A 57,671-nucleotide genomic window follows, 5' to 3' on the forward strand; every position below is an offset into this window, starting at 1 on the left:
GGGGGGGGGGTGGTGCGATGGGATTGTCGAGTGTGCCACCGCGGCGTCGCCGATTGGCATAGGGGTCGGCGCGCGAAAGCAGGTACCAGCGTTTTTGGGATGCCTCGATAATGAAATCGGCGCGGCGGTTTTCAGGAATCTGCGATACGGCTGAGCGTAGCGTACGGATGGTGGTAGACAGGTAATTGACAACGATATCTTCCAGGAAACGTTCCTTGATATAATTGCCGACTGTGAAGCTGCCAAGCTGCACCAGAATCACAGTGCCAAGAATGAAGAGGATCATCTGCAGCCGCAAGGAGCGCGGCCACAGCGAAGGTTTTATCATGCGTCAGGAGAGAATCGGTAGCCAATGCCCCAGACAGTCTGAATCCAGCGCGGGTCTTTGGGATCGTCTTCGACGGCGCGACGCAGACGCAGAATGGCGATATCAATGGCGCGGTCATTGCGTTCGCCTTCGTCGTCATCGCGTGCCAGTGCAAGCAGACGTTCACGGGACAACGGTTTGCCAGAGTTTTTGACCAGGGCTTCGAGCAGATTGATTTCACCCCCGGTCAGCTTGACCTGAACATTGTCTTTGAACAACTGGCGCCGGGCCGGATCAAAGGTAAAGGGGCCGAAATGCACCGGTGTTTCCTTGACCAACGCCGAGGCGCCTTTTTTACGCCGCAGTACGGTTTCAATACGTGCCAGCAGTTCGCGCGGGTCAAAGGGTTTCCCAAGATAGTCGTCGGCGCCGGATTCGAGACCGATAATGCGATCTGCCGTTTCGTCCTTGGCTGTGAGCAGAATGACCGGAATGTCTTCATTCTGGGCACGCAGCCTGCGGCAGGTTTCCACACCGTCGCCACCGGGCAGCATGCGGTCCAGCACGATCAGGTCAGGTGAGAATTTGGTTATACGCTGGGTAATATCACTGGCGTCGGGTGCAAGCAGGGTATCGTAACCGTGACGGTTCAGATATTCCGCGAGAAGCTGGCGCAGGGCAGGATCGTCATCGACGACGAGAATTTTTATCAGTTGCTTGTCCATAGTGCCTCATCTTGCCAAAGGGTGGAAAGGAGCGCAAGCGGCCGAAATACAATGAAATCAGAAAGATCGGCGGTTTGCTCAGTGCATTAACGGCTGACCTGGAAAGTGCGTGTGGTTAAAACCTTTCCGGTTGCCACATCTGTGATTTTAACCGTAACCCGGCGAGCAGTCATTGTGGGGGGGATTTCCAGTGTTCCGGCTGCCTGCTGGAAATCGGCTACGTCAAGCATGATCGGATCCAGTTCGGCGGTACCGGAACGGCCATTGCGGTAGCGGCCATTGACTGCAAATTCGATGGACGCCTGGAGATCGGGATCCTGTTCATTTTTCTTCATGAGCAGCATGCTGTAGTCAAGCTTGCCCATCGGGCCGCTGAATTCGCCAACGCGAATACCAAGTGCACTCCCGCTTGGGTCTGCCGGAATGACTTTTTTGAGCAGCGTCAGATTGTTGGCCAGATCTTTGACCTGGCTTTGGGCGTTGTTCAGTGCTTCGGTCTGCGATTCCAACTGCGACTGGAGAGCGTTGCGTTGCTGTGTGACCGATTCCAGTTGTGATTGCAACTGCTGGCGATCGGTCGAGAGCGACGAAACTTCGCTCGTCAGTTTATTGGATTCGTCCAGGCTCAGGCGCTTGGGGCCGTAATTGGTCTGCAAAAACCAGTAGCCGCCGGCGCCAATGATAACGCCGGTAAAGAGGATGCCCACCCATGGTGGCATGCGGCGATGACGACGACGGCTGCTTGTTTCAAAAACAGAAGGCTTGAAGGTGGCTCTTTTGGAAGATCCAAACATGGGTGTTTCATCCGAATATCAACAGTACTGTATTGTACATTTTCCACTGACAATTTAGCAGACGGTGCGCAGTTGCCGGTCAAGTTCGGCCAGACGTGCAGGCGTGCCGACATCGGTCCAGTTGCCGGTGTAATGATAGCCTTCCACCGAACGGGTCGCCATCGCCATGCGCAGCAGCGGCGCCAGCGGCGCCGGTTGTCCATTGTCGATATTGCGGAACAGGCTGGGGTGAAATACGCCTATACCGGCGTAGGTCAGGGCGGCGTCGCCGTTCTGACGGGGGCTCAGATAGCCTTGCGTATCCAGGCGGAAGTCGCCTTCGGGATGATGCTCGGGATTATCCACCATCAGAAGCCACGCCTGGGTCGGAGAGTCGTGCAGTCTGTTGACCACGCTGACGGCCTGCATGGGGTTCCAGTCGCACCAGACATCGCCGTTGATCACCAGAAACGGTTGATCGCCCAGCAGCGGCAGGGCATGGGCGATGCCGCCGGCGGTTTCCAGCGCGGTGGTTTCACGGGAGTACTGGATCGCCACGTCAAACTGGCTGCCATCGCCCAGTTCGGCTTCCAGGCGTTCGCCCAGCCAGGCATGGTTGATGACGATATCGGTGATGCCGACGGCCGCCAGGCGTTCCAGATGGTGAACAATCAGCGGCTTGTCGTTGACGGGCAGCAGGGGCTTGGGCAGGGTATCGGTCAGCGGGCGCATGCGTTCGCCGCGTCCTGCCGCAAGAATCATGGTTTGAATCAAAATGTATATCCTACTTTCGTTTCGATGTTGTCCAGGCGGTCCAGCAGCCTTAGCAGCGGACGGAAGGTACTGTAGCGGGCGGCGACCTGACGTACGTAGGCATTGACCCGCGGTATATGCTGCTGGTAATGGGATTTCCCGTCGCGAATCGAGAGTCGGGCAAAAACGCCCAGGATGCGTAAATTGCGCTGCAATCCCATCCATTCGTAGTCAACGTGGAAGTCGGCGAAGTCTGCGGGAACCGGAATGCCGGCCTTTTTGGCCTGTTCCCAGTAACGGATGGCCCAGTCCAGTTGCCGGGGTTCTTCCCAGGTGGTACGTGCATCCATGACCAGCGACACCAGATCGTAGGAAACAGGACCGCACACGGCATCTTGAAAATCAATGATGCCCGGGCCGGCGCCGTTTTCCGGATGGTCGTTGATCATCAAGTTTGGTGAATGGAAATCGCGGTGGACAAAGCAGATCGCCTGCCGGGCATTATGCGCCGACAGGTTATCGAAAATCGTGTCCAGCGCCGCGCGTTCCTGATCGGATAGTTCGATGTTGCAGTGGCGCGCCACATACCAGTCGGGAAACAGGGACAGTTCTTCGCGCAGCTTGACGCTGTCGTAGGAGGGGAGTTGATCAGACGGCACCTGCTGCATCCTGACCAGCGCCTGTAGCGCGCTTAGGTAGTGCGCCTGCAGGGTCGCGTCATCCATCCCGTTCACAATGCGCTGGTAATAGGTATCGTGGCCCAGATCGCTCAACAGCAGCAGGCCCTGGTCGAGCTGCGCCTCCAGAATTTTCGGCACGTTCAGTCCCGCCTGATCCAGGCGCGTGGCAATATCCACAAACGGGCGGCAGTCCTCATGGGCCGGAGGGGCATCCATGATGATCAGGCTGTCCGAGTCCGTATCCACCCGGAAGTACCGGCGAAAGCTGGCGTCGCTGGATGCAGGGCGCAGGCTGTCGGTGCGAATGCCGTATTTTGCTGCAATCGGGGCCAGCCAGGTCTGCACCAGTGCGTAGCGGGTATCGTTCACAGAGGTATCGGTCATGGCTTCTGGGGAACTGCCGGAGGAAGGGGAAGGAGCTGCGGACGTCGTCATGAATGCTTGTCGTGAAAAAGGTATGTGATATCAGTGGGTTGGGCCCGATTCTGATTTTTATTTCGGTAAATCGGGCGGGCATTGCCGTTGCCTGCACTAGATAACTATAATAACGGGCTAATGTAAAAACTGCAGGTTACCGATATTTTATGCGGTATCCTCTGGTTTGTCCTGCATCATTAGGGAGTCTGACAAGACCCGATCGCCTGGCGATGCATGTTGCAGTATGCTTTTCCCGTCTCAGTCCCGGGAAACAGGGTAACAGGACAGGTTTCTTCAATTATTTCCGGTAAAAAGCACAGTGCGAAAGATCTGTCACCTATTTCTTCTGACCGTATCCCCGATTGCTTTTGCCCAGACCGGTGTTTCGGTGCCCGGAGTGGGCCAGACATCTGCGCCACGGCTGTATGTATCGCCGATGCTCACCAGTCCGGCGCTCAACAACGATGAGATCGTCACGTTCACCGATAGCGCACGTGCGGACATCACCAACAACACCAATACCATTACTCTGGATGGCAAGTCGCAGATCCGCCGGCCTGATGCCATTCTGAAGGCCGATACCATCAACTATGACCGAAGCACCGGCACGGTAACGGCACTTGGCAATGCCCGTCTGTTTCGCGACGGCAATCTGATCACCGGCCCGGGACTGCGCTATAACATCGACAAGGTGAACGGCACCATTACGTCGCCGGTATACAGTCTGGCCACCGGTGGCCAGGGCCAGGCCAGCCAGGCCAATATCATTGACGACAATCATGTCAACCTGAAGGATGCGACGTACAGCGGCTGCAACTGCGACGAGCCGTTCTGGCAGATCCGTTCGAGCAACGTCGATCTGTATAACGATGAGAACGAAGGGATCGCCGAAGACGGCACGTTGTATATCAAAGGCGTGCCGGTGATGTGGTCGCCGTATCTGACCTTCCCGATCCGGGCAGAGAAAAAAACCGGTTTTCTGACGCCGACTTACGGCATGACCTCGCGCAGTGGTCTGGATCTTTCTGTCCCGTATTTCATCAACCTGGCGCCACAGTATGATTTGACGCTGACCCCGCGTTACCTCAGCAAACGCGGTGCGCAGCTGGGCGCAGAGTTCCGTTATCTGCAGCCGAATTATTCCGGTACGATGACCGGTGCCTATATGCACAGGGACAACGAGCTGGATCGGTCCCGCTGGATGTTTTCCTGGCGGCACCTGCAATCGCTCGGGTCCGTGCTGGGGCTCAATTTTAATCTATCGGTAGACTGGAACGCCGTCTCTGATGATGATTACTACCGTGACTTTACGGATATGACTACCATCACCCAGGCGGACAAGACCTATCTGAACCGTAATGTCACGCTCGGATTTTCTGGTTACAAATATTGGGATGGTTATCTGCAGATCCAGAAATACCAGACATTGCAGGACGCCACGACGACCGACATTTATGGCCAGTACGAGAAAGTGCCGGAATTGCGGGTCCATGGCGCGCGTTTTGATTGGCATGGCCTGGATATGGAAACTACTAATACGCTGACGCGATTTGAATATCCCACGTATTTTGGCTCCAAACTGAGCGATGAGATCATTGATCAGACAGAAGGGCATTTGCGTCCGGATGGAACGCGCTTTATGTCGTATTCCACCTTAAGCTACCCGATTGTCAGGCCCGGCTGGTACATCACTCCCAAAATCGGCCTGCATGCTTCCCAATACGAAACCGACTGGTATACGCGTTATGGCCAGCATTCGTTCTTCAGCCAAAGCGGCAACCAGCGGCGTTCGGTATCTCGCGTACTGCCCATTGTGTCCCTGGATGCCGGCATGACGTTCGAGCGTGACACCACGCTTTTCGGTTATCCGTCTACACAGACCCTGGAGCCGAGGCTCTATTATCTGTACATTCCTTATCAGGACCAGAGCGATATCCCCGTTTTTGACACTGATGTGAGTCAGTTCGGATTTGCCAGCGCCTTTTCGGAAAACCGCTATAACGGGGGATGGGATCGAATCAATAACGCCAATCAGGTTACACTGGGTTTGACTTCGCGCTGGTTTGACCGGGACACCGGCTTTCAACGCCTTGCATTGCAAGTGGCGCAGCGCGTGTATTTTGATTCGCAACGCGTAACCCTGCCGTTTGAATCTCCGCGTATTGGCACCAAGTCTGACTGGATTTTCGGCGCCGAAGCGGCGCTGACCAATAAATTTACGACCCAGGCTGCCTTGCAGATCGACCCGTATCAGGGCAAGACAACCCAGGTCTATGCTGCAGCAAAATGGACGCCCAAGCGGCTGACAACGCTCTCGCTTTCCTACCGTTACCAGCGGGATCCGTATGCGGATGAAGAGCGCAACGATATCAACCAGGGCAATCCGCTGTCCTACCAGTTGCAGGGCAAGGAAACAGTCAGCTTTGCCGGCCAGTGGCCCTTTACCAGCAAGCTGTACGGTGTGGGCAGGGTTGATTATTCCCTCAAGGAAAGCCGTGTCACCCAGCATATTCTGGGTGTCGAGTATAAAGGCGACTGCTGCTGGACCGGGCGAGTTGTTTTGAAACGTTACGCCGTTTCGAAACAGGATTCGAATTCTGCTATATTCTTTCAGTTGGAATTGGCAGGGTTGGGCTCGGTCGGGAAAGATCCTATGGACTTGTTAAGACAGAATGTGCCCGGATACGAAAGTGTCAACACCCCCGTTCCGGCCAGGACATCATTTGAAAGGTATGAATAATGCGTAAATTGGGTTTCATGCGAACAGCAGTTGCTCTCGCCATCCCCGCTATTTTTATTGTTGTGCCGCCGGTCGCGCAGGCGCAGCAGGCAAAAAAAACCGGGGCTTCACAGCAGCGTACGCCAGGGCAGTTCGCTGATGGTATTGCGGCCGTGGTCAATAATGAAATCATTACCATGCGCGAGTTGCAGCAAAGGATGGCCAGCAATCGCGTGACCACCGGCGGTCAGAACCAGGCCCAGCAGACGGTATTGCAGGCGATGATTGACGAAAAACTCATGCGTCAGGATGCCGAGCAATATGGCATCAAGATTACTGATGCACAATTGTCGCAGGCCATGGCCAATATTGCTCAGCGCAACAACCTATCGCCCGAAAAGTTGCGGCCGGCGATCGAGCAGATGGGCTTGAACTGGAATGACTATATTCGTAATCTTCGTAATGAAATGGTTATGGAAGAGTTGCGCACCCAGATTATCCAGAGTCGTGTCAATGTGAACGAATCCGATATTGATGCGTTTCTGAAACAGAATCCGACAGGTATTTTGCCTGGCCGGGAAGCCGAAAGGCAAAATCAGCCCAAGCCGCCACCGCAAAAGCAAGTGGTGGTCGAGCGCTCGTTTGTTCCCAAGGCGGTTGCCCTGCAGCATATTTATATTCGCGTGCCCGATAACTCGCCAGAGGATGTCGTTGCCGCCGCGCGCAAGAAAGCAGATGCGGCGATGGCAAAGCTGCGCCGCGGGTCTAGCTTTGAAAGCGTCGCCAAGGAATATTCCGACGGTCCCGAAGCGGCATCCGGCGGTAACCTGGGTATCCGCATGTTCGAAGACTGGCCATCGCTGTTTGTGAGCGTCACGAAAAAAGTATCGGATGGACGAACCACCGGCGTTTTCAAGGCGCCCAATGGTTTTCACATTCTCAAGGTAGTAGAGCGTCGTGGTCTGGTCCAGGAAAACAAGCGGGTCGTGACCGTGCAGCCGCCGGCGCCGCCACCGCCACCGGTACCCCCTATTGAAAAGATGGCCAAGCAGCAGGGACCGGTGAACATTACCGAGAGCAAGGTCAAACATATTCTGGTCAAAATTACGCCGGTCTTCTCCGATCAGCAGGCCCGTGCAAAAATCAATGACGTTCGCAATCAGATCGAAGGCGGCATGTCATTTGATGATGCGGCCAAGAAATTCTCGCAGGACACTTCAGCGCCACTGGGCGGGGAAATCGGCTGGATTCCGCCAGGCGTTTCCGATCCTGCGTTCGAGAAGGCCATGGGCGCCCTGCAACCCGGTCAGCTTAGTGCGCCCGTGCGTTCGCAGTTTGGCTGGCATCTGATCATGGTCGAGGATCGTCGCAGCTCGGACAAAAAGCCCGAAATCCGCCGTAACCTGGCGCGTCAATCGCTTTTCCAGAAACGTGCTGAACCTGTCTATGAAGACTGGCTGCAACAGTTGCGTGCCAAAGCGTATATTGACAACCGTCTGACGCAACAGAAAAGTAAGCCCTAGAGCAGAATAAGAATGGCAGTCCATCAGGCCCGCAAGCGTTTCGGTCAGAATTTCCTGACCGATGAAAGTGTGATCGAATCCATTGTGCGGGCGGTCAGCCCTGCGCGAGACGAAACGGTTATCGAAATCGGACCGGGCCTGTCTGCGCTCACCGGGCCGTTGCATGACCGCGTTGCGCATCTGGATGTGATCGAGATTGATCGCGATCTGGCTGCGCGCCTGCGCAAGCGCTTTGCCCCGGAGCGGCTGACGGTGCATGAGGCCGACGCCCTGAAGGTGGATTTTGCCGCTTTCGGCAAGGACCTGCGCATTGTCGGCAATCTTCCCTACAATATTTCCAGCCCATTGCTATTTCATCTGGTCGCGTTTGCCGATCATGTTCGCGATCAGCATTTCATGCTGCAGAAAGAAGTCATCGCGCGCATGGTGGCCCTTCCAGGTGAGGGCGATTACGGCAGGCTTTCGGTCATGCTGCAGGTGCGCTACGATATGCAGCATCTGTTTGATGTGCCGCCCGAAGCATTTGACCCGCCGCCCAAGGTAACCTCGGCTATCGTGCGCATGGTGCCTTTGCCGCAAACGCGCGCGCAGGCAAAAAGTGAACGCGCCTTCTCTCAGGTGGTGGCGCGGGCGTTTTCACAACGGCGAAAAATGTTGCGACGGGTGTTGGCAGACTGGCAGATAGACTGGGTTCAGGTTAATATCAAAGAGACCGCCAGGGCAGAAGAACTGTCGGTGGCCGACTATATCCGCCTGGCTGATTATCTGGTTGAGCAGGGCGTACTGGCCTGACAACCCGTGTCGCAGGACGCAACCTGTTGAGCCATAGATCTGCACCGTTGCCGATCTGCAGCCACAAGGGCTGATCTGACTTTTCAATTGTTTACAGCATTGCTTAGCGACATTGCGCAGCGATATCGTTCTGCTGCGTTGGTCTGCGGTATTGCACAGCGAAAGCGGGCAGGCGCATTCCTTCCAATCGTGTGCCTGCGCACCGTGTTCTTACCGGGCGCGACGCCCCGCCAGAAAAACCGCGACAATGTCCCGGCTACGCTGCATCAGCAGCTGTCGGGTCTGCTGCATGGTATCTTTCAGCGACATGGGCCCGCCGGGCAGGCTGAACGCCGCAGTAATACCGCCATCATAGACTTTGGCGAAGTCTTCATGCAATGAGCCGGCCAGTGCGATCAGTGGCACCTGATGCTTTTGGGTCAGGGCGGCAATACCGGCGATGGTCTTGCCGCGCAGGGTTTGTGCATCCAGCCGTCCTTCGCCGGTAATGACCAGATCGGCCTTTTGTATGTGTTCGTCCAGACCCGCATATTCCGCCACCACCTCCACGCCTGGCTTGAACACCGCTTTCAGATAGGCCAGTGCCGCAAAGCCCAGCCCTCCGGCAGCGCCGGCGCCGGGCTGCTCGCGCACATCATGGCCGGTCGCCTGCGCCGTCATATCAGCAAAGTGGCTCAGTGCCGCATCCAGAAACTGCACGTCATCCGCGCTGGCGCCTTTTTGGGGACCGAAGATGGCTGAAGCGCCGTGCTCGCCGCACAAGGGGTTGTTGACATCTGAGGCGATCAGCCATTCGGTCTTGGCAACCCGGGGATCCAGGCCGGACAGATCAATGGCTGCCAGTTCGTAAAGGGCAGCAGGCCCCTGTTTCAGTGGATTGCCGGCCTTGTCCAGGAACCGGATGCCCAGCGCGCAGAGCAGGCCGGTGCCGGCATCATTGGTGGCAGACCCGCCCAGGCCCAGCACAATCCGCCGGGCGCCGTGATCCAGGGCGGCAGAGACCAGTTGACCCAGCCCATAGGTGCTGGCGCGTCGTACATCGCGTTTGTCTTCGGTAATCTGTTCCAGTCCTGCCGCGCTGGCCATTTCAATTACGGCGGTGTCGTCGTGCAGCATGATCCAGGCAGCTGTAATCGGTTCATCCAGCGCATTGACGGTGTCCAGCGTTTGCAGCGGGGCACCGGTACTGCCAGCGATGGCTTCAACGGTTCCTTCACCGCCGTCGGCCATTGGCATCAGTACCAGGGTGGCATCAGGAGCCACTGTTTTGATGCCATCGGCAATGGCCTGGGCCACCCCGGACGAGGACAGGCTCTCCTTGAACGAGTCCGGGGCTATCACGATATAAAGCGGTTCAGTCATCAAGAAAATCATCCATACAAAGCAGTTTCATGCTGTTGGTTGCCCCGATCACGCCATAGTGGTCCCCTTGCAGGAGCAGCACCCAATCGCCGCGATCGAGTGGTTGATATTTCAGCAGTTGCGCCATCGCGGCCCGTGCGACATCGGTCTCCTTGACTGCGGCCGGATCAAAGTCGACCGGGTACACGCCACGGAAAATGGCAACGCGGTTGCGGGTGCTGTCATGCGGTGTGAGGCAGTAAATGGGAACCCCCGAACGAATACGCGACATGATAAGCGGCGTATGGCCACTTTCGCTTAGCGAGATAATGGCACGCACCTGGTGAAAATGGTTGGCCGCGTACATGGCGGCCAGCGCGATGGTTTCATCGAAGCGTGTAAACGTTTCGCCAAGCCGGTGGCGCGATTGCGTGGTGGTTGGGTGTTTTTCGGCACCCACGCAGATACGCGCCATGGCCTTGACCGTTTCCACTGGGTACAGGCCCGATGCGCTTTCACCCGACAGCATGACGGCATCGGTGTAATCGAGCACGGCATTGGCGACATCGGAAACTTCGGCGCGGGTCGGGAACGGGTGATTGATCATCGATTCCATCATTTGCGTGGCGGTAATCACAAATTTATTGAGGGTGCGCGCGTGGCGAATGATCTTTTTCTGGATGCCGACCAGCTCGGCGTCGCCCACTTCCACGCCCAGGTCTCCGCGCGCAACCATGACGCCGTCACTGGCGGTAATGAGCTCGTCCAGGGCCTGGTCATCGGCAACTGCTTCGGCCCGCTCGATCTTGGCAACGATCCAGGCCGAACTGCCGGCCTCCTGGACCAGGCGCCGGGCTTCTTCCATATCCCGTCCATAGCGCGGAAAAGAAACGGCGACAAAATCGACGCCGATCTCTGCCGCCAGCACAATATCAGCCTTGTCTTTTTCTGTCAGGCTTGGTGCGGACAGTCCGCCACCGCGGCGATTGATGCCCTTGTTGTTGGACAGCTCGCCACCGGAGGTGACAGTCGTGTAGACGTTTTGCCCTTCAATTCGCACCACTTCAAGTACGATCCGGCCATCGTCGAGCAGCAATTCATCACCCGGTCGGCAATCGGTAACCAGTTCGGGATAATCGATACCAACGATTTGTGCTGTGCCCTTGTCATAAGGATAGTCGTTGGACAGGATGAATTCCTGGCCCTGTTCCAGCACGATTTTCTGGTTTTCGAAGCGGGCGATCCGGATTTTCGGGCCCTGCAAGTCGCCCATAATCGCAATATGCACATCAAGCTTGGATTCCAGCTTGCGAATGATCCGGGCGCGTTCGCGGTGGTCTTGTGCGTCGCCGTGCGAAAAATTAAAGCGGGCAACGTTCATGCCTGCCAGAATCATGGCTTCGATCTGGGCTTCGGATGTGGTGGCGGGGCCCAGTGTGGCAACAATCTTGGTACGACGTCTGGTGCTAATCTGCTTAGTCATGTAGGCGATTCCTCGGGCGGACTCAACGGCGGGCAGCCGTTATGCTATCTGCGATAAACGGCTGAATTCAACGCAGGCCGGTGCCGGCTGCAGTCAAATTTTTTCTCTCGATCAATTCGATTTTATATCCGTCAGGGTCCTGCACAAACGCGATAACCGTTGTACCACCCTTGACCGGTCCGGCTTCACGTGTGACGTTGCCACCGGCCTGCTTGACGGCCTCACAGGCAGCATGGGCATCGGGTACGCCGATTGCAATGTGGCCATAGGCATCGCCCATATCGTATTCGGAAACGCCATGGTTATAGGTCAGTTCCAGTTCGGCCTGATGGGGGTTGGCTTCAAAACCCAGGAAGGCCAGGCTGTATTGGTATTCGGGATTTTCCGAGCGTCGCAGCAGTTTCATACCGATAACATTTGTATAGAATTCAATGGATCGTTCCAGGTCGCCGACGCGTAACATGGTGTGTAGAAATTGCATGGTGTCCTCGTAATAATGATGATGTGTTTGCGTCCCGTGGACGCGAGTTTCTATCATACACGATCGTCGTGCGCGCAGCCGGCCCGCCAGTGAGTTTGGATGGCCGTTTGCCCGCCCGTGGCGGCGGTTTTGCAATTGTCATATGCCGGTGTTCGCAGACGGTGCATCGCTGCGACTTCGACGGCAAAAGGCAGGCAGGTCGCAGCATTCCATTGCCCGTTCAAATGATCACGGTGCAATGCGGGACGGGACAGGAAGGGGCGGGTGCAATCGCCCTGTAAATGAAGATCGGGCGGCCCTCGCGTTGCGTGTCAGGCTTGCAGGGTGGGCAGGGTGGACATGTCGGTCGTTTTTAGTTTCTGCATGGCCGCTTCGTAGCCCGGCAGGATGATGCCGACTTGTTGCCAGAATCGCGCGCTGTGGTTCATCTGCTTCAAGTGGGCAAGTTCATGCGCGATGACATAGTCAATGATATCCGGTGTGAAGTGGATCAGCCGCCAGTTAAGGCGAATGCTGCCACTGCTATTGCACGAGCCCCAGCGGGCGCGGGCGCGCGACAGCCGCCATGCTTTAAACTGCAGGCCCGCATTGGTCGCAAGCGCGTGGATGCGCAGGTCAAAATATTGTTGCGCCTGCGTCTGCAGCCAGTGGGCTGCGGCGGCGCGCCGCTGTTCTGCACTGGCATTGGCGGGCAAGGCAAGCCAAAGCGTGTCCTGGATCTGGGGATGAAAGTGCTCGCCATCAAAGCGTGCCTGGTGCGCGCCAGCATCAATGTCAATTGTAATAGTCGCGCCCAGATACGGAAGTTGTGTGCAAGCAAGCCAGGACTGTTGAGCCTGGTCGGCCGTTGCGTTGCGCTGGCGCCAGAAGTCCAGTTTCTTCTGGATCCACTCGGCTTTTTCCAGCACGGCCTCGTCAATCTGCTTCAGCGAGACCCAGTAGGGCGCCGTCACGCGCAAGCCCTCACTGCCGATCACAAAGCCGATACTGCGGCGTCTGCTGCGTGCCAGGGTAAAGGTAATGAGCCCGTGTAAGGTTGCCACGTTGCGCAGGCGTGCGCCCTCGGGCAGGCTTGGAGTAGACGTACGGAATAGTTCAGACTGCGACGTCATGATAGCGTTCGGGATTGAGCACACGCATTTCACCTTCGATCCAGTCACGCACCTCTTTCATGACTTCGTCTGGCGTCCTGCCTGCCGGTTCAATTGGCGGGCCAAAGGAAATGGTAACCACGCCCGGTTTTTTGGTGAACGGTTTTTTGGGCCAGCACTCCCCGGCATTATGCGCGACCGGAATGATCGGCGTGTTGGCATGGACGGCCAGTCGTGTGCCGCCCAGCTTGTAGGCGCCGGCCTGACCCGGCGGGATGCGTGTTCCTTCGGGAAAGAGTACGGGAGAGCGGCCTTCGGCCAGGCGCTGGGTGCCGATTTCCATGACCTGCTGCATGGCATTTTTCCCTTTCTGCCGATTGATGGCTATATTGCGCAGACTGGCCAGGCCCCAGCCAAAAAAAGGAATGTAATTGAGTTCCTTTTTATAGACGAAGCAAGCCGGCCGGCGCAGAAACCAGGCAAAAAACATGGTCTCGTAGGTAGATTGATGCTTGCTCAGATAAATAACCGGTGCATCGGGGACATGGTGCAGGCCTTTTATTTCGTAGCGAATGCCGACAAATATTTTGGCAGCCCAAATCACCATGCGTGGCCAGCCTGCGGTATAGCGATAGCGCCAGATAAAGGGCAGCGGCAATACCAGCATGCAGCCGATGGCGTAGGGTACAACGGTTACTGCCTGAAAAAGCAGAAAAAGAATAGAGCGCAAAAAGAGCATGATCAGGATTCCGTAAGCCAGCTTTCGACCACATCGGCCAGGGTAGGCCTGATTTGTACTGATTCGGGCAGACCGGGGTCGTTGCGGGTCTTCTGTCCGTTGCCAGTTTCCACCAACCAGGTCTGGCATCCAGCTACATGTGCAGCGGTGATATCCCTGAGGGAATCGCCGACACACACGACTTCGTGGGCAGGTGCATCATAGCGTTTGAGTATTTCCAGGAACATGCCGGGCAGTGGCTTGCGGCAGCTGCATCCGGCATCCGGCAGATGCGGGCACATGAAAATAGCGTCAATGTGGCCACCCAACGCAGCCAGTTGCTGTTGCATTTTCTGGTGAATGGCGGTCAGGTCATCGGGCGTGAATAGCCCTCGTCCCAGGCCAGACTGATTGGTGGCCACGACCACCTTCCAGCCGGCGCGGCTAAGACGGGCAATGGCTTCAAGACTGCCGGGCAGGGCCACCCATTCATCGGCAGATTTAATGAAATCCGGCCGATCTTCGTTGATGACGCCGTCGCGATCAAGAATGGCCAGCTTCATTGGGCCAGCCTTGAAATATCGGCCACCAGATTCATGGTGGCGTGCAGTTGCGACAGCAAGGCCAGGCGATTGTTGCGAACGGCCGGGTCATCGGCCATCACCATCACATGGGTAAAGAAGTCATCTACGGCACTGCGGGTTTGCGCCACCGCCGCCAGGCTTTTCTCAAAATGTCCCTGGGCAGCGTCCGCGTGCGCCGCTGCTTCGATTCCATGCAGCGCATCGTACAGTGCTTTTTCGGCAGGTTCGGTGAAAAGGGACGGCTCAATGGCAGGCAGGCTGCCTTCGGTTTTTTTCAGTAGATTGCCGATTCGTTTGTTGGCCGCGGCCAGGCTTTCTGCTTCCGGCAATTGGGCAAACGCCGTTACGGCCTTGATCCTTGCGGCCACTTCCTGCAGCGCAGGCTGCACGGCGATCACTGCATCCACCACGGATTTTGCATAGTTGCCGCTGAGCTGATTGCGATATCGTTCATAGATATAGATCAGCACCTCGTCTGCCGTATCCGAATGCAGCGTGCCGGCGTTGAAGGTGCCCATGGCAAAAGCCAGCAACGCCGGCAGATTAAAGCGTGTTGGGTTCGCTGGTGCGGCGGCCAGATAGCCGCCGGCCGCCAGCTGCTCAACCGCACTGATAATGCCCAGCGCCGCGCGGCGCAGCCCGAACGGGTCGCGTTCACCTGAAGGCTGCAACCCGATGCCCCAGATGCCGACCAGCGTTTCAATGCGTTCGGCAATGAACAGGATGGCCGAGATCAGGTTATCGTCGTTGACGGGGGTATCGAACCGTGTGCGGTACTGGCCGTTGAGCGCCTGGACCACTTGAGCGGGCTCGCCATCGGCCTGGGCGTAGTAGCCGCCCATGATACCTTGCAGCTCGGGAAACTCCCCAACCATATTAGAAGTCAGATCGGCCTTGGCAAGCTGCGCTGCGCGGTCGGCCAGGGCGACTTTGGCGTTCAGGTCCTCGGCAAGGCGCGAACTGATGCGACGCAGACGTTCGATACGGTCATGCTGGGAACCGAGCTTGTTGTGATAGACGATATTGTCCAGTTGCGCAACACGCGAGGCCAGTGGCAGCTTTCTATCGGTCTCGAAAAAGAATTCGGCATCGGCCAGGCGGGGGCGGATTACCCGTTCGTTGCCCTGGATAATATGATGCGGATCGGCCACGTGCATATTACTGACGATCAGGAATTTGTGGATCAGTCTGCCGCTGGCCGGATCGAACAGCGGAAAATACTTCTGATTCAGACGCATAGTCAGAATCAGGCATTCCTGCGGCACAGCCAGAAATTTCTCATCGAATTGCCCGACATAAACGGTCGGGTGTTCAACCAGGGCAGTCACCTCGTCCAGTAGCGGCGTTACCTCTGCTTCGTCCCCCAGCGAGGCGCCCAGCGTTTTTACGGACTCATCAAGCTGCTGGCGGATGGCGGTGCGGCGCGCTTCGAAAGAGGCGATGACACGGCCTTTGTCAGCCAGCGTCGCTTCATAGTCATCTGCATGGGCCAGGGTGATGGGGCCTTCGCTCATGAAGCGGTGGCCGTGTGTGCTGTTGCCGGCTTCGATACCCAGAATGGTGACGGGCAACACTGTACTGCCGTGTAGCACGACCAGGCCATGGACCGGCCGCACAAAACGTACGCTTGTCTGGCCGTCGGCCAATTGATAACGCATGACCTTGGGAATGGGCAGGTCTGCCAATGCCGATTCAATGGCGGCCTGCAGCACATTTTGCAATTGCGCACCGGCAGCGGTGCCATGGGCAACCAGGTATTCCTGCTTGCCATCGGATTCACGGGCAAGTTCTGCCGGCGTCAGGTGCGACAGATTTTTCGCCGCCAGTTTTTTCTGCAGGGCGGGCGTGGCCTGGCCATTTGCATCCAGGCCCACTTTGACAGGCATGAGTTTTTCGGAAAACGGCTGGTCGGCAGCGACCGCAAGTACGCTGCTTAACTGCGCTGCCAGCCGGCGCGGGGTCGCATAGCATTGGGTCACATTGTCGGGACCCAGCAAATGCTGTTTGGCCAGAGCCTGCGCGAGGCTGTCGGCGAACGTCTGTCCGAGTTTTTGCAGGGCCCGCGGTGGTAGTTCTTCGGTAAACAGTTCAACAAGTAAGGGCGAATTCATGATACTGCCTTGTTATTCTTGAGCATAGGGAAGCCGAGTTGCTCGCGTGAATCATAGTAGGCCTGGGCGACCTTGCGCGACAGATTGCGGATGCGGCCGATATAGGCAGCGCGTTCCGTTACGCTGATGGCGCCGCGCGCGTCAAGCATATTGAATGTGTGGGCAGCCTTCAGGACCGATTCATACGCAGGCAGGGCCAGCGGAATCTCGACCAGACGGGCGGCTTCTTTTTCGTAGTCGTTAAAATGCGCAAACAACATATCGGTATTGGCATATTCAAAGTTGTAGGTCGACTGTTCCACTTCGTTCTGGTGGAACACATCGCGATACAGCACTTTTTCACCATTGGGTCGCAAGGTCCACACCAGGTCGTAAACGCTTTCCACATCCTGCAGATACATGGCCAACCGTTCCAGGCCGTACGTGATTTCACCCAGGGTGGCAGGGCAGTCCAGGCCGCCCACCTGTTGGAAATACGTAAACTGGGTCACTTCCATGCCATTGAGCCAGACTTCCCAGCCCAGTCCCCAGGCGCCGAGTGTGGGGTTTTCCCAATCGTCTTCGACGAAGCGGATGTCATGCTCCTGTGGGTTGATGCCCAGTGCCTTAAGAGAGCCGATGTACAGGTCCAGAATATCCGGCGGCGCCGGCTTGAGGACAACCTGGTATTGATAATAATGCTGCAGGCGGTTCGGATTTTCGCCATAGCGACCATCCTTGGGGCGGCGCGACGGTTGCACATAGGCAGCGTGCCACGGCTCGGGCCCGATGGCGCGCAGAAACGTGGCAGTGTGCGATGTACCGGCTCCCACTTCCATATCGTAGGGCTGCAGCAGCGCGCAACCTTGGGTATCCCAGTATTCCTGGAGTTTCAGGATAATCTGCTGAAAAGTTAGCATGGACGGACTCAAGATAATTAGAAAAAGCTGAATCGCCGATTTTAACGGATTTGCTGCGGTATTCGGCTGTTTCTTGCAAGATGGCAACCATATGGGCGGATTTTGCGCGCGGAATGATTTAAAGTTCTGGTATCCCGAAAATGGCAGTCTGGAGATCTCATGTCTGAATTAATCAAGTCTGAAATACGTGGTCGCGTCCTTATTCTGACGATCAATCGTCCCGAGGCGCGCAACGCGCTCACCTACGACACTTCATTTGCGCTGGCCGATGCGCTGGACCGGCTTGACGCCGATGACAATCTGACCGTCGGTATCTTGCGCGGTGAAGGCAATACCTTTTGCTCTGGCATGGATCTGAAGGAATTTGCCCGTACCCAGCGCCGTGCGGTGGTTCCGGGACGCGGGCTGGGCGGGCTGGCCGAAGCGCCACCGGCCAAGCCGCTGATTGCCGCCGTTGAAGGCTATGCGCTGGCCGGCGGGTTTGAGCTGGCCCTGGCCTGCGACCTGATTGTCGCCGCCGATAACGCCAGTTTCGGGCTGCCCGAAGTCAAGCGTGGTCTGGTCCCCGGATCGGGCGGCATGTTGCGCCTGCCACGCCGGCTGCCGTACCACGTCGCCATGGAAGCCCTGCTGACTGGCGATATGATTGCCGCAAAACGCGCTCACGAGCTCGGTTTGGTCAACGATCTGGTGGAACCCGGCACGGCACTGGAAGCTGCGTTAAAATTGGCAGAGAAGATCGCTGCAAACGGGCCGCTGGCGGTTCGCACGGTCAAGCAGATCGTGACCGAGTCCCAGGACTGGCGCTCAGACGATATGTTTGCCCTGCAGAACCCCCGCATGGCCCACATTTTTTCATCGGAAGATGCCAAGGAAGGCGCGACTGCCTTCGCCGAAAAACGTCCGCCCGTCTGGAAGGGCAGGTAACTTTTACTAGCAAATACATTAATCATGACAACTGTAATCAAACAAGATGATCTGGTCCAATCTATTGCAGATGCAATCCAGTTCATCAGCTACTACCATCCGGCCGATTATATTCAGCATCTGGCCCGTGCCTATGAACGCGAGCAAAGTGCGGCGGCCAAGGACGCGATTGCCCAGATCCTGACCAACTCGCGCATGTGCGCTGAGGGCAAGCGTCCTATCTGCCAGGATACGGGCATTGTGAATGTATTCCTGAAAGTGGGCATGGACGTGCGCTTTGATCTGTCCTGTACCCTGCAGGAGGCTTGTGATGAAGGCGTACGTCGCGGTTACCTGGACACGGACAACAAACTGCGTGCTTCGGTATTGTCCGACCCGATTTTCGAGCGCAAAAATACCAAGGACAACACGCCCTGTATTTTGCATGTGGAACTGGTGCCGGGCAATACGGTTGATGTACAGGTCGCTTCCAAGGGAGGCGGTTCCGAGAATAAATCCAAGTTCGCCATGCTCAACCCCAGCGATTCCATCGTGGATTGGGTATTGAAAACCGTGCCGCTCATGGGAGCAGGCTGGTGCCCGCCAGGAATGCTGGGCATCGGGGTTGGCGGCACTGCCGAAAAAGCCATGCTGATGGCCAAGCAGTCGCTGATGGAAGACATCGACATGTACGAGCTGCTGGCCCGTGGTCCGCAAAACAAACTGGAAGCGTTGCGGATCGAACTGTACGAAAAAGTGAATGCATTGGGCATTGGCGCTCAGGGCCTGGGCGGCCTGACAACGGTGCTGGATATCAAGATCAATACCTATCCGACCCATGCGGCCTCTAAACCCATCGCCATGATCCCTAACTGCGCTGCGACTCGCCACGTGCATTTTGTACTGGATGGATCGGGCGTGGCGAACCTGACGCCGCCATCGCTGTCCGACTGGCCTGATGTGCACTGGGCCCCTGATTACAATGCTTCCAAGCAGGTGAACCTGGATACGCTGACCAAAGAAGAAGTGGCCAGCTGGGAGCCCGGCCAGACGCTGCTCTTGAACGGCAAAATGCTCACCGGCCGCGACGCGGCGCACAAGCGCATTCAGGACATGCTGGCAAAAGGCGAACCGCTGCCTGTCGATTTCACCAACCGTGTCATCTATTATGTCGGTCCGGTGGATCCGGTGCGTGATGAAGTGGTGGGGCCTGCAGGTCCAACCACGGCTACCCGCATGGATAAGTTCACTGACATGATGCTGGAAAAAACCGGCCTGATCGCGATGATCGGCAAGGCCGAGCGCGGTCCCGTCGCCATCGAATCAATCAAGAATCATCGCTCTGCCTATCTGATGGCAGTGGGTGGGTCGGCCTATCTGGTATCGAAAGCCATTCGTGGCGCCAAAGTGGTCGGGTTCGAAGACCTGGGCATGGAAGCGATTTACGAATTTGACGTGAAGGATATGCCGGTGACAGTTGCCGTCGACTCCAGCGGCACCTCGGTCCACAAAACGGGCCCGCGCGAGTGGCAGGCAAAAATCGGTATTATTCCGGTCCCTGCCTGATGCATTGAAGCTTCATTCAGGTGAAATAAAACGGCCTGCAGCCTGGCGCTGCAGGCCGTTTTTGTTTGGATCATCCGTCCGATGGCATTATGACGTTGCCAACGCCGCCATGGGGCCGCCGGTTCAGGCCGGATAAATGGGCCTGGCACACGTGAGGTTGAGGCAAAGGATTGTCATTATCGTCAACGCACCAGCCCCTGGGTTTTTAGCCAATCCTGAATCAGTCCTGATATTTGCCGGGAATTGGTATCCATCATCAGCATGTGGCTGTTGCCGTGAATTCCCTGCGCCGGCAGATCCAGCAGGTCACCGTGGCCGCCGGCCCGGTTCAATGTGGCACGGAAACCTTCCTGTCTTTCCTTGATGCGCTTCCAGAATGGGTAGTCCTGAATGTAATCACCCCATACCCATAGCATCGGCACATCACGCAAGGGTGTCAGATCCGTTTTGTCCGGGTCTGGCGAACCGCTAGGTTCGATCAACACCACGGCCTTGACTTTGTCTGGGTATTTCAGGGCCGATGTCAGCGCAAAATTGCCACCCTGGCTATGCACAACGATCACGCATGGGCAGGCCTGTTGCACATACTGGTCATAGGCTTGCTGCGTGCGCTCGTCGTTTGTCGCCCAGCGCGGTATGCTTTGCTTGGCGAACTGGTCGAAATCGGCAATTGGAAACAGGGTGCCAGGGATAGCTTGCCGCACTTGCGGATCGCTCGCATAGGTCTTGCCGATGCGGAACAATTCCCAGGCTTCCTTTTTGGTGCGGAACACGGGCTCGCCCTGGAAAATTTCAGGATAGCGCGCCCATGATGCGCGGCCGCGTTCGACCGCATCGCTCACATACACACTCCAGCCGTCGCGCAGAAAATCCATTTCCCAGCCCGGTTTGCCGTCAGGCTTGGTTTCATACGTCGTTCCCGACAGACCACCGCCGTGCCACAGCAACATGGGCACACTGGCGCGCGGCTTTTCCAGGATGGTGTAACGCGTGTACATTTGCCCGGCGACAAAATCGCCATTGGGATCCAGCGTCACCGGCGGCGAGCCCGGGCTGAACACCATTTTCTTGGTTGGCAAGCCTTTGAGCGTGACCTGTTCGCCACCGATGTGATAGCTGCCGACTTCCTTTACGTTTAGTCCGCCGGTCTGTGCGCATCCGGCCAATAGTACGATGGCTGGAAGCGCCCACGCCAAAACCCGCGTTGAATTACCCATGTGTTGTCTCCTCTGGCGGCATATACCCGGTGAACGCCCGTTGCGCCATGCACTCGGCCGCTTGACGAGTGTGCCAACACCAGGGTCAGTATTTATTTCGAACGATTATAAGCTGCCCTGGCCATGAGCAAGTCAGGAGTAGTGGATATTCGCTGCAACCTAATCTGTGTCTACTTTGTGCAGCCGAAGGTTGGTGCAAGGTATATTGCGATGGTGATTTCTGACGGAAAGCTTATACGCAAGCCGATGTAGCGAAAGAGCGCACAGCTATAAAACTCTCCGACGGTGCATACAAATACCTCCGGTGCAGAACGAACCAACTTATGCAGTTGTAATTGGTTACACAATGATGTCTTATGACTCCCTTGCGAGGGTCTTAAGGTTGGGTATTTCCCAATTGTTTCCCTTATCTGCCCTCTGTAACCTTGCGCTGTTCAAGTCAGCCTCCGCATTATTGCGGCACGAGGCTGGCTTTTTACCTTATTTTCAAAGGAACTGTAATGAAGATAAATGCGACACGCATGGTTCTGATAGCCCTGCTCGGTGGACTTGCGACAACAGCGCAGGCGGCAGGCACACTGGTCTATTGCTCAGAAGGCAGTCCGGCCGGTTTTGATACAGCACAATACAGCGCCGGTACCGATTTCGATGTCTCTGCCGAAACAGTCTACAACGGGCTGGTGGGATTTGAACGCGGCTCTACCGAAGTGATCCCTGCGTTGGCTGAAAAATGGGATGTTTCCGAAGATGGCCTGGTGTACACCTTCCATCTGCGTCCGGGCGTCAAGTTTCAAACGTCGCGCTTTTTCACCCCCACGCGCGGGCTGACTGCAGATGACGTGGTGTATACCTTCGAGCGCATGATGAGCAAGGACCATCCGTTTCGCAAGGCCTATCCGACGGAATTCCCATACTTTACCGATATGGGCATGGACAAAAACCTGAAGTCGGTGGAAAAAGTGGATGACAATACGGTCAAGTTTACGCTCAACGAAGTGGATGCCGCTTTTGTACAGAATATGGCCATGCCGTTTGCCATTATTCATTCCAAGGAATATATGGAAAAGCTGCTTGCCGACGGCAAACCGGAGATGATCAACCAGCAACCGCTGGGTACCGGCCCGTTTATTTTCGAGCGTTATCAGAAAGATGCCCAGATTCGCTACAAGGCCAACAAAGACTATTGGGACAAGGCAGAAGGTCCGTTGGTGGATAATCTGATTTTCGCCATCACCAAAGATCCTTCTGTACGCGCCCAGAAGCTCAAGGCCAATGAGTGCCAGCTGGCTTCGTATCCCTTGCCGGCCGATGTTGAACGCCTCAAGCAGGATCCCAATCTGAAAGTGCAGTCCAATCCCGGCTTTAACGTGGGTTTCATTTATTACAACACTGAAAAAGAGCAATTAAAGAAACCCGAGGTACGCATAGCGCTGGACATGGCCATCAACAAACCGGCCATTATCAAGGCGGTCTATGGCGGGCAGGGCGTGCTGGCCGATGGTCCCATGCCGTCCAGCCAGTGGTCCTATGACGACACCATTAAAAGCCGTCCGACAGACGTTGCCAAGGCCAAGGAGCTGCTGGCGCAAGCGGGTTACCCCAACGGGTTTGACATGGGCCTATGGTCTTTGCCCGTGGTGCGTCCCTATAACCCGAATGGCCGCCTGATGGCCGAAATGATTCAATCGGACTGGGCCAAAATTGGTGTCAAGGTCAAAATCAGTACCTATGAATGGGGCGAATACCTCAAGCGCGCCAAACAGGGCACGCATGACGCCATCATGGTGGGCTGGACCGGCGATAACGGTGATCCGGACAATTGGCTGGGCAACCTGCTGTCGTGCAATTCGGTCGGCGGCGTCAACTATTCGCGCTTCTGCTATAAACCGTTTGACGATCTGGTGGTCAAGGCCAAGCGCGTAACTGACAAGCAGGAACGCACCAAGCTGTATAAGGAAGCCCAGAAAATCTTCCATGAACAGATGCCCATGTCGCCTATCGGCACATCGATTGTGAACGTCCCCATGAACAAGAAAGTCGAAGGCTTCAAGATCAGTCCTTTCGGCCTCTTTCAATTCTATGGCGTCAGTCTGAAATAACGATTTCGCCTATCGTAAGAGTCAAAACGAAGGCTGCCCCGAGCGGGGTGGCTTTCGCTTTGCCATTTGTATTTTCAGGACACGTGCAATAAACCGGTCATATTTCATATGGTCTGAGTGTCCACGGAGGCTGGCCTCATGTTTTCCTTTATTCTCAGGCGTCTGGCGATTCTGATACCGACATTTTTCGGTATCACGATCCTGACGTTTCTTCTTATTCATATGATTCCCGGTGATCCGGTGATGACGATGCTGGGTGAACGCAATGTCGACCCGGAAATGTACAAATCCCTCATGGCCCGGCTTGGGCTGGATCAGCCGCTGCACATCCAATATTTGAACTATCTGGGCGGTTTGCTGCAGGGTGATTTTGGCAAGTCCTTTTCCAGCCAGAGCAGTGTCTGGGGAGAATTTGCGGCCTTGTTTCCTGCCACGCTGGAGCTGGGCATCTGTGCCCTGTTGTTCGGCACTGTCTTCGGCATTTTGCTCGGTGTGCTGGCCGCCATCAAGCGCGGCACATTCCTTGATCATGGGGTCATGGGCCTATCGCTGACCGGGTACTCAATGCCGATTTTCTGGTGGGGCCTGATGCTGATCATGCTGTTTTCGTCCTATCTGGGCTGGACGCCGGTCTCTGGCCGCATCAGCCTGATCTATGACGTACAGCCCTATACCGGCTTCATGTTGATCGATTCGGTGATTGCGCAGATCCAGGATCCGGAATACAACAGCGGCGCTTTCCTGGATGCGGTCATGCACCTGATTCTGCCGTCTGTCGTACTGGGTACCATCCCGCTGGCGGTCATCTCGCGGATGACCCGCTCTTCGATGCTCGAAGTCATGGGCGAAGATTATGTTCGAACCGCCAGGGCCAAAGGGCTGTCGCCCAGACGTGTCATCTTTGTCCATACGCTGCGCAACGCGATGATTTCCGTGGTTACGGTGATTGGCCTGCAAATCAGCAGCTTGATTGGCGGGGCCGTGCTGACGGAAACCATTTTCTCGTGGCCGGGCATCGGCAAGTGGCTGGTCGACGCCATTTTTCGGCGCGACTATCCGGTGGTGCAAAATGGCCTGTTGATTGTGGCAGTCCTGATCATCCTGGTCAATCTGGTGGTAGACATTATTTATGGCGTTGTCAATCCGCGGATCCGTCATGCAAAATAAGGACGACATCATGAATCAACTCTCTGTGGCAGATACCAGTACAGCAACTGCTGGCGCCATCACATACCCGTCGCCCCTGCGCGAGTTTATCGACAGTTTTTCCAACAACCGGGGCGCGGTCGCGGGTTTCTGTTTTCTGGTCATCATGGTTCTGTCCGCCGCGCTGGCGCCGTGGCTGGCTCCGTACGACCCCTTGATGCAGTTTCGCGACCATATGCTGCAGCCGCCGGCCTGGCAGGAAGGCGGTAGCGCCGCCTATCTGTTGGGAACCGACGAAGCCGGGCGGGACATTCTTTCACGACTGATGCATGGTGCACGGCTGTCGCTGGTCATTGGCTTTTCAGCAGTGATTATCACACTGGTGCCCGGCATTCTGCTTGGGCTGCTGGCGGCTTTTTTCCCGCATACGGCAGGGCGTGTGCTTATGCGCATGGCCGATATCATGATGTCTTTGCCATCGGTGCTGCTGGCCATTGCAATCATGGCGGTACTCGGTCCTGGTATCACAAATGCAATGATCGCAATTGCGGTCGTGGGTTTGCCCGGTTACATGCGCATTGTGCGGGCCTCGGCCATGAGCGAGCTGAGCAAAGACTATGTCATGGCATCCAGGGTCACCGGCGCTGGCGTATTGCGCCTGATGTTCATCGCCGTGCTGCCCAACTGCATGGCACCGCTGATCGTGCAGGCGACGTTGGGGTTTTCCTCAGCCATCCTGGATATTGCAGCCCTGGGCTTTCTGGGGCTGGGCGTGCAGCCGCCGGCGCCGGAATGGGGCACAATGCTTGCCACGGCGCGCAATTACATTACCAGCGCCTGGTGGGTTGTCACATTTCCCGGCCTGACCATTCTGCTCACGGTACTGGCCATCAATCTGATGGGCGATGGCTTGCGCGATGCGCTGGATCCCAAACTGAAGCGCGCGGCGTAGGAGTCACGAATGAGTTTATTGAACATCCGTAACCTGTGCGTGCGGTTTGGCACCAAAGACAAACCCTTTCTTGCTGTCGACGGGGTTGACCTGAATGTGGATCAGGGCGAGCTGCTGGGTATTGTGGGCGAATCCGGTTCGGGCAAGTCGGTATCCATGATGGCAATGATGGGTTTGCTGGACGGACAGGGTATCGTGACTGCGGACCAGATGCTGTTTGATGGACAGGAATTGTCTGCGTTGACTGCGAAACAAAAGCGCAAGATCATCGGCAAGGATATCGCCATGATTTTTCAGGATCCGATGACTGCGTTAAATCCCAGTTATACCGTTGGCTTTCAGATTGAGGAAGTGCTCAAGGTGCATATCGGTCTTGATCGCAAGGCCCGCCGCCAGCGCGCCATTGAGCTGATGCGCGAAGTGGAAATTCCCGATCCTGAACGCCGCCTGTCGGCTTATCCTCATCAGTTGTCCGGCGGGATGAGCCAGCGTGTGGCCATTGCCATGGCGATTGCCTGTGAGCCGCGGCTGTTGATTGCCGATGAGCCCACCACCGCGCTGGACGTGACGATCCAGGCGCAAATCATGGAATTGCTGCTGCGTTTGCAAAAAGAACGCGGCATGGCCTTGCTCATGATCACGCATGACCTGGCTGTCGTCTCTGAAGTCGCGCAGCGCGTGGTGGTCATGTATGCGGGGCAAGTTGCCGAAACCGGCGCTGTGCGGGACGTCTTTTTCGAGCCGGCTCATCCATACACACGGGCATTGATTGCCTCCATTCCCGAATCGTGTCGTGGTTCGCGGCGCTTGTCTACGCTTCCCGGCATTGTGCCCGGACAATACGATCGCCCGTCGGGCTGTCTGCTCTCGCCGCGTTGTCCTATCGCTCAGGCGCGTTGCGTGCGTGAACGTCCGGAACTCATCAGCTATCGCGGCAGGGCGGTACGCTGTCATACACCGCTGATTCCCTTGCAGGAAGTCAAGTCATGAATGATATTGTATTGAAAACAGAAAACCTGACCCGCCATTATGATGTATCGCAAGGGTTCATGAAACCGCGTGCCACGCTCAAGGCGCTCAATGGCGTATCGCTGTCATTGCAGCGTGGCAAAACCCTGGCGGTCGTGGGCGAATCCGGCTGTGGCAAATCGACGCTGGCGCGGCAGATCACCATGATTGAAGCACCGACCTCCGGGACGTTGTGGCTGGAAGGGGATCAGGTGGATGCCGGATCGTATTCACAGATCAAGGCCTTGCGCAGCAAGGTGCAAATGGTGTTTCAGAATCCCTATGGCTCGCTCAATCCGCGTCGCAAGATTGGCGATCAGCTGGAAGAGCCGCTGATCATCAACACCAGCCTGAAAGAAGCCGAACGCAAGGAACGCGTACGTGACATGATGCAGCGCGTCGGCTTGCGGCCCGAGCATTATTATCGTTACCCGCATATGTTTTCCGGGGGTCAGCGCCAGCGTGTGGCCATTGCCCGTGCGATGATGCTGCGTCCCAGTATCGTCGTGGCCGATGAACCCACCTCGGCACTGGATGTATCCATTCAGGCGCAGGTGCTCAATCTTTTCCTTGATCTGCAGGATCAATTACATACATCATATGTATTCATTTCCCATAATCTGTCGGTGGTGGAGCATGTCGCTGACGAGGTGATGGTGATGTATCTGGGACGGATTGCAGAAAGCGGCCCGAAACAGACCCTGTATGAAAAACCACTACATCCATACACGCAGGCGCTGCTGTCTGCAACGCCTTCAATCTACCCCGATCGACGGACCGTGAAAATCAAGATTGAAGGCGAATTGCCGTCGCCATTGAATCCTCCTTCGGGCTGCGCTTTCCACAAGCGTTGCCCGCATGCAGTGGCACGGTGCAGTGATCAAGAGCCCATATTGCGTGAAGTGCACGGTCGGCAAGTTGCCTGTCATCTGGCCGAGCAGTTTGCATAAGGCGTCCACAGTCGTTTGCATAAGGCACTGCGGTCGTTGGCGATATGACACGTGCTGGCAAGCCGGCAGTATCGTTCTTGTTCGTGATAGAAGGTGAACCCGGCTCTGCCGGCTGTGCGGTCATGTCCGGGTAAGGTGCGTGGCAATCAGTGGCTGTAGTGGTCACCATCGTGTCGGCGTTATGGGCGCACAGTCACGGCCTGATTGCAGGTCGCTTGTCCGGATAGCGCTGATATTCATCGGCACATGTGTACATTATGGCTTGCTGCAGCAACGAATCGGATTAAATAATTAGGGAATTTCGTGACTGCTCGATTGTTTGATTGCAGAATGCGTGAGTACTTGATTGCTTGAGTGCAACACTGCTTGTTCGTTACCCGGGCCGGTCTGCATAGCGGCGGTACAGGGTTATCGGCTGCGCGTCGCATTCAGCCAGCCACTGGCTGATAGGCCGTTCATGCAGCACCATATCAGGTGCAATATCCAGCAATGGGCGCAGCACAAAAGCGCGCAGGTGCATGCGAGGATGCGGCAAAGTCAATTGCGTGGTGTCCTGCACGAGGTCGTCATAGAGGAGGATATCCAGGTCCAGTGTGCGTGGGGCATTGCGATAAGGGCGTGCCCTGCCATGGCTCAGTTCAATGGTCTGCAGCGCCTGCAGCAAGTCCGGTGCAGACAGCTCGGTGGACAGCCGTGCCACGGCGTTGATGTAGTCCGGGCCCGAAGAATCTACCGGGGCCGTTCGGTACAGGTCTGAAACCTGATGCAAAACAGTACGGGGCAGGGCGGCGATATCGTCCAGGGCCCGATACAGTGTGTCTTCGCTTTCACCCAGGTTCGACCCCAGGCCAATGTAGGCATTGTGCATCTGGCTATGAAGCCGCAGGACGGCTTGAGCTTGCGCTGCCTGCGGGACTATCGCCGCTGGTCGCGTTGCCTTTGCTGGCATTGCTGCGCCGTTTGCGCCGCTTGCGTGGGGTGCTCGCCGGCCCGGCCGCCTGCTGTTCGGCAGTGAGGGCTTCAATCATTTCTGTACGCTCTCCAGGATGGGCGTCGGCCAGATCCATCCACCATTGCGCCAGCACGCTGTCAAATTCGTTGCAGGCGGCACGCAGTTGCAGGAAATCACAAGCAGCCCGAAAGCGCGGTTGCTCCGTCATGCGCCAGATTTGTTTGGGTATGCGACGTTCAAAACGTGGCTGCATAAACCAGATTTCGCGCATGTCCGCAGTGTGCCGACGCTGTATGGCCATTTTACTGATGTGCGTGTCGATGATCAGATCGGCAGCCTGGCTCAGCGCCGGTATGGGATGTTCCTTGCGCTCCAGGTTTTTCTTCCAGTTAATATCGACCAGTCGCCACAGTAGCGCTGCAAACAGAAAGCTTGGGCTGACCGATTTGCCGGCACGGACGCGATGATCGGTTCGCTCCAGCGTCAGTTGTACGAACTGTTCGCCCCCTGGCTGCGTGAGCACCTGATCGATCAGTGGCAGGACATTTTCGTGCAGCCCTTCCTTGCGCAGCTGCTCCAGCGCGACGATGGCATTGCCACAGGTCAGCAGTTTGAGCGTCTCGTCAAACAGGCGCGAGTCCGGCACGTTTTTGATCAGTCCGGCCAGAGTGCGAATCGGGGCTTGCGTTGCCGGTTCGATCGTGCCGTTCAGTTTGGAGGCAAAGCGAACTGCACGCAACATCCGCACCGGATCTTCGCGAAAACGTTTTTCCGGGTCGCCGATCATGCGCACCAGATGATTTTTCAGATCAGCCACGCCGTTATGGTAATCAATGACGGTTTCCTTGACCGGATCGTAATACAGGGCGTTGAGGGTGAAGTCGCGACGGGCAGCATCTTCTTGCTGCGTGCCGAACACATTGTCATTGAGAATGCGGCCATCGGCATCGGTGTGCTGGTCCCCCTGCGATGGGGCGCGGAATGTGGAGGTCTCGATAATTTCCTGGCCGAAGACGACGTGCACCAGTTGGAACCGCCTGCCAATGATGCGGGCCCGCCGGAACAGCGGCCGGATTTCCTCGGGCGTGGCACTGGTGGCAACATCAAAATCCTTGGGTTCGTAGCCCAGGACCAGGTCGCGCACTGCACCGCCCACAATAAATGCATCGTAGCCCTTTTGTTGCAGTACTTCGCACACCTTGATGGCGTTGCGCGAGACCAGGCGTCGGTCAATCTTGTGGTGCTCGTGGGAGTAGACCCGGTGTTTATCTTTCAGGACGGGCGCGGCAAAAAGCCGGCTGACGAATGTGCGAATGGTATTTTTGATCATGTGATTGTTTTTGTTGGTCCCTGTTATTGCAAAGGAAATAGATCCAGCACCGGCCAGCCTTTTTTGTTTGCCAGTTCGCGTAGCGGCGGTACCGGGTTGGTTGCAACCGGATGGGTCACTGCTTCAAGCAGCGGGATATCGTTCTGGGAGTCGCTGTAGAACCAGCTTTCGGTAAAGTGCTCGAGCGTCAGGCCCATGCTGCCCAGCCATTCATTGACGCGGACGATTTTGCCGTTCTGATAACTGGGCGTACCCACGACCTTGCCGGTGTAACGGCCATTTTTGTATTCCGGAACCGTACCGATCACATGCGGAATGCCAAAGGCGCGGGCAACAGGCGCTATAACGAATTCGTTGGTGGCCGACACCAGACAACACAGGTCGCCCTGTTCCAGATGTTTTGCAACCAGGGCCACCGCCTTGTCGCGCATGGCGGGCCTGACCACTTCGTGCATGTACTGTTCGTGAAAGCGCGCCAGCTCATAGGGTGTATGCAGGTTCAGAAAACTCAGCATGAATTCAACCGATTCTTCTATTTTCAGCGTACCCGCCGTGTATTTTTCCATGAGTTCATGGTTTTTTGCCTGCACGACCTTAGGATCGCCGCCCCAGCCATTGCGGGCCAGAAAATCTACCCAGTGGCGATCAGTATCGATTGGCAGCAGGGTATGGTCAAGGTCAAACAGGGCGAGTCGTTGCGTCATAGTCAAATAATGTATTTTTCAGGAATGTCTGGATTGAAGGTAGGATTTTAACAAGGGAACGGTGATTGATCGCTTTTCAGCAAGCGAATAGCGATCAAGGGCATCAAGTAGCGATGACAGGGCACTCATATCACGGGCGTAATAGTTGAACATCCAGTTGGTGACTTCGGCGCTGAGCGGGATACCTTTGTCTGATGCCCGTTGCAGCAACGCGCTGCGGCGTTCATCGTCGGTCAGGGTCTCAAGGCGATAAACCAGGTCCCAGGCAAGGCGCGTGCGCAGATCTTCGCGTATTTCCAGCTGGCGGGGGGCACACGGGCCGCTGGCCAGCAGGGTAAACGCCTCGGGCGTATGCTGGCTGGTCTTCCACTGGTTGAACAGGCCGAACAGGGCTGCCGCCTGTGCCTCGGACAGGTTATGCACATCGTCCACCGCTATTATGCTGCCTGGCGCGACGGGTTCGCCCGGGTCCGGCAGGATATCGGTCGCCGTATTCAGGTAGAGACCGTGCTGGCGCGTGGCAGCGCGCAGCAAATGGGTTTTGCCGCTGCCGTGTTCGCCCCAAAGATAGATGCTTTGTCCGGCGGCAACGGCAAGCAGGCGGCTGACCGTTTCGCCATTGCGACCCGTTACGAAATTGTCAAAACGGGGAGGTACGACCGGCAGGACGTCCAGGATAAGTTGTTCTTTCATGTTTTATAAAAATCACTGCGACGATACTGGCCGTATACACGGCGGATCAGCACCGACAGGGCAGCACTGATGGGTAGGGCCATCAGCACCCCGAAGAAACCGAAAATCTGTCCGAAGACAAACAGTGCAAAAATAATGACCAGCGGGTGCAAGCCGATACGTTCGCCCATGATTTTGGGCGTCAGTACCGTGCCTTCCAGGATTTGCCCCAGCCCATAGACGATGGCCACGGAAATCAGGCCATAATAATTGTCAAACTGCAACAGCGCCGACAAAATGGCCAGCAACAGGCCGAAAGTCACCCCAAGATAGGGGATGAACACCAGCATGCCGGTCAATACCCCGATCGGAATCGCACTTTCGAACCCGGCCAGCGACAGGCCGACACTATAATAGACGGCCAGGATCAGCATGACCAGGATCTGGCCGCGCAAAAAGCTGGACAACAGGCGATCAATATCATGAAATACGCTAAGGGTACCATCCAGATAGCGTCGCGGTATGACTTCGCGGATCGACTGGATGAACTTGTCCCAGTCAAACAGCAGATAAACCAGTACCACGGGCGTGATCAGCACGTTCACGAAAAAGAAAATGACGGCCGATCCGCTGGACTTGGCATAGGTGATGATGGTTGTTGTCAGACTGTCGGTGCCGGTAATGGCATCCTGCAGCACCGCCCGGATCTTGAGGATGTCAATTTCGGCCGATACGCCAAACAGATGGTTCAGGCGGGGGGCCAGGTTGATATTGTATTGCGCAACCCAGCCGGGCAACTGTTCAATAGCCAGCCCGACTTCCTTGCGCACAAGGGGGATGACAATCAGCAGTACCCCCAGGATGATGGCAAACAATAGAAAAAACATGATGCCGACGGCCAGCCAGCGAGGAAATTTGAGGGCGACAAGCATGTTCACGCCGGGCACCAGAATATAGGCCAGCGCCATGCCAAGCATGAATGGAGTCAATACCGGGGACAGAACATACAGGAGAACGAGTAGTACCAGGCCGACTCCTGACCAGAGAAGGGTCTGTTTCCGGCGCAAAATATATTCGTTCATCGTAAAATAAGGCCTTCCTGTTCGATTAATTGACATTTTACATATTTAGGCAGCTTGCTCATGACAAATTCAAACAAATCTTCCTTAACGTATCGAGATGCGGGGGTAGACATCGACGCCGGGGATGCGCTGGTTGACCGGATCAAGCCGCTGGCGGCCAAAACCATGCGCGAGGGCGTCATGGCAGGTATCGGCGGTTTTGGGGCTTTGTTTGAAGTACCGAAGAAATTTCGCGAGCCGGTGCTGGTTTCCGGAACCGACGGTGTTGGCACCAAACTGCGCCTGGCCTTTGAGTGGAACCGCCATAGTACCGTGGGCATAGACCTGGTGGCCATGAGCGTTAACGATATCCTGGTGCAGGGCGCGGAACCGCTGTTTTTCCTGGATTATTTCGCTTGTGGCAAATTGTCGGTCGACACCGCAGCCCAGGTGGTGGGTGGTATTGCCAAAGGCTGCGAGTTGTCCGGTTGCGCCCTGATCGGCGGTGAAACGGCTGAAATGCCTGGCATGTACCCCGACGGCGAATATGATCTGGCCGGTTTTGCGGTTGGCGCAGTCGATAAATCGGCCATTATCAATGGTAAAAGTATTGGTGAAGGCGATCGTATTCTTGGCCTGGCCTCAAGCGGCGCGCATTCCAATGGTTTTTCGCTCATTCGCAAGATTCTGGAGCGCGCCGGCGCCCGTCCGGACGATGATTTCCACGGCCAGCCACTGATTGACGTGGTCATGGCGCCCACCCGCATCTATGTAAAACAGGTGCTGGCAGCGCTGGCCCAGCATGGCACCGCGATCAAGGGCTTGGCGCATATTACCGGTGGGGGGCTGCTTGACAACGTTCCGCGTATCTTGCAGGAAGGCCTGAGCGCGCGTATTGACAAGTCCGCCTGGACGTTACCGCCCCTGTTCCAGTGGCTGCAGCAGGAAGGACAGGTTGCCGACACCGAAATGCATCGCGTATTCAATTGCGGTATCGGCATGGTTATCGTGGTTGCCGCCGATCAGGCTGCGGCTATTGCCGCGACCCTGCAGGAACAGGGCGAAACCGTCTTCGATCTCGGACAGATCGTGCGCCAGGAAGACGGCATGCCCCAGGCTGTGGTGGTCTGATGTGCTGCGGGCCGGCGGGCCCGGTGGGTATCTTGCTTGGCGGTTGGGCTTTTACCGTGGCATGACAGTGGCGGCGGCCTCGATAACGCGGCTCGCAACGTCTGCCTGCAGGCAATCGATGACCTGACGGTCGGGCATGCTGCGCAACCATGTGAGCTGCCGCTTGGCAAGTTGCCTGGTGGCGGCAATGGCTTTTTCCCGCGCGTGCTTCAGGCTGTCGTGGCCGGCAAGATGTTGCCAGATCTGGCGATAACCGACGCAGCGTATCGCGGGTAAATTCTCATGCAGATCCCCCCGGCGCCACAGCTGCTCCACTTCTCCCACCAGCCCCTGATCAAGCATCTGGTCAAAACGCAGGGCAATGCGATCGTGCAACTGCAGGCGCTCCGAAGGCTCCAGGCTCACCATATGAAACGTATCAGTACCAGCGCGTTCGCCTTCAGCCGCTATCAGCGAAGAATACGGTTGGCCGGTAATCAGGCAGACTTCAAGCATGCGCTGGATTCGCTGTCGGTCATTGGGGGCAAGCCGGGCCGCCGTGACCGGATCATGGCGCTGCAAAAGCGCATGCACGTGCGGCCAGCCATGCTGCTTTGCCATTTGCTCAATATCGGCGCGGATGTTCGGATCGGCCTGCGGCAGTGCATGCAAGCCCTGGCGCAGCGCATTGAAGTACATCATGGTGCCGCCAGCCAGCACGGGTATGCAACCGCGTGCGCGTATCTGATCGATCAGCAGTTGGGTATCCTGTACAAATTGCGCGGCACTATACGATTCGGTCGGATCCCGGATATCCAGCAGGTGCTGGGGTGTTGTTGCCTGTTCCTGCGGCGTGGGCTTGGCAGTGCCAATATCCATGCCGATATAGATGGTGGCTGAATCGACATTAATGATTTCGATCGGCCAGCGCCGGGCCAGCGCCAGCACGCTGGCGCTCTTGCCTGATGCGGTAGGGCCGGCCAGGCAGAATACCGGCTGCGTCACTGGCCGCGCATGAACAGACGATCCAGGTCGTTCATGCTCCATTGAAACCAGGTCGGGCGGCCGTGATTGCATTGGTTGGCCCGTTCCGTATGCTCCATCTGGCGCAGCAGGGCATTCATTTCTTCAACAGTCAGGCGGCGATTGGCACGCACCGAACCGTGGCAAGCCATGGTCGAGAGCAGTTCATTGCGCTGACCGGTAAGCTGTTCGGAGTGGCCCACCATCTCCAGTTCTTTCAGGACATTGAGAACCAGCGATTCAATGTCACCGCCAGCCAGCAGGCTGGGCACCGACCGCACGGCCAGCGACTGCGGGCCGGTGGCGCTGATGGTCAGGCCGAGCGTGACCAGCTGTTCCTTATGGCTTTCCATCACGGCGATATCGCGCTCGGAACAATGAATCACATATGGAACCAGCAGTTCCTGCTGAGGCAATGCCTGCTGGTCGAGCAGCGTCTTCAGGCGTTCATAGACCACACGCTCATGTGCGGCATGCATATCGACCAGGATCAGTCCCCGGGCATTCTGGGCCAGAATATATATGCCATGAAGTTGTCCCAGCGCCATGCCCAGCGGATAGGGGTCCGCCTCATCGCCGGTGTCAGGCAGGCCAATGCCGGCGCTGGCGACTCCATTGGCTGCGGGATTAAAGACGGTTGCTGCCCCGGGCGTGGCAAGATTGTGTTGTGGTTCGTTCAGGTGTTGCGGCGCGGATTCCAGTGGCGAGTAGAACTGTTTCCAGTGCTGCGTTGATTGGGGTGAGGCGCTGTGCAAATGCAGGGAGGATTGATAGCCGGGGGTGATACGGACTGTCTGCCTGCCATCTGCACCGTCGCTGGCGCGACCATTATCTGAATCCTGTATATAGGTAGCCTGTTCGGCCGGTTCCAGGCCGGCTGGCATTCTGGCAGGCAGGGCATTGGCTGCGGTCGCTTCGCCGCCGACACCTGCCAGGGCCTGGGTGAGCACCTGTCCCACAAAGCGATGAATGGCGCCGCTGTCCCGAAAGCGCACCTCATGCTTGGCTGGGTGTACGTTCACGTCGACCGCAGTGGGATCAATATCCAGGAACAGCACATAGGCAGGCTGCCGGTCGCCATGCAGGACATCGGCATAGGCGGTGCGTACGGCGTGCGTGACGGTGCGATCGCGTACAAAGCGACCATTCACATACAGATACTGACGGTCGGCGCGGGCACGCGCAGCGTTGGGCAGCGTGATCAAGCCGCGCAACCCGGCAGTGGGCAATTGGGCGTCTACGGGCAGCCCGGCTTGAGTAAATTCATTGCCCAGCACATCCCGGATGCGTTGCAATAAATCGACCGGCATCCACTGTTTGTAGGCTTTGCCATTATGAAACAGGCGAAAGGCGATGGCCGGGTTGGCCAAGGCAATGCGCTCGGCGACAGTCAGGCAGTGGCCCAGTTCGGTGGGTTCGGATTTCAGAAACTTGCGACGGGCCGGAACGGCGTCAAAAAGCTGGCGCACATCAATGGTTGTTCCTGTGCTGCCAGCCGCCGGGCTGATCTGCAGCGCAGTCCCATCAATCTGCCAGGCATGATCGTCGTTTTCGGTGCGGGATGTGAGGGTCAGGCGAGCCACCGAGGCAATGGAGGCCAGGGCTTCACCACGAAACCCCATGGAGCTGACCGACTCCAGGTCTCCCAGGCTGTTGATCTTACTGGTCGCATGACGGGTTACTGCGAGCGCCAGTTCTTCCTGGGGAATGCCATGGCCGTCATCGGTAATGCAAATGCGGCGAATGCCGCCGCCGTCGAGCCTGATTTCAATACTGCGGGCGCCTGCGTCCAATGCGTTCTCCAGCAGTTCCTTGAGAACAGAGGCCGGACGTTCAATGACCTCTCCGGCCGCGATCTGGCTAATCAGCGTGTCGGGCAGGGGAGCGATATGGCGGCGGTCGGACATGGAGGCAGCGTAAAGAGTGACGGGCAATTTTTCATTTTAGCGTGTTTGACGATTGCCGTACACGCAAGTCGGGGCATGGCGGATCAGTTGTCTGGCGATGCCGCAAGCAATAACGCCTCCGAAGACGAAGGCGTTATGTAGGCAAAGGGGTGCCGGTTTCCCTGAGGAACCCGTTTGGCGGCATCAGCCAACCCTGGCCAGTGGCGGGTTGGTGGAGAAATAATCATTAACGCCGGAGAAAATGGCCTTGGCGATCTGGCGCTGGTTGGCCGGACTACGCAGGAAATTTTCCTCTTGCGGGTTGCTGATAAAAGCCGTCTCCACCAGAATGGAAGGGATATCCGGCGCCTTGAGCACGGCAAACCCCGCCTGTTCCACCTTGCGACTGTGAATGCCGTTGATTCGCGCCAGCGAACCCAGCACGCGGTGGCCGATTTTCAGGGAATCATTGATTTGCGCGGTGGTGGACATGTCCAGCAGCACACTGGCTGTCTGGCGGTCATGTGCGCCAATATCCAGGCCGCCGATCAGATCGGATGCATTTTCTTTTTTGGCCAGCCAGCGGGCGGCAGCACTCGAGGCGCCGTTGCGGGACAGGGCAAATACCGAGGTACCGCGCGCAGAGCGATTGGTGAACGCATCGGCATGAATCGACACGAACAGATCTGCCTTGACCCGACGCGCTTTTTGCACCCGAACATGCAGCGGCACGAAAAAGTCAGACTCGCGCGTCATGTAAGCCCGCATATTGGGCTGTGAATTGATGACATCGCGCAACTGGCGTCCGATGGCCAGGACAATATCTTTTTCGCGTGTGCCACGCATGCCGACAGCGCCAGGATCTTCGCCGCCGTGGCCGGGGTCAATGGCCACCAGTATCGGACGATTCGGATTGGCGCGGGATGGTTGGCGGCCGGCCGTGGCAGGGTTGACCTGGCCGCTGACCGAAGGTACCGGCGCGTTACTGCTATTCTGGGCCAGATTGTCCAATACCTGTGCCAATGGATCATTTTCCAGATCTCTGGCCAGTGCCAGGATCGGATCCTTGGCGATTTTGGGATACAGATCCAGTACAAGCCGGTACTGGTAGTCGCCTACCGGTTTCAGCGTGAACACCTGCGGGGCAATGTCCTGTTTCAGGTCGAAGACCAGGCGCACCACATCCGCGCGGTTCTGTGCCACACGCACAGTGGCAATATAGGGGTCATTGGGGCGAATTTTGGAAATCAGCGAATTGAGCGCCTGGCTGATGGTCAGACCCTGAATGTCCACCACCAGTCGATTGGGATTGCCCAGCATGAAATGCTCGGCCTGCAGTGGTGCGTTCAGTTCCAGCGTAACCCGGGTATATTCGTCGGCAGGCCAGGTACGTACGGCCAGAATCTGTCCGCCGGCAGCAGATGCAACTTTGGAGATGACGGGAAGGGACAGCAGTGTGGCGGACGCGCCCAGAATGCGCCGACGGGTTATTGGTCGCCTGTTGGCATTTTCCTGTGAATGAGCTTTGTTATCCATGTCTTGCCCTTTTCCGAAAAAGCGTTAAATTGTGCCGTTCTTCCAGCCGATTCGTATATCAGGTGCAGCTCAAGATCGGGTGTTGGCAACCCGGGTCCTGCTTTATCTGCCCACTCTATAAATACAATTGCGTCTTCACCTAGATTCTCACGAAAACCGGCTTCATGCCATTCTTCGGTATCGGTAAATCTATAAAAATCAAAGTGATACAAGTATAAACTAGAAACTTTATAGGTTTCAAGCAAAGTATAGGTGGGACTCTTAATTCGTCCCTTGATACCCATGGCCCTCAGAAAATGACGAACAAAGGTCGTTTTGCCAGCGCCCAGGTCGCCTTTCAGATACACTTTTGCGTTTTTTTCTGTGCCCGGTTTTTTATCGTAACTATTTGAAAAGTAATGAGAAAGAATCTCTGAAAGGGCCTTTGCGAGGTGCTCGGTCGCCGCTTCATCGGGCAGATATAGAGAGGTGCTTGCCAGGGGCTCAAGAGGGGATGTTTGCAAGTTGGACATGGAAATTGGGCCGTTCCGGGAAAAGAAACATAATGTAAATTATAAGAAATCCATCGGAACTACCTAAAATTTAATGGAAATTAATTGGCAATCCGTGGCTAATTTACCAATTTTTGCCCGACGAACAGCCAGAAGGGAATCGTAATGACTGAAAACACAGTCCCGATGGAAATGGCGGTCGCGACACAGCGCCCGTCGCCGCCCATGCGGGCGGCCAGAATATAGGCGGCCGAGGCGGGCGGCAATGCGGCAAACAGAACGAGTATATTGGTTTCCAGCGGGGACAGGGCCAGCATGAACGCCAGTATCAGCGCAAATACCGGCATGGCCAGCAGCCGGATACCCAGAACCCAGGAAATGACGGCGCGGTCCTGGTTGCCGCCAGCCAGAGACAGACTGGCGCCCACGCACAGCAGCCCCAGCGGAATGGCGCTATTGCCCAGTTTGGATAAGGTCATGTTTACGGTGTTTTCCAATCCGATACCTGAAAAATTGAGCAATAGACCAGCCAGCGTAGCCAGAACCAATGGGTTTTTCAGAATTTCCAGCCACACATTGGAACCTTGAAAGCGGGCGAGCGACTTTACAGCCAGTACATTGGCAATCGGTACCGAAAATCCCACCAGCACCGCCATAATGGCCTGTCCTTGGCTGCCAGCCAGAGCGGCCGCCAGTGAAAATCCAATATAGGTGTTGAAACGATAGGCGCATTGGGCCAGCGAAGCCAGCGCTATCGGACGTGGCTTCAGGAGGGGGCGGGCCAGCCACGCAGCCAGGTAGCCGGCAAGGCACAGCAGAATCGACACGGCAAGCAGACGGCCTGCGGAGCTGGCGGAAATAGGCGTGAAGGCGATAGACTGAACAAGCAGGGCCGGAAACAGGATGTAGTAAACGAGTTTTTCGGTATTGGTGAAAAATTCGCGGGAGAACTTCAGTTTGTGAAGCAGGACCCAGCCCAGCGCGACAATGAGACAGTCTGGGATAACGAGCAGGGCAATATGCATAGGAAAATCGTATTTGGATAGGCAGAAATTAGGCTAGAATCAGATCATAGTTCAGAAAGCAGCGGCGGTTTGCCATTATCATTTTTTGTTGTGAATAAATAACCATGCCAGATCAGCAAGTGGCGCCAGCCCACCAGCATGCCATTGATCCATTTATTGACGCCTTGTGGCTGGAAGACGGATTGTCGCAGAATACGCTCATGGCCTATAGACAGGATCTCAAGGGGCTGGCCGATTTCCTGGCAAAGCGAAAGCCGTCCAAAACGCTGCTGGAGACCACCAAGGATGACATTGAAGCCTGGTTTGCCGCCAGGCATGCCCACAGCAAAGCCACCACGGCCAATCGCCGACTGGCTACGCTCAAACGATATTTTGCCTGGGCCATCCGTACCCATCAGATCAGTGAAGATCCGTGCCTTACCCTGCATTCGGCCCGCCAGCCGACACGGTTTCCCAAAACCATGAGCGAGCAGCAGGTGGACCAGTTGCTGGAGGCGCCCAACACCCGGGATGCACTGGGATTGCGGGACCGCGCCATGCTAGAGACCCTGTACGCGTCGGGCCTGCGGGTTACCGAGCTGGTCAGCCTGAAGGTGCTGCATTTGAGCCTGAACGAGAACGTCGTACGGGTGGTCATGGGCAAGGGCGGCAAGGACCGGCTGGTCCCGGTGGGCGCGCAGGCGGCCTACTGGCTGGAGCGCTATCTGAAAGAGGCGCGCCCCGACTTGCTGGGTCTGCGTCAGTCCGATGATTTGTTTCTGACCCGTCGCGCCACCGGTATGACGCGGCAGGCATTCTGGCAATTGATTAAAAAATATGCGCTGCAGGCAGATATTCATACGCCGCTGTCGCCGCATACCCTGCGGCACGCTTTTGCCACCCATTTGCTCAATCACGGCGCAGATCTGCGTGTTGTGCAATTGCTGCTTGGGCATGCCGATATTTCCACCACCCAAATCTATACCCACGTGGCGCGTGAGCGGCTCAAGCAGTTGCATGCGCAACACCACCCGCGGGCATAAGCCGCAGGCCTGGCAGTTGCAGTAGAATATCCGGTTCCATCAACAAAAATACAAATCAGTGAACCGGATATGGCTGCCAGCAAACACGTATCGGAAACGCCTGCCACCCAAATGTTGAAGAAACATAAAGTGGCCTATACCGAACACACTTACGATTATATTGAGCACGGCGGCACCGCAGAGGCGGCGCGGCAACTGGGCGTTGATTCGCATGCCGTGGTCAAGACGCTTATCCTGGAAGATGAACACGCCAAACCGCACGTGATGCTGATGCACGGCGATTGCGAAGTGTCGATGAAAAACCTGGCGCGCCAGGCCAGCGTCAAGAAAATGCAGCCGTGCCAGGCAGCAGTGGCGCCCAGACATTCGGGATACCAGATCGGCGGCACCTCGCCTTTCGGAACACGCAAGCGAATGCCTGTATGGGTGGAGCAAAGCGTGCTGGATTTGCAGCAGATTTATATCAATGGCGGGCGACGTGGTTATCTGCTGGGGATTGATCCGCAGGTGCTGGTGACGCTATTGCAGGCAAACTCCGTGAGCGTGGCCAACGACGGGCGCGCAGCCTGAGCAGTGCCTGCTAAGCTTGTGTACCGAGCTGTTCCCAGAGAACAACAGTCAATGGCTGGTTTACAGCAGGGCAGGCTGCGCAACAGGGCTGCTGACTGGCGGCCTGAGCCCGCGTGTTGCCCCGGAAGCATCGCGCTGCAAGTACTCAATGGGGCCGGTTGACAGAGTCCGCATTGACCTCGTCCCAGAAGGACTTGCCGCAAATCTTGCAGCGGTCTTCATAGCTCGGATCGCACAGGATTTCGGTAATTTCACGCGCACCCGGATACGATTGCGCAACGTCCGCCGAGCATTCATTGCAAACCAATGCATTCAGATAATAATCTTCATGTTGTGGCTCTCTGCGCTTGCGGATTGCATAGTGTTTCATGACAGTTCCTCGGCCGGTCATAATGCCAAATTAATACTACAAAGGCTATCCAGTTGAAAAGCAGGGTTTACACTAGTCAGGCATGGGCTGAGCGCCGACATTGCCTGCGGCACTTTCGGAAAAAGGGCAGGTGGCTGCGGAAACGACAGCACGCGCTGCCGATCTATTCGATTACTTTATCCATGGGAATAGTGCCATCATTCGGAGTGTTGCCTGTGATGGCATCATCGTGATTGGCTGTCGCATTTGTCACCCCTGCTGGTTTTTATTGGGTCGTGCAACGATTGCCAGGTCCATTATCACGATGATTTGGCATATAATGCTGGGTGATTTTAACCGTTCTCGCCGTAGTTAAATGGATATAACCGACCCCTCCTAAGGGCCAATTACAGGTTCGATTCCTGTCGGCGAGGCCAGCAATCTTTATCTGATTTTGCAAAAACATAAATTATTATAAAAATCAGCAGGTTATTCGGTTGTGGTTTTTGCTGTTTTATCTTTTTTTAAAGAAATCGAAGATAGAACTCCCCAGAAACTCCCCAGAATTTTCCGAAAAACGACCCACGCGGTCAGCATGCAAAAAACAGCGAAAGGTTGGCAAATTCAATACTTCGATCGTGGCAAGCGCCTGTCCGCGACTTTCCCGCCCCAGAGAGAGTACAAGGAGTGATTGAAAAAACGGGAGGGAGAAAACGACATCAAGCCAGCCAAGCGCATAACGCTCGGCGAACTGTTGGACGAATACGAGAAAAAGATCACAGTAAACAAAAAGTCGGCTGACAATGAGTCAAAGCGAATCAAGTTACTAAAAAGACCGATATCCTGGTCTGATGGAGAAATTGATCTGCAATGTGAACAAAAACGATATATCTGCCCGGCGTGATGATATGTACGAGCGCCCGAACGGTCGCGGCGGTCTGCTTCATGATTCCCGTGCCACGGCTAAATCAGTCGCGCCTACTCTTGTGTCCTGTTGCATAATATCGGCGAAGGGACTTGTCCCATTGAATGAAATTGGGATCTCCATGAGCCACTAGCTGAAACCGGTACTGTTCATATATGTACCAAAGATAGCTATTTGTACCTGGCTTAATTTCCCAAGCGAATATTTGCCCATTTTTATTCATTGCAATATATTTAGTCCACTGCGGGACTACGATGAGTTTCCCGTAGTAGCTCACGACCTTGATAGATTGACTCACTGACATCGCAAATTTCGCTCTTCGGTGCCCGATGCTACCAAAGCCATTAAATAAAACTGCTATTTGCAGGAAAATGTGCAACTAGATATCGTTCACGGTACGCTTTATCTGTGATATTTTTTTCAAGCCATTTTTTAAGCTCAATTTCATTGACTTTCTGCGGATCTACGCTCTTGACTGAACGATACGTTGTCGTACACATAGGTTGATCTAAAAACATGTATATCTCTTACCATTAAAAAGTCATGGAATAATGAAAAATCAATAAAAAATAAGAATATTAAAATTTAATTGTTATTTCATTTGACATAAAAATTTTGATAACTTAGTATCATTTGCACGGCTATTATTGAAATTTCATTTGCGTAATAGCCGTGCAATTGGCTGTTTGATAGCTGCCAATTGTGATTTTTGCCTTTATAGCTGACGGTTTTGGCCGTCAGCTTTTTTTCAATCGCTTTTATGCAGCGCGGAGACGAACTCTTGTTTCCTTAGTCTCGTTCCAGTACATGTGCGTGCGCAACACGTTCAGCTCCAATATTAAAGAGTCTTTTGATGTAGGGACCAGGCTCGCAGGAATGACCGCTTTCCCTGTTGTCCAGCGCATATTCGTGCCGTAGACGTCCTGAGCGGCGTTCAACCCGGTCAAGCTCTCATCATTGATATCGATCGAGTGACGAACACCATCTACAGTAAGGGAAATATCGGTTAGGCCTACACCGATTACGCGCGTATCACGGCGGCTCCTTAGTGAAGTATCCCGAACGACAGACGAGTTGGACAGGACACGAATATCAGATTGCAGCCCTGCTGGTAGTTCGAAACGATACACGCCGAGTTTAGCGCATGGAGTCAGTAAAGCAATGGCGACACCATCTACTTCAATTCGCAAGTTGGCCTTAGATGTACGGGTTGCACCAGTCAGAGCTTGAGCACGTTTGAACAGTTCACGGCGAACAGATTCAATAATTTCAGGCGTGATTTTTTGAACGTAGCCAGGCAGAACGACACGTTCAGGAGCGGGCCCGAAATCGGGGTGAGCAGCGACTGTCTCAGCGTTTTCGAATGAATTGCGATAGTCGCCAACATCCAGGTAGCTTTCTGCAGCAGCGCCTTCAGCCAACAACATATCGAATTCTTCCAATTCCACATGGAAATATTCGAATTTCTTGATGTCAAAATCTTGGACTATGGTTTTACCATTGACCAGCGATAAGGCTGGGACCAGGGCGCCATCAAAGTTGAACCGATGGCCGGGAGATACGGTCAGGTCGCGATGAGGAACATTGTCTGCAAATGCCCCTTTCATAATATGGACTGGAGAAGCACGTAAAGCGTGAGAATCAGGTAAGCGGTTACGATTGAGTTTACGAAAGCCGAGCCACTTGACAGTACCTACATTACCGCTAGCGGTTAGAACCTTATCGCCAGCTTTTAACGTTTCGACTTTGACTTCACCTTCAGGCGTAGCAATGTGTGTACCTTTGAGATAGCACGCATAAACCATGACTCCATTTTCGAAGGTGATTTTCGACAGATCCTCACCAGATGCGTCATACGAGGCGATGGTATTGCCGTTGGCATCTTTAAAAACAATATTGTTGCCTACAACTTGACCATCAGTTGCACCAATAACTTTGATTTGATCTCCCGCAGAAAGACCTGAAACAGTAGGAGAAGAGGAAAGATCTATCTGTATTCCTTTTGGCTCATAGACCAATGTGGAAGTGCCAGAATCACCTAAGTCAAAGTTAGTATTATTAAGCGCAGCGCCTTGAATCAACGGTGGTGAATAATACAGTGTGGCGCCTTCATCCAAGTTGTAATTGGTAGTCTGCAGCGCACTGAAATTTTCGAGCAGATTGATTCTGACATTTGCATCTTGACCTACATTTAAAGTAAAGGTCGAGCCAATTGGTGAAAGGCTATGTTGCTCGAAATCCAGAATATCGTCGGAGTTTGTCGAATTGTTGATAGTTAACTCGGTGTTAAACGAATTACTCTGAACCCGTACCGCTTCATCGCCAGGATAGGAGCTTTGATCTACTGTCTTCTCTGTAGGCTGAAATAAACCGCCAAGTGTGATATTTGCCATGATATTACTTTTCCATTGAAGTAATTGAATTAAGAATAGGTATTCAAGCCAGTAAAGTTTCTGACACATTGTTGATAGTCAATGCGGCTACATACAGAAAAGATTTTCAAGTTACTTTCTGAAAAATTATTACTTATTTGAATACATGGCAATGCTAAGTGTTTGTCTATAAAAGAGCAATTAAACCAATGAGTTAAATAGTAGAGAAACGTCAACATTAGCATTTGTTAACATTCACTGCTCAGCGTATAGTTTTTATTCTGGCCCGTCTGCACCTTTCGAAAAACGAGATGCTGCGCCTCATAGGCGCTAAATGACCAATTTTCGGTTGCTCGTGCTAACCCGCTTGGGCCACGCTTGTCGCCACTGCCGTTACTGCCGATTATCTGTGTCCATCGGCAAGACAGAAAAACTGCAGAAACGAGAATCCGTTGTCGCTAACAGCAAATTGAAGAGCAATAGGTCACGAGATAGATAGATGAAGAAGCGGCTACAACGGAGGGTATTGCGTTTGCGCGAGCACGCTAATAGAAGGTTGGCTGAACAAGTAGGCAGGAGGTGGGTCTTGAATTCTACTTAGAGCAACGTTGCGGACGTATTTCATAGCTGGTCCTGGTTTCATCGCGGAACTGGATTAGGGGTCTTGGATAGGAATGAGAGCAGGACCAGACAATCGACAAAAAACTACCCACTATATGCCTGTAGGCTGCATTCTTATCCAGCTCTAGCGCAATGTCCTGCTGACTGTCGCTTCAAACGTGCCTCGTAATCTGAAAACTACACCAGAGAAGTAAAAATCCCCAGGAGTTACCTACACCCTGGGGATTCATACTACGGAGGTGCTGCAAGCCGGTGAGATCTTTGGAATGCCTGCAACCAACCGTACGTCTAAATGAGTACGTTATAAAAAGTCATTCTACCTCATTCCGGTTGGTTGCAAATCTCCGACTTTTCTACTGGCATATCTTCCATTTTTACGGTCAGGCCACAAAAATGTCTCATCGCCAAGCGATGTATCCCATTAGAAACGGTGTTGCATACCGACACCAACCAGAGTTGATTTCAGTTTTACGTTTTCTGCATTATCAAATTTAAGTTTACCGGTGCCGTAGGATGCAATGGCATATAAGCTCGTGCGTTTGGAAAGGTTATGTACATATCCCAAACTGAAAATATGCAGTTTTCCCTTTACACCGTCAAAAGCATCGCCAGTATTCTTGGTTGCGCTTCCTTGATATGAAAATAGAACTTTACCCTGGTCGCCAACAGGCGCTGTCAGCCCAGCCATCCAGGCTTGTTGACGATAACCGTTAGTCTCCGCGTAATTCATACCGAATGCAGAGCTGTTGGGATTGGTTACTGTTGTGAAGTCATTGAGCGCAGCATTTAGGCCTGTGCTGCCTGCCCCATTTTCAACAATAATATCATTTGACATGGAGCCACGGACCTGGCCGTAACCCAGATGCAATTTCACAACATCGAAATCATAGGATCCAAACAGATTCCACATATGCGTGGTACCTTTGATGTCACCATCGGTATCACGGAAGTCTGTACGGAAGCGATCATAAGAAGCGCTGACTGTGATGGGACCACTGTTGTAGCCGGCACCGACTGATATCCAGTTAGAGGTATTGCGCTCTTCAAAATCATTGAAACCGTCGCTACTTGTGGTCTTGTTATTTTTTCCAGCATAGGCAACACCGAGCTTGAATCCGCTGAAATCAGGCGTTACGTATTTGATAGAGTTGTCCATACGGGCAAAAGTGGAAGCGCCAAATGCACCGCTAAGAACGCCAGCTTGCATGAAACCAACACCAAACGGATCGATCGGTGCCACAATGTCAGCAGCGAGGTTATATTGACGTCCCAATGTCAGGGCACCCCAGCTGTCTCCTTTCAAACCCACATAGGCTTGACGACCAAACAGACGGTTACCTTGTAAAGAGCGACCGTTACCCAGATCAAAGCCACTTTCCAGTTGGAAAATTGCGCTAGTACCGTTACCCAGATCTTCGGCACCTTTCAAGCCCCACCGGTTGCCGTTTTTAACGCCATTGATCAGACCGATATCGCGGGTTTTTGTGAAAGCATCACCCTGGGTGACTTTGGTTTGTTGATAACCAATACCAGCGTCAACCAGACCATACAGCGTCACAGAAGTTTCTGCATGAGCTACACCAGCGAAGCCGGTAACCAGAGCTGCAGCAAGCAAAGTCTTTTTCATCTGTTGTGTCTCCTCATGATTAATGTGTATTTTTGTTATGAATCGTTCAAATTCGATTCAATATACAAGCTTGGACACAATGGAGTAAAGTCTCTGAAATCGAACTGACATCTATTGAGGCCCGTTTAAATAGTAAGAAACTATGGGTTTTTTCTTTGGACAGTCTGGATTTACAATTTCTTCGACAAAAATTCTGACATATCCTATTTGTCTTTATAAAAAATAAATATTAATTATCAATGGGTTATGTGCTAATTTCTGTGCTGGTGTTTTTCGCATCAATCTGTTGACCTCTACTTGAAGGCCAATCATTTGAGAAAAATAATTACCGACATTGGCAATTTGTTGGGGTTTTCCTTGCCCAAGAATAAACTCGCCCTGTTTGTGAAATATATGCAACACATTCAATCATTTAAAATTTGCTTCAACATCAAGTTAGAAGCGTAACGGTGCAAGGTATTAAATTTACGAAGCAAAATTCCCGCTCTTATATGTCCTTTGAATACTTATAATTCCACCTGATGTTGTTGCTTGCTGATTTGGTACGCTTTTATACGATATAAGGCGAATTGGCATTATTACAACTGCGTTTGTCGCGCGTTCCAGTGTGTTTGGCCCGATTGCAGCATCGTTACGGACAAGACAAGCGCCATGCCTTAAAATAGTACATCGCTAATCACCCGGAGAATGGCATATGAGCAATGATACTGAATTTGACACCGCGCTGGATAATATCGATTTTGATGCGATTGAAAAGAAAAATGCCGAGTTGATCAAAAAGATGGATGAAAACTTGCCTGAAGCAGACGACGACTGCGGAGACGCCTGCAAAATCTAGGCGTTTTGAATGCTAATAAAAAACGACGCTATATGGCGTCGTTTTTTTGTTGTGCCGTATTAAAGGCCCAATAGAACGCCGACGGCAATAATCGCCAGTACCAGCGCTGCAATCGCGGTATAGAGGTAGTCGCGTGCGTGTGCGAACATCGCCAGCATGAGTGCGACGCGGATAATTGGCAGCAACACGAAAATCACCACACCGAGTTTGATCAGCGCATAGCCGGTTTGGGCCAGACTCGGGGTGTAGTCCATCTGCCCCAGGGCGCCAAGGATAATGCCGATCATAATCACTGCTGAAGCGATCAGGGTGCCGTACCATAGCAGGCCCGCAATGATTCCGTCGTGGCGGTCCGGCTTGCTGTCCAATGGATTCATGAGCCTGTTCCCCAAAGATGGATGCCCAGCGCACTTAGCATCATTTGGATTGCAAGTGCAATAAGAATGACAGCGAACAGAATGCGCAGTTTGTCAGCGGGCAGTCCCATCAGCAGGCGAGCGCCGGCCAGTGCCCCCACGACTGAACCGAGTGCAACGGGACCGGCGATGTTCATATCGATGTCGCCGCGAACAAGATATGCACCACCACTTGCTGCAGCGGTTACGCCAATCATAAAGTTGGATGTTGCCGATGACACCTTGATGGGGAGTCGCAAGGCAGTATCCATTGCCGGTATTTTCAGTACGCCGGAACCAATGCCCAGCAGGGCGGAGATAACGCCGGCGCCATACATCAGGGAAAGACCCAAGGGGACCCGGGCGACCTGATAGGCGACGTCCTTGCCCAGTTGGCGATCAGGAAAGGTAGAATGCAAACCCAGCCGACTTGCCCAGCTTTGCGGGTCGGGCGTGATGGCCAGTGCCGGGTCGCGACGCCGGGCCATCATCTGCTGTGCTGACAGAACGAGAATGACAGCGAAAAGCCCATAGAGTGCCGGCGTTGGAATGATGCCTATCAACAGCACGCCTGTGATTGCACCAAGCGTGGTCGCTGTCTCCAGGACAATGGCAAGCCTGATGTTGGTCAGGCGTCCTTTAAGAAATGGCGCGGCGCTGCCGCAGGAGCAGGCAATGACAGACACGATGCTGGCGGCGATTGCAACATGAATGTCTACGCCGAACGCGATAATGAGTATGGGCACAATAAAAATGCCGCTAGCCATTCCCAGCATGCCGCCAAGCATGCTGGCACCGAACGCGGCGGCAAATAACCAGAACAGGGTCGCTATATCCATGTTTGCGCACCCAGTCAGTGTGAACGTCGCGATAGCCGGGTGGCAAAGCGGATGGAGTCGCCTCGGTAATACAGTTTTTCGTAATCGACGGGTTGCTCTCCGGTGCTATAGGAGGTGCGTTCGATTAGAAAAATCGGGGCGCCGATTGCAATATTGAGGGCCTGCGCTACATGCCTGTCTGCGATCACCGCCTCCAACTGATAACTGGCCTCTACCAGCGGCAGGGCATATTTGTTTTCGAGCAGATCGAATATGGGTTTCACGTCCAGATTGTTGCTGACGACCTTGTCGCCGATCTCCAGAGGCAGATAGGTTTCGTCAAACGACATGGGAATACCATCGGCTAGGCGAACACGTTCAATCCGATAGACCTGCGTGCCTGGGGCAATCTGCAGTGCCAGGGCTGTTTGCTCGTCAGCGGTAACGATGCGTTTATCCAGCAGACGCGACGTCGGATGACGACCCAATACCACCATGTCTTCGGCAAACCCGGTCAGTTCGGTCAGCGCCTGCGTGATCTTGGGGTGCGTCACGAAGGTTCCCTTACCGCGGCGAATTTCCACCAGTCCACGGGCCACAAGATTGTCGATGGCTTTGCGAATGGTGGTTCGGCTCATATGAAAGCGTGCGATCAATTGCTCTTCCGTCGGTAACTGCGTTCCGGCGGCAAGCTGACCGCTGGAGATCTCGGTGGCCAGGGCAGCTTCAATTTTTGCGTATAGCGGAGTGCTGTTGGTATCGATCAGTGTCATAGAAGACATCATGACATCATGATGTCATGATGTCCAGAAAAAAATGTCAGGAGTCATCTTCGTGTGTATTTCATGTGAATTGATTGCGACAGGAGTATTTCAGTCACATTGCCGTCTGGCTGCACTGCAAGCGACAACGGGAAAATGCAATACGCGACCACAGACGCATATTGGCCAATACCTGACTGTCAGATGGCGCCACCCGTTTTTCGTGGCAAGCGACGCTCGACAGGTGATGACTGGATGATGGACGTATTGGTCATTGAATAAGGGATGAGCTGGTCAATCAGGTGCTCCAGCCCTTCGATGGATTCGACGTGCGCACGGGCAATAAAACAATCTTCGCCCGTGACGCGATCACATTCGGCAATTTCCGGGATGTCTTTCAGAATCTGCGCAACGCGTTGCAACTGGCCGGGGATGGGCCGAATACGCAGCCAGGCTGCGATGGGCAGGCCCAGGGCCCTGGGATTTATTTTCAGGGTGTAGCCTTCGATCAAGTCGGCATCTTCCAGCCTTTTTATTCGCTCCGAGACGCTTGGCGGCGATAGCCCCACAAGGCGGGCCAGTTCGGCCGTTGTCGTTCTTGCATCCTTTACCAGCGCCTCGATCAACATCAAATCCGTGCGATCCAGCTTTCCATTTTGATATTTAAGGCGTTTCATGTAATCGACCTTTTTTATAAAGCTATTTTCCCAGATATGGCTTTTGTTCTGTATTCATTTGGTCGCTCCAGTCTCGCATAATAAGGGCAAAGGAGCAACAATGAAATTATTGCATTTATCACATCTATCGTTGACTCAGGTCGCCCGCTTTGTGCCTCCGACCGTTTGGTTCGGTGTCAGTGCCATCTTTCATTATCTTGGGCCCTCATTTGCGGTCCTTCTGTTTCCGTCCATCGGGGTGCTGGGTGTTGCCTGGTTCAGAATTGCTTCGGCGGCGCTGATTTTTGCACCGATCACACGGCCGTGGAAGACATTGCAGCGGGCTGATGGGAGAACGCGATTATTACTGGTCGGGCTGGGGATTTGTCTGGCTGTGATGAACACTTCCTTCTATCTGGCATTGGATCGCCTGCCGATGAGTCTTGTCGCTGCCATGGAATTTGCAGGCACGATCGTCGTTGCACTTTATGGCCTGCGATCGCGACGCAATCTTTTGGCACTGGTTCTGGCTGTTCTTGGCATCATCATACTGATTGACGTAAAGTGGTCCACCGATTTGCACGGACTTTGCTGGGCGGCATTGAATGCGACACTGTTCGTTATCTATATTACCCTGGGCCACAAGGCCGCAGAGGGTGGCGCCAGCAGTGGTGTTGAGTATCTTGGCGCCGCCATGGCCATTGCATTTATCATTGTGATGCCAATTGGCATTATTGAGGCCATGACAGCGTTTGGCGTGCCCGAACTCGTGGTGGCTGGCATTGCAGTCGGATTCTGCTCTTCAGTTGTTCCATATGTTGCCGATCAGATGGCGATGTCGCGTCTGCCTCGTGCCACCTTTGCCCTGTATCTGGCCATCCTGCCGGCAACCGCGACCCTTATTGCTGCCATCATGCTTGCGCAGATACCAACGCCGCAGGATCTCGCTGGCATTGCACTTGTGATGATCGCCATTGCAATACACAAGCCACCACGATCTGTCGCAGACGCCGGTCGCATGGGTGACGAGATCGACAGCAACGGCTCGGCAATGCAGCCCCGTCAGGAAAAAGGCGACGCAGTAGGGTAGCGGATCACTGACGCCTGCGGCCCGCCTGCCGGAAAATCAATGAGGCGTGATCAGTTGGGGCGCGCGTTAAGGGACAGCCGGAGCCTGTCAGGCTGATTTGTTTGTCGTGCCGGGGCTGGCGTCGTCGCCCACATCATAAACACCGTCCGGGTCGGCAATCAGTTTCTGGAATTGTCCGCCCCGGGCCACCAGCATTTCAAAGTGGGTTTTTCCGTCGTGCAGCCTGGGCGTGAGCAGCACCACTTTGCCTTGTGTCTTTTCTTCGATATCGCGAACAATCTCAGTCAGGCCCTGCACGGTCCTGCATTTACGACGCTGATCATCGTCCTGGGTACCGGCGGCGAATGCGCCATAGCTCAATTGCGCCGCTAGCGAGGACAAAACCAGTTTGAGCAGTACATCTTTCATCTTATTCTCCTTCTGGCAATCCGCGTGAACGGGTAGACAATGAGTGCAAGCAGTGGCTGCCAACATTGAACGGCTGTCGCACCTGGCAACCGGTGGGAGTACAACGGCATAATAGGGGGCAACCGGGGCAAATAAAAAAACGCAGGATCGTGGTGCGTTGTCGTCCGCGAGCGCCCAGTTTACCGGCTTGTTCCGCAACGAGCCAGCGAATATTTCAAGTTTGATACGGCTTTTTGTGCTGCAGAGCAGTACGAATAAGACAGTAGTAGCTAGATAGCAGTAGCAGGACAGCAGGAGTGGTCACGATTTATGGATGCCGGTTTTTTGCGTGCCCGAGTTGCCCTGTTCATGCAGGATACCCGGGTATCGTGACGATGGTGTGACGGTATGGCCGGTGCCGTAACAACCGAAATGCTGCGTTGCGACTGCAGCAATGCCAATGAATGCCTGTCATAATACCGGTTTGCGATTAAGGCGGGTCGTTGTACGACACGCCGGATTGTTTTTTCGGATGCATTCTCATGGCATGTTCAATTGATGCGGTAACGCCTGAAACGGTGGCGTCGCTGGATCCGGATACGACGGTTGTTGTTACCGTCAATAACCGCCTGGTTTGGCGGGTACACGCGTTGTTGCTCGAGCAGGCAGGGCGCGACAGGGCAGTGCTGCAGCTGCCCGCCGCCTGTTCACTCACCCGGTGGCTGGACCAGCTGCATCAGGAACGGCTATTTTGCGCCGATCCTGCTGTACGCAGTCACCGGCTCAGTGATTTTGCTGCCCGTCTGTTGTGGGAAGAGGTCGTCGCCTCCCTGCAGGGCGAGACCCCGCTCATTGATGTGCAGCTGGCTGCCGCGCGCGCCATGGCGGCCAGTCATGACCGTGATGAGTGGCAGGTGCAGGTCCAGCCCCAGGAACAAACCGAGGAATACCTGCGTTTTATGCAGTGGCGCAATCAATACGAACAACGCTGCCGCGAACTGGACGCCCAGGATGACAATCACCTGTATAACACGCTGATCGATTCGATCGCGGCGGGTCGGCTGTTGCGGCTGCCCGCCACCATGGTCCTGGCAGGCTTTAACGAATACTCGCCGCGATTGACACGGTTGTTGCAGGCGTGCGCAGATCGTGGTTGCCGGTTGGTATCGCTATCTCTGCCCAGGCACGAGCAGTCGCAACGCATATTGTCGGCGCAAAAAGATCGCAGCAGTGAATGGATCGCTGCCGCACACTGGGCTGCCAGCGAGCTGGCAGCCGATCCGCAGCGTCGCGTGGCCATTGTCTCGCCAGCCATGGAAGCAGATGCCGTGTTCGCAAGACGAATTCTGGATCGTGAACTGTCGCCCGATCCCTTTGCGCCGGCCTATCGTTACAACATGACGGTGGGGCGCGCACTCGGGGAGTGGCCCGTTGTGCTTGCCGCCTTTCGATGGCTGTCGCTGATTGCCGGTCTGTGCGATCAGGGTTCGGTGCGGCCGCAGCAGTTTGGCCAGGCGCTGCTGGCCGGGTTTTGCAGTGCAAGCGCTGCCGAACAGTCGGCCATGGCTGTATTGGATGCGCGCCTGCGCGATTCACAAAACATTGCCTGGAATACCGATCAGGTATGCGCCCAAATGGATCGTCATGTCCCGGACTTTTCCTATGTCTTCCGGCAGGCAATGGCACACTGGCGGCAGGCCGCGTCCGGGGGACGCCAGAGCACCGAACACTGGACCCAGCTCATACGCGAGACGCTGGCATTGCTGGGTTTTCCCGGTAGTACGCTGTCAAGTACCAACTATCAGGTGTGCGCAGCGTTCGATGCGCTCTTGCATACTTTTTCATTGCTGAACCTGTATGCGGGGCGCCTGTCGGGCATGCCTGCCGTTGCGCTGCTGCAGCGCATGGCGCGGGAATCCATGTTCCAGCCACAACGCGACCAGGATGTCAGGCTGGATGTCCTGGGCTTTCTTGAAGCTGAACACGGCCAATGGGATGCGGTCTGGGTGCTTGGCCTGACAGATGACGTTATTCCAGCCAGTCCTGATCCGAATCCGTTTTTGCCTGTGGCAGCGCTGGCCAGGGCGGGTGCGCCGCGTGCCACGCCGGAGCGGGAGAAAGCCTGGGCAATCGAGATGCTGCAGGCATTGTGCGGGGTTGCACCCCGTGTCGTACTGAGCTACCCGGCCAGCGAGGCCGACAGAGCACTGCGGCCGTCGCCGTTGCTCAGCTTTTTTGTCGGCGCGCAAGCCGGGCAAGGGCAGGGGGCCGACACCCCTGAATGCCTGTCCCGGGCCCGCTGCGCATCGTTGCCGTTGGAAACGTTGAACGACAATCGAGGTTTGCCCCTGACGCATATTCTGGAAGGCGGCTCGGACCTGTTGGAAACGCAGGCGCTCAATCCGCTTTGGGGGTACGTCCGGTATCGTCTGTTGGCCAAAGGGCTCAAACCCTATCCCGAGTCACTGAACGCGGCCATTCGCGGTATGTTTCTGCACAGCATGGCCCAAAAAGTATGGGAAATGCTTGGTTCTTCCGAACGCCTGGCACAACTTAGCCAGGTTCAGCAGGATGAACTGGTGGCGCAGGCCGTGACCATGGCGGCTGACCAGACGCTGGACGGGGTATCGCCAACACTGGCGGCAATGGAAAAGGAACGGGGTCACGCAGTCATGATGACACTGCTGGATCTGGAGCGGGAGCGCCCGGCATTTCATATTGTGGGTGTCGAACAGGCGGCTAGCTGGCAGCATGCCAGCGTAAAAGTCAATTTGCGTGTCGACCGGATTGATGAGACCGGGTATGGCGCCAAAGTGGTGATGGATTACAAATCCGGGCAGCGCACGCCCGACTTCCAGAAAGACTGGTTGCGACCACAACCAGTCAACCTGCAACTGCCCTTGTACGCTACGGTATTGCGCCAGCCTGATGAAGCGGGGCAGCGCGGGCAGATAGAAGCCTTGCTGTTTGCAAAATTGAATGCAAAGAAAACTGAGTTGAGCGGTTTGGGCGAGAATGGCACCGATATTGCCGGGGCGACGTCCCTGGCCAAACTGGCGCCAGAGCAAAGCTGGGAGGTGTTGCTAGATGGCTGGGAACGTAGTCTGCAACAATTGGCCCGCGACATGTCGGATGGGGTGGCCGATAACCGCAGCTGGGCTGTGAATGACCTGATCTATTGTGATGTGCTGCCGTTTCTGCGCCTGGCACAGGAGAGTGAAGATGATTGAACGTCGGCCCAGTGATTTTGAAGCGCGGGCACAGGCGCTGCACACGGACAAATCGTTCATTATTCAGGCGCCGGCCGGTTCTGGTAAAACCGAGCTGCTTACTGACCGTATTCTGGCACTGCTCGGAGGCGTGATCAAACCTGAAGAGATTCTGGCCATCACCTTTACGCGTAAGGCGGCTGCTGAAATGCATGCCCGGGTGCTGCGCAAGCTACGTGCCGGCCTGTCCGAGCAGGAGCCGGCAAGCGCCCATGAAAAAAACAGCTGGCGTCTGGCTCGTGCGGCGCTGGCGCGCAATGAGCAACAAGGCTGGGATCTGCTTAATCACCCGGCACGGCTGAAGGTTCGTACGATTGACGCCTTTTGCGCGCAATTGGTCCGTTCCATGCCATGGATGTCCGCCATGGGCGGAATGCCGGGCATTGCCGATAATCCCGAGCAGCTTTATTTGCAGGCGGCCAGACGATTGCTGGAACATGTAGACCACAACGAAAGCGTGCAGGACGTGTTGCTGCATATGGATATTGATCTGGGATCGGTGGAGCGACTGATCGTGGACATGCTTGCGCGACGCGACCAGTGGCTGCAGGAAACGGTCGACACCCACACAGCTATGACACAGTTGCGGGTGGCGCTCAGAGACGTCATGGAGCAGAAGCTGGACGCCCTGGCAGGGGCGATGCCGTTTTCTTACGCCAGCGAGTTAGCGCCCATCGCGCGCCTGGCTGCCGCCAGCCAGGCCGAGACAGCGGTCTGCGTGCTGGACGCGCTCATGGACTGGGACGGTGTGCCGCTGGCCAGTTCCGTCGAGGCTTTGCCGCAATGGCATGCCTTGTCGCGCCTGCTGCTCACAGGCAGCGGCGGCTTGCGCAAACGCCTCACCGTCAAGGAAGGTTTTCCGGCCAAAAGTGCACACAAGCAGGCCATGCAGGACTGGCTCGATGCCTGGCAGAGCGATAGCGAACACTGGGCCGGCCTGCTTGCCGAAATCAGTGATTTGCCCCTGGAGGTGCTGAGCGAGCGTCAGGAGAAAATCATCCGGTCCTTGCTGGAAACGCTGAAACTGGCTGCGGCGGAGCTGACACTGGTTTTTCGTGAAGAAAAACAGGTTGATTTTATTGAAATCGCCCAAAGAGCGGCGCTGGCGCTGGGTTATACCGATGACCCCACTGATATGCTGTTAAAGCTGGATGCGCGCATTTCGCACATTCTGATCGACGAGTTTCAGGACACCAGCCAGATCCAGATTCAACTGATCGAAAAGCTTACACTGGGCTGGAGCCCGGGCGATGGCCGCACGCTGTTCCTGGTGGGCGACCCGATGCAGTCCATTTATCGCTTTCGCAAAGCCGATGTCGGTCTGTTCCTGAGCGTTGCCAATGAGGGAATCAACGGGCTTGAGCTGGAAAAACTGGTCCTGACCGAGAATTTCCGTTCTCAGGCAGGCGTGGTTAACTGGGTAAACCAGTCCTTTAGCCGCGTGTTTCCTAAAGATGATGACCTGACGCTGGGTGCGATCAGGTATACGGACTCGGTGGCATTCAATCCGGCAGCAGAGGGCCCGGCCGTGCGCCTTCATCCGGTTTACCAGGCGGAAGGCAAGGATGTGCAAGTGGTTCAGGGGCAAGCCGAGCAACTGACGCTGGAGCTGGTGCGCACAGCGCTGGCGGCCAACCCGGACAGCGACCATCCGGTTGCCATCCTGGTCAAGGCTCGAACGCATTTGGGCGCGCTGATGCTGCTCATGCAGCGTAACGGGATCCCTGTGCGGGCGGTCGAGCTCAACCCGATTCGGGCAGAGCAATCGGTAACCGATCTGGTCCAACTGATTCGCGCGCTTGCGCACCCGGCCGATCGCGTGGCCTGGCTGTCTGTTTTGCGCTCACCGGTGTGTGGTTTGACGCTGAAGGCGCTAACGCATCTGTTTGGCGACAGTCGCGACACCATTGTTTTTCGTTTGCAAACGGTGCTGGCCCGCGAAGCTGAATTTGCGCCGCTACTTGGCGATGAATGGCCGCGTTTGCAGCGTTGTGCGCAGATCCTGCTTGATCGCAGTCATGTGACTGCCGATATTGCATTTTCCTCGCATGTAGAGTCGGTCTGGCGTGCGCTTGGCGGCTACGGCGTGTATGCAAGCGATACGGCATTTGCCGATTTCCAGGCCGTGTTCGATCTGGTCGACAGGCTGGCGCCCTACGGGGACCTGAATCCTGCCGACCTGGAGGATGCGCTGGCGCGCCTGTATTCGGCAACGAGCGCGCAGCAGCGGGCGGTTGAAATCATGACCATGCATAAGTCCAAGGGGCTGGAGTTCGAAGAGGTTATTTTGTATGGGTTGCATCGTCGGCCCCGTTCCGACACGGCGCCATTGCTTCGCTTTGAGCGCAACCGAAATCGCCTGCTGATGGGTCCCATCAAGCCCAAGGCAGCGGAGGAAACAGACAAACTGTCAGCGATGCTGGGCGCGATGGAAAAGCGACGCAGCGACTATGAGCTCGATCGCTTGCTCTACGTGGCCGCTACTCGTGCACGCCAACGCCTGCATCTGGTTTCACAGGTCCAGTGCAAGCAGGGCCAGATTGTTGATCCGCCGCGCGGTTCCTTGTTGTCGCGGCTTTTTTCACTTTTTGAGTTTACGCCCCCCGAGCCCCAGGCGCAGCAAGAGGCGGCAACCGCCGATGCTGCAACACCTGGGGTCCAGGGACCGGTTTTGAGCCGGATTGCCACTCAGGCCCTTGTGCCGTTGCCCGTCGTTTCCGATAGAAGCGCCATAATGGGTTCCGCTGGTTCAGGCTGGCAGTTTGACGATAAATACGAGGCCAGCATTGGGACGGTGGCGCATGCATGGCTGGCTCGCATCGGCCAGGACCGCATGCGAGGCTGGGATGAGGCAAGGCTGCAGGCGGCGCAGGACGTTATCGTGCGCCAGCTGGAAAATGAAGGGTTGCGCCAGTCGCAGGCGCGCAGTGGCGCGCAACG

General features: G+C 55.3%; 49 protein-coding genes, 1 tRNA gene and 1 pseudogene (1 of these 51 running past the window's edge). 19 read left to right on the top strand and 32 right to left on the bottom strand.

Going from position 1 to position 57,671, the window contains the following annotated elements:
• The 5 genes and pseudogenes from INT32_RS10615 to INT32_RS10635 all read right to left on the bottom strand — a co-directional run.
• Positions 1–328: pseudogene (locus INT32_RS10615) on the bottom strand (ATPase); the annotation flags it as partial.
• Complete coding sequence (locus INT32_RS10620) at positions 325–1,032, bottom strand: response regulator (RefSeq protein WP_193088709.1); 708 nt, start codon at positions 1,030–1,032, stop codon at positions 325–327. The gene INT32_RS10620 and the pseudogene INT32_RS10615, both read right to left, overlap by 4 nt.
• A gap of 86 nt (positions 1,033–1,118) precedes the next feature.
• Positions 1,119–1,826 (bottom strand): hypothetical protein, encoded by a 708-nt coding sequence (locus INT32_RS10625; RefSeq protein WP_193088710.1) that lies wholly within the window; start codon positions 1,824–1,826, stop codon positions 1,119–1,121.
• A 54-nt stretch (positions 1,827–1,880) separates the two neighbouring features.
• Positions 1,881–2,576, bottom strand: coding sequence for an N-acetylmuramate alpha-1-phosphate uridylyltransferase MurU (gene murU, locus INT32_RS10630; protein WP_193088874.1), 696 nt, complete (start codon positions 2,574–2,576; stop codon positions 1,881–1,883).
• Positions 2,576–3,673, bottom strand: coding sequence for an aminoglycoside phosphotransferase family protein (locus INT32_RS10635; RefSeq protein ID WP_370540214.1), 1,098 nt, complete (start codon positions 3,671–3,673; stop codon positions 2,576–2,578). The genes murU and INT32_RS10635 overlap by 1 nt, the downstream gene beginning before the upstream one ends.
• A gap of 301 nt (positions 3,674–3,974) precedes the next feature.
• On the opposite strand from INT32_RS10635, the gene INT32_RS22370 reads away from it, so the two are divergent.
• Genes INT32_RS22370 through rsmA form a run of 3 tightly spaced genes read left to right on the top strand, consistent with a single transcriptional unit; the run spans position 3,975 to position 8,689 of the window.
• Positions 3,975–6,395: an LPS-assembly protein LptD gene (locus INT32_RS22370; RefSeq protein ID WP_193088711.1), complete on the top strand. Its 2,421-nt coding sequence runs from the start codon at positions 3,975–3,977 to the stop codon at positions 6,393–6,395.
• Positions 6,395–7,897 (top strand): peptidylprolyl isomerase, encoded by a 1,503-nt coding sequence (locus tag INT32_RS10645; RefSeq protein ID WP_193088712.1) that lies wholly within the window; start codon positions 6,395–6,397, stop codon positions 7,895–7,897. Before INT32_RS22370 ends, INT32_RS10645 begins: the two co-directional genes overlap by 1 nt.
• A 12-nt stretch (positions 7,898–7,909) precedes the next feature.
• Positions 7,910–8,689 carry a 16S rRNA (adenine(1518)-N(6)/adenine(1519)-N(6))-dimethyltransferase RsmA gene (gene rsmA / locus INT32_RS10650; protein WP_193088713.1) on the top strand — a complete coding sequence of 260 codons (780 nt, stop codon included), beginning with the start codon at positions 7,910–7,912 and terminating at the stop codon, positions 8,687–8,689.
• Between the two features lie 210 nt (positions 8,690–8,899).
• On the opposite strand, the gene INT32_RS10655 is transcribed toward rsmA, so the two are convergent.
• From INT32_RS10655 to glyQ, 8 genes are all read right to left on the bottom strand, one after another.
• Positions 8,900–10,051 (bottom strand): glycerate kinase, encoded by a 1,152-nt coding sequence (locus INT32_RS10655; protein ID WP_193088714.1) that lies wholly within the window; start codon positions 10,049–10,051, stop codon positions 8,900–8,902.
• A complete protein-coding gene (gene pyk / locus INT32_RS10660; RefSeq protein WP_193088876.1) occupies positions 10,044–11,501 on the bottom strand; it encodes a pyruvate kinase in 1,458 nt (485 codons plus the stop codon). Before pyk ends, INT32_RS10655 begins: the two co-directional genes overlap by 8 nt.
• Positions 11,502–11,580: 79 nt before the next feature.
• Positions 11,581–11,994 (bottom strand): lactoylglutathione lyase, encoded by a 414-nt coding sequence (gene gloA / locus INT32_RS10665; protein WP_226816898.1) that lies wholly within the window; start codon positions 11,992–11,994, stop codon positions 11,581–11,583.
• 311 nt (positions 11,995–12,305) lie between these two features.
• Positions 12,306–13,106, bottom strand: coding sequence for a M48 family metallopeptidase (locus INT32_RS10670; protein WP_193088716.1), 801 nt, complete (start codon positions 13,104–13,106; stop codon positions 12,306–12,308).
• A complete protein-coding gene (locus INT32_RS10675) occupies positions 13,090–13,824 on the bottom strand; it encodes a 1-acyl-sn-glycerol-3-phosphate acyltransferase (RefSeq protein WP_193088717.1) in 735 nt (244 codons plus the stop codon). The genes INT32_RS10670 and INT32_RS10675 overlap by 17 nt, the downstream gene beginning before the upstream one ends.
• A gap of 2 nt (positions 13,825–13,826) precedes the next feature.
• Positions 13,827–14,366 (bottom strand): D-glycero-beta-D-manno-heptose 1,7-bisphosphate 7-phosphatase, encoded by a 540-nt coding sequence (gene gmhB / locus INT32_RS10680; RefSeq protein ID WP_193088718.1) that lies wholly within the window; start codon positions 14,364–14,366, stop codon positions 13,827–13,829.
• Entirely contained in the window at positions 14,363–16,498 is a 2,136-nt protein-coding gene (glyS, locus tag INT32_RS10685; protein WP_193088719.1) for a glycine--tRNA ligase subunit beta, read from the bottom strand. The genes gmhB and glyS overlap by 4 nt, the downstream gene beginning before the upstream one ends.
• Positions 16,495–17,397 carry a glycine--tRNA ligase subunit alpha gene (glyQ, locus tag INT32_RS10690; protein WP_193088720.1) on the bottom strand — a complete coding sequence of 301 codons (903 nt, stop codon included), beginning with the start codon at positions 17,395–17,397 and terminating at the stop codon, positions 16,495–16,497. The genes glyS and glyQ overlap by 4 nt, the downstream gene beginning before the upstream one ends.
• 159 nt (positions 17,398–17,556) lie before the next feature.
• On the opposite strand from glyQ, the gene INT32_RS10695 reads away from it, so the two are divergent.
• Entirely contained in the window at positions 17,557–18,324 is a 768-nt protein-coding gene (locus INT32_RS10695) for a crotonase/enoyl-CoA hydratase family protein (protein WP_193088721.1), read from the top strand.
• A gap of 24 nt (positions 18,325–18,348) precedes the next feature.
• Entirely contained in the window at positions 18,349–19,869 is a 1,521-nt protein-coding gene (locus tag INT32_RS10700) for a fumarate hydratase (RefSeq protein WP_193088722.1), read from the top strand.
• Positions 19,870–20,051: 182 nt separating this feature from the next.
• Here the strand turns inward: INT32_RS10700 and INT32_RS10705 are convergent, their stop codons facing one another.
• On the bottom strand, positions 20,052–21,086 hold the full coding sequence (locus INT32_RS10705; protein ID WP_193088723.1) for an alpha/beta fold hydrolase: 1,035 nt from the start codon (positions 21,084–21,086) through the stop codon (positions 20,052–20,054).
• A 500-nt stretch (positions 21,087–21,586) separates the two neighbouring features.
• On the opposite strand from INT32_RS10705, the gene INT32_RS10710 reads away from it, so the two are divergent.
• The 5 genes from INT32_RS10710 to INT32_RS10730 all read left to right on the top strand — a co-directional run bounded on the left by INT32_RS10710 (position 21,587) and on the right by INT32_RS10730 (position 27,241).
• Entirely contained in the window at positions 21,587–23,185 is a 1,599-nt protein-coding gene (locus INT32_RS10710) for an ABC transporter substrate-binding protein (protein ID WP_193088724.1), read from the top strand.
• A gap of 138 nt (positions 23,186–23,323) precedes the next feature.
• Entirely contained in the window at positions 23,324–24,352 is a 1,029-nt protein-coding gene (locus INT32_RS10715) for an ABC transporter permease subunit (RefSeq protein WP_193088725.1), read from the top strand.
• A gap of 7 nt (positions 24,353–24,359) precedes the next feature.
• A complete protein-coding gene (locus INT32_RS10720; protein ID WP_370540218.1) occupies positions 24,360–25,283 on the top strand; it encodes an ABC transporter permease subunit in 924 nt (307 codons plus the stop codon).
• Between the two features lie 9 nt (positions 25,284–25,292).
• On the top strand, positions 25,293–26,273 hold the full coding sequence (locus INT32_RS10725) for an ABC transporter ATP-binding protein (RefSeq protein WP_193088727.1): 981 nt from the start codon (positions 25,293–25,295) through the stop codon (positions 26,271–26,273).
• The gene (locus INT32_RS10730) at positions 26,270–27,241 is read left to right on the top strand and encodes a peptide ABC transporter ATP-binding protein (RefSeq protein ID WP_193088728.1); all 972 of its coding nucleotides are present in this window, start codon (positions 26,270–26,272) and stop codon (positions 27,239–27,241) included. The genes INT32_RS10725 and INT32_RS10730 overlap by 4 nt, the downstream gene beginning before the upstream one ends.
• 373 nt (positions 27,242–27,614) lie before the next feature.
• On the opposite strand, the gene folK is transcribed toward INT32_RS10730, so the two are convergent.
• The 5 genes from folK to INT32_RS10755 are packed head-to-tail and all read right to left on the bottom strand — an operon-like array spanning position 27,615 to position 31,981.
• Positions 27,615–28,109: a 2-amino-4-hydroxy-6-hydroxymethyldihydropteridine diphosphokinase gene (gene folK / locus INT32_RS10735; protein WP_193088729.1), complete on the bottom strand. Its 495-nt coding sequence runs from the start codon at positions 28,107–28,109 to the stop codon at positions 27,615–27,617.
• A 4-nt stretch (positions 28,110–28,113) separates the two neighbouring features.
• Entirely contained in the window at positions 28,114–29,523 is a 1,410-nt protein-coding gene (pcnB, locus tag INT32_RS10740) for a polynucleotide adenylyltransferase PcnB (RefSeq protein WP_193088730.1), read from the bottom strand.
• A 23-nt stretch (positions 29,524–29,546) separates the two neighbouring features.
• Complete coding sequence (locus tag INT32_RS10745; protein ID WP_193088731.1) at positions 29,547–30,227, bottom strand: HAD family phosphatase; 681 nt, start codon at positions 30,225–30,227, stop codon at positions 29,547–29,549.
• Between the two features lie 18 nt (positions 30,228–30,245).
• Complete coding sequence (hda, locus tag INT32_RS10750) at positions 30,246–30,920, bottom strand: DnaA regulatory inactivator Hda (RefSeq protein ID WP_193088732.1); 675 nt, start codon at positions 30,918–30,920, stop codon at positions 30,246–30,248.
• Positions 30,917–31,981 (bottom strand): AI-2E family transporter, encoded by a 1,065-nt coding sequence (locus INT32_RS10755; RefSeq protein WP_193088733.1) that lies wholly within the window; start codon positions 31,979–31,981, stop codon positions 30,917–30,919. The genes hda and INT32_RS10755 overlap by 4 nt, the downstream gene beginning before the upstream one ends.
• Positions 31,982–32,041: 60 nt before the next feature.
• Here INT32_RS10755 and purM point away from each other — a divergent pair, with 60 nt between their 5' ends.
• Positions 32,042–33,091, top strand: coding sequence for a phosphoribosylformylglycinamidine cyclo-ligase (gene purM, locus INT32_RS10760; RefSeq protein WP_193088734.1), 1,050 nt, complete (start codon positions 32,042–32,044; stop codon positions 33,089–33,091).
• A 51-nt stretch (positions 33,092–33,142) separates the two neighbouring features.
• Here the strand turns inward: purM and miaA are convergent, their stop codons facing one another.
• The 5 genes from miaA to INT32_RS10785 form a co-directional block, all read right to left on the bottom strand.
• Positions 33,143–34,117, bottom strand: coding sequence for a tRNA (adenosine(37)-N6)-dimethylallyltransferase MiaA (miaA, locus tag INT32_RS10765; protein WP_193088735.1), 975 nt, complete (start codon positions 34,115–34,117; stop codon positions 33,143–33,145).
• On the bottom strand, positions 34,072–36,000 hold the full coding sequence (gene mutL, locus INT32_RS10770; RefSeq protein WP_193088736.1) for a DNA mismatch repair endonuclease MutL: 1,929 nt from the start codon (positions 35,998–36,000) through the stop codon (positions 34,072–34,074). The genes miaA and mutL overlap by 46 nt, the downstream gene beginning before the upstream one ends.
• A gap of 183 nt (positions 36,001–36,183) precedes the next feature.
• Positions 36,184–37,515 carry an N-acetylmuramoyl-L-alanine amidase gene (locus INT32_RS10775; RefSeq protein ID WP_193088737.1) on the bottom strand — a complete coding sequence of 444 codons (1,332 nt, stop codon included), beginning with the start codon at positions 37,513–37,515 and terminating at the stop codon, positions 36,184–36,186.
• Positions 37,467–38,027, bottom strand: coding sequence for a tRNA (adenosine(37)-N6)-threonylcarbamoyltransferase complex ATPase subunit type 1 TsaE (tsaE, locus tag INT32_RS10780; RefSeq protein ID WP_193088738.1), 561 nt, complete (start codon positions 38,025–38,027; stop codon positions 37,467–37,469). Before tsaE ends, INT32_RS10775 begins: the two co-directional genes overlap by 49 nt.
• A gap of 98 nt (positions 38,028–38,125) precedes the next feature.
• Positions 38,126–39,031 carry an AEC family transporter gene (locus tag INT32_RS10785; RefSeq protein WP_193088739.1) on the bottom strand — a complete coding sequence of 302 codons (906 nt, stop codon included), beginning with the start codon at positions 39,029–39,031 and terminating at the stop codon, positions 38,126–38,128.
• A gap of 104 nt (positions 39,032–39,135) precedes the next feature.
• Between INT32_RS10785 and xerD the strand changes: the two genes are divergently transcribed.
• Together xerD and ybaK are read left to right on the top strand one after the other, a co-directional pair.
• A complete protein-coding gene (gene xerD, locus INT32_RS10790) occupies positions 39,136–40,053 on the top strand; it encodes a site-specific tyrosine recombinase XerD (protein ID WP_193088740.1) in 918 nt (305 codons plus the stop codon).
• Positions 40,054–40,122: 69 nt separating this feature from the next.
• Positions 40,123–40,623, top strand: a complete 501-nt coding sequence (gene ybaK, locus INT32_RS10795; RefSeq protein WP_193088741.1) for a Cys-tRNA(Pro) deacylase — start codon at positions 40,123–40,125, stop codon at positions 40,621–40,623.
• A gap of 145 nt (positions 40,624–40,768) precedes the next feature.
• Here ybaK and INT32_RS10800 read toward each other — a convergent pair whose 3' ends face one another.
• Positions 40,769–40,993: a hypothetical protein gene (locus INT32_RS10800; protein ID WP_193088742.1), complete on the bottom strand. Its 225-nt coding sequence runs from the start codon at positions 40,991–40,993 to the stop codon at positions 40,769–40,771.
• 341 nt (positions 40,994–41,334) lie between these two features.
• Between INT32_RS10800 and INT32_RS10805 the strand changes: the two genes are divergently transcribed.
• A tRNA-Arg gene (locus INT32_RS10805) sits at positions 41,335–41,409 on the top strand.
• A gap of 254 nt (positions 41,410–41,663) precedes the next feature.
• Positions 41,664–41,876, top strand: coding sequence for a hypothetical protein (locus tag INT32_RS10810; protein ID WP_193088743.1), 213 nt, complete (start codon positions 41,664–41,666; stop codon positions 41,874–41,876).
• Positions 41,877–42,655: 779 nt separating this feature from the next.
• On the opposite strand, the gene INT32_RS10815 is transcribed toward INT32_RS10810, so the two are convergent.
• A complete protein-coding gene (locus INT32_RS10815; protein ID WP_193088744.1) occupies positions 42,656–44,290 on the bottom strand; it encodes a Hint domain-containing protein in 1,635 nt (544 codons plus the stop codon).
• A 1,021-nt stretch (positions 44,291–45,311) separates the two neighbouring features.
• Positions 45,312–46,517 carry a porin gene (locus INT32_RS10820; RefSeq protein ID WP_193088745.1) on the bottom strand — a complete coding sequence of 402 codons (1,206 nt, stop codon included), beginning with the start codon at positions 46,515–46,517 and terminating at the stop codon, positions 45,312–45,314.
• 694 nt (positions 46,518–47,211) lie between these two features.
• On the opposite strand from INT32_RS10820, the gene INT32_RS10825 reads away from it, so the two are divergent.
• Positions 47,212–47,355 (top strand): hypothetical protein, encoded by a 144-nt coding sequence (locus INT32_RS10825; RefSeq protein ID WP_193088746.1) that lies wholly within the window; start codon positions 47,212–47,214, stop codon positions 47,353–47,355.
• 59 nt (positions 47,356–47,414) lie between these two features.
• Here the strand turns inward: INT32_RS10825 and INT32_RS10830 are convergent, their stop codons facing one another.
• The 4 genes from INT32_RS10830 to INT32_RS10845 form a co-directional block, all read right to left on the bottom strand.
• The gene (locus INT32_RS10830) at positions 47,415–47,732 is read right to left on the bottom strand and encodes a DUF1634 domain-containing protein (RefSeq protein ID WP_193088747.1); all 318 of its coding nucleotides are present in this window, start codon (positions 47,730–47,732) and stop codon (positions 47,415–47,417) included.
• Positions 47,729–48,589 (bottom strand): sulfite exporter TauE/SafE family protein, encoded by an 861-nt coding sequence (locus INT32_RS10835; protein ID WP_193088748.1) that lies wholly within the window; start codon positions 48,587–48,589, stop codon positions 47,729–47,731. Before INT32_RS10835 ends, INT32_RS10830 begins: the two co-directional genes overlap by 4 nt.
• A 14-nt stretch (positions 48,590–48,603) precedes the next feature.
• The gene (locus INT32_RS10840; protein WP_193088877.1) at positions 48,604–49,350 is read right to left on the bottom strand and encodes a GntR family transcriptional regulator; all 747 of its coding nucleotides are present in this window, start codon (positions 49,348–49,350) and stop codon (positions 48,604–48,606) included.
• A gap of 179 nt (positions 49,351–49,529) precedes the next feature.
• Positions 49,530–50,006, bottom strand: coding sequence for an Lrp/AsnC family transcriptional regulator (locus INT32_RS10845; RefSeq protein ID WP_193088749.1), 477 nt, complete (start codon positions 50,004–50,006; stop codon positions 49,530–49,532).
• Between the two features lie 100 nt (positions 50,007–50,106).
• Between INT32_RS10845 and INT32_RS10850 the strand changes: the two genes are divergently transcribed.
• Positions 50,107–51,075 (top strand): DMT family transporter, encoded by a 969-nt coding sequence (locus INT32_RS10850; protein ID WP_193088750.1) that lies wholly within the window; start codon positions 50,107–50,109, stop codon positions 51,073–51,075.
• Positions 51,076–51,162: 87 nt separating this feature from the next.
• Here the strand turns inward: INT32_RS10850 and INT32_RS10855 are convergent, their stop codons facing one another.
• A complete protein-coding gene (locus INT32_RS10855; RefSeq protein ID WP_193088751.1) occupies positions 51,163–51,483 on the bottom strand; it encodes a hypothetical protein in 321 nt (106 codons plus the stop codon).
• A gap of 521 nt (positions 51,484–52,004) precedes the next feature.
• Here INT32_RS10855 and INT32_RS10860 point away from each other — a divergent pair.
• The gene (locus INT32_RS10860; RefSeq protein WP_193088752.1) at positions 52,005–54,692 is read left to right on the top strand and encodes a PD-(D/E)XK nuclease family protein; all 2,688 of its coding nucleotides are present in this window, start codon (positions 52,005–52,007) and stop codon (positions 54,690–54,692) included.
• Positions 54,685–57,671, top strand: the 5' portion of a protein-coding gene (locus INT32_RS10865; protein WP_226816902.1) for an exodeoxyribonuclease V subunit beta. 361 nt of this gene lie beyond the right edge of the window; 2,987 of the gene's 3,348 nt are visible here — the first part of the coding sequence; it begins with the start codon at positions 54,685–54,687; its stop codon lies off the right edge, out of view. Before INT32_RS10860 ends, INT32_RS10865 begins: the two co-directional genes overlap by 8 nt.

It is taken from the genome of Advenella sp. FME57, from assembly GCF_014897675.1.
Lineage (GTDB): Bacteria > Pseudomonadota > Gammaproteobacteria > Burkholderiales > Burkholderiaceae_B > Advenella.

What these genes read in the sequence shown, in the direction of transcription:
- INT32_RS10820 (WP_193088745.1), bottom strand. Translation starts at nt 46,517, where the DNA reads ATGAAAAAGACTTTGCTTGCTGCAGCTCTGGTTACCGGCTTCGCTGGT.
- INT32_RS10775 (WP_193088737.1), bottom strand. Translation starts at nt 37,515, where the DNA reads ATGGATAACAAAGCTCATTCACAGGAAAATGCCAACAGGCGACCAATA.
- INT32_RS10745 (WP_193088731.1), bottom strand. Translation starts at nt 30,227, where the DNA reads ATGACGCAACGACTCGCCCTGTTTGACCTTGACCATACCCTGCTGCCA.
- INT32_RS10730 (WP_193088728.1), top strand. Translation starts at nt 26,270, where the DNA reads ATGAATGATATTGTATTGAAAACAGAAAACCTGACCCGCCATTATGAT.
- INT32_RS10715 (WP_193088725.1), top strand. Translation starts at nt 23,324, where the DNA reads ATGTTTTCCTTTATTCTCAGGCGTCTGGCGATTCTGATACCGACATTT.
- INT32_RS10850 (WP_193088750.1), top strand. Translation starts at nt 50,107, where the DNA reads ATGAAATTATTGCATTTATCACATCTATCGTTGACTCAGGTCGCCCGC.
- INT32_RS10845 (WP_193088749.1), bottom strand. Translation starts at nt 50,006, where the DNA reads ATGAAACGCCTTAAATATCAAAATGGAAAGCTGGATCGCACGGATTTG.
- xerD (WP_193088740.1), top strand. Translation starts at nt 39,136, where the DNA reads ATGCCAGATCAGCAAGTGGCGCCAGCCCACCAGCATGCCATTGATCCA.
- ybaK (WP_193088741.1), top strand. Translation starts at nt 40,123, where the DNA reads ATGGCTGCCAGCAAACACGTATCGGAAACGCCTGCCACCCAAATGTTG.
- INT32_RS10725 (WP_193088727.1), top strand. Translation starts at nt 25,293, where the DNA reads ATGAGTTTATTGAACATCCGTAACCTGTGCGTGCGGTTTGGCACCAAA.
- INT32_RS10625 (WP_193088710.1), bottom strand. Translation starts at nt 1,826, where the DNA reads ATGTTTGGATCTTCCAAAAGAGCCACCTTCAAGCCTTCTGTTTTTGAA.
- pcnB (WP_193088730.1), bottom strand. Translation starts at nt 29,523, where the DNA reads ATGATCAAAAATACCATTCGCACATTCGTCAGCCGGCTTTTTGCCGCG.
- tsaE (WP_193088738.1), bottom strand. Translation starts at nt 38,027, where the DNA reads ATGTCCAACTTGCAAACATCCCCTCTTGAGCCCCTGGCAAGCACCTCT.
- INT32_RS10855 (WP_193088751.1), bottom strand. Translation starts at nt 51,483, where the DNA reads ATGAAAGATGTACTGCTCAAACTGGTTTTGTCCTCGCTAGCGGCGCAA.
- gmhB (WP_193088718.1), bottom strand. Translation starts at nt 14,366, where the DNA reads ATGAAGCTGGCCATTCTTGATCGCGACGGCGTCATCAACGAAGATCGG.
- hda (WP_193088732.1), bottom strand. Translation starts at nt 30,920, where the DNA reads ATGAAAGAACAACTTATCCTGGACGTCCTGCCGGTCGTACCTCCCCGT.
- INT32_RS10695 (WP_193088721.1), top strand. Translation starts at nt 17,557, where the DNA reads ATGTCTGAATTAATCAAGTCTGAAATACGTGGTCGCGTCCTTATTCTG.
- rsmA (WP_193088713.1), top strand. Translation starts at nt 7,910, where the DNA reads ATGGCAGTCCATCAGGCCCGCAAGCGTTTCGGTCAGAATTTCCTGACC.
- glyS (WP_193088719.1), bottom strand. Translation starts at nt 16,498, where the DNA reads ATGAATTCGCCCTTACTTGTTGAACTGTTTACCGAAGAACTACCACCG.
- INT32_RS10840 (WP_193088877.1), bottom strand. Translation starts at nt 49,350, where the DNA reads ATGTCTTCTATGACACTGATCGATACCAACAGCACTCCGCTATACGCA.
- INT32_RS10755 (WP_193088733.1), bottom strand. Translation starts at nt 31,981, where the DNA reads ATGAACGAATATATTTTGCGCCGGAAACAGACCCTTCTCTGGTCAGGA.
- INT32_RS10785 (WP_193088739.1), bottom strand. Translation starts at nt 39,031, where the DNA reads ATGCATATTGCCCTGCTCGTTATCCCAGACTGTCTCATTGTCGCGCTG.
- INT32_RS10860 (WP_193088752.1), top strand. Translation starts at nt 52,005, where the DNA reads ATGGCATGTTCAATTGATGCGGTAACGCCTGAAACGGTGGCGTCGCTG.
- INT32_RS10830 (WP_193088747.1), bottom strand. Translation starts at nt 47,732, where the DNA reads ATGAATCCATTGGACAGCAAGCCGGACCGCCACGACGGAATCATTGCG.
- INT32_RS10815 (WP_193088744.1), bottom strand. Translation starts at nt 44,290, where the DNA reads ATGGCAAATATCACACTTGGCGGTTTATTTCAGCCTACAGAGAAGACA.
- INT32_RS10645 (WP_193088712.1), top strand. Translation starts at nt 6,395, where the DNA reads ATGCGTAAATTGGGTTTCATGCGAACAGCAGTTGCTCTCGCCATCCCC.
- mutL (WP_193088736.1), bottom strand. Translation starts at nt 36,000, where the DNA reads ATGTCCGACCGCCGCCATATCGCTCCCCTGCCCGACACGCTGATTAGC.
- miaA (WP_193088735.1), bottom strand. Translation starts at nt 34,117, where the DNA reads ATGGAGCATGAACGACCTGGATCGTCTGTTCATGCGCGGCCAGTGACG.
- INT32_RS10825 (WP_193088746.1), top strand. Translation starts at nt 47,212, where the DNA reads ATGAGCAATGATACTGAATTTGACACCGCGCTGGATAATATCGATTTT.
- INT32_RS10620 (WP_193088709.1), bottom strand. Translation starts at nt 1,032, where the DNA reads ATGGACAAGCAACTGATAAAAATTCTCGTCGTCGATGACGATCCTGCC.
- INT32_RS10655 (WP_193088714.1), bottom strand. Translation starts at nt 10,051, where the DNA reads ATGACTGAACCGCTTTATATCGTGATAGCCCCGGACTCGTTCAAGGAG.
- folK (WP_193088729.1), bottom strand. Translation starts at nt 28,109, where the DNA reads ATGCACAATGCCTACATTGGCCTGGGGTCGAACCTGGGTGAAAGCGAA.
- INT32_RS10800 (WP_193088742.1), bottom strand. Translation starts at nt 40,993, where the DNA reads ATGAAACACTATGCAATCCGCAAGCGCAGAGAGCCACAACATGAAGAT.
- gloA (WP_226816898.1), bottom strand. Translation starts at nt 11,994, where the DNA reads ATGCAATTTCTACACACCATGTTACGCGTCGGCGACCTGGAACGATCC.
- INT32_RS10710 (WP_193088724.1), top strand. Translation starts at nt 21,587, where the DNA reads ATGAAGATAAATGCGACACGCATGGTTCTGATAGCCCTGCTCGGTGGA.
- glyQ (WP_193088720.1), bottom strand. Translation starts at nt 17,397, where the DNA reads ATGCTAACTTTTCAGCAGATTATCCTGAAACTCCAGGAATACTGGGAT.
- INT32_RS10635 (WP_370540214.1), bottom strand. Translation starts at nt 3,673, where the DNA reads ATGACGACGTCCGCAGCTCCTTCCCCTTCCTCCGGCAGTTCCCCAGAA.
- INT32_RS10675 (WP_193088717.1), bottom strand. Translation starts at nt 13,824, where the DNA reads ATGCTCTTTTTGCGCTCTATTCTTTTTCTGCTTTTTCAGGCAGTAACC.
- INT32_RS10705 (WP_193088723.1), bottom strand. Translation starts at nt 21,086, where the DNA reads ATGGGTAATTCAACGCGGGTTTTGGCGTGGGCGCTTCCAGCCATCGTA.
- INT32_RS10835 (WP_193088748.1), bottom strand. Translation starts at nt 48,589, where the DNA reads ATGGATATAGCGACCCTGTTCTGGTTATTTGCCGCCGCGTTCGGTGCC.
- INT32_RS10700 (WP_193088722.1), top strand. Translation starts at nt 18,349, where the DNA reads ATGACAACTGTAATCAAACAAGATGATCTGGTCCAATCTATTGCAGAT.
- INT32_RS10670 (WP_193088716.1), bottom strand. Translation starts at nt 13,106, where the DNA reads ATGACGTCGCAGTCTGAACTATTCCGTACGTCTACTCCAAGCCTGCCC.
- purM (WP_193088734.1), top strand. Translation starts at nt 32,042, where the DNA reads ATGACAAATTCAAACAAATCTTCCTTAACGTATCGAGATGCGGGGGTA.